We start from the raw sequence: 57510 nt of genomic DNA, 5'->3' as shown, positions 1-57510 counted from the left end.
CCGCTGGCGCCGGGACGAGGCGTTCCGCCGCACCGACCGCAACCGCCCCGACCTCATCGAGCGCGCCGACCCCGCCGCCTTCGACAAGAAGGACCGGGAGATCCTGTCCGTACTGGGCTGGTCGGAGAACGAGGGGGGCCGATTTGGGCGGGCGAGCGGGGCCGTGGAAGAATAGGCCGCTGCTGTGTGCGTCCGGCGCGCGCCCCTGCCACAGGGGGAACGACGCCCGCCCGACGGAACGGCATCCGAAAGAACCTTTCCCCATATCCCGTTGATGACCTGTGGCATCAGCGAAGAAAGCAGTAGGTCATGCACCTTCTCGACAACGTCGACGCCGCTTCCCTGCGCAGCGACGTCCCGGCCTTCCGCCCGGGTGACACCGTCAACGTCCACGTCCGCGTCATCGAGGGCAACCGCTCCCGTGTGCAGCAGTTCAAGGGCGTCGTCATCCGCCGTCAGGGCTCCGGCGTGCGCGAGACCTTCACGGTCCGCAAGGTCAGCTTCTCGGTCGGCGTCGAGCGCACCTTCCCGGTGCACACCCCGATCGTCGAGAAGATCGAGGTCGTGACCCGCGGTGACGTCCGTCGCGCCAAGCTGTACTTCCTCCGTGAGCTTCGCGGCAAGGCCGCGAAGATCAAGGAGAAGCGCGACAACTGAGCCGCGCCGCACCGGGCCGCGGATTTCCGCCCCGGTGCACCGCGAGGCCACGCTCGCGTCCGGTGTCCGGACCCGGCCGGATAGGCTCTGGGCCCGATGGACACCGATGCACAGCTCACGGAGCGCGACCCCTCTCCCGCCCCCGACCGGGGGCCGGAGCAGCGGTCGCGCTCCGCGCGTTTTCTCAGCTCGGTGGGGCGCCTGCGGTACCGGCCGGTCACCCTCTTCGCCCTCTGCCTGGCCTTCCTGTTCCTGCTCAGCACCTTCGTCGCGCAGCCCTTTCTGATCCCCAGCACCTCCATGGAGAACACCCTCCAGGTCGGGGACCGGGTGCTGGTCAACAAGCTGGCGTACCGTTTCGGCAACCAACCGCGGCGCGGCGATGTCATCGTCTTCGACGGCATGGGCACTTTTGTTCACAGGGAGCAGGAGGAGAATCCCGTCACGGGACTGCTGCGCGGGGCCGGTTCGGCCCTGGGCCTGGCCCCGGCCGCCGACACCGACTACGTCAAGCGCGTGATCGGTATCGGCGGGGACCATGTGACCTGCTGCGACAAACGGGGGCGGATCGAAGTGAACGGTGAGCCGGTGAGCGAGAGCTATCTCTACCCGGGGGACGCGCCGTCCGCCGTGCCCTTCGACACCGTGGTGCCGGAGGGCAAGCTGTGGGTCATGGGCGACCACCGCGCCAGATCCAGTGACTCCCGCGACCACCTGGGCGAGGCCGGCGGCGGCACCGTCCCCGTGGACAAGGTCATCGGCCGGGCGGACCTGATCACCTGGCCGTTCAGCCGCTGGCGCACCATCGGCACACCGCGATCCTTCGACGGCATACCGGCTCCGGCGGGCCCGCATGGGTAACCGGGGACGCCCGCGTCACGGGCGCCAGGACACTCAGGAGCCCGGCCATGTCGCCGGCGGCGCGTACGGCGGCCAGGGGGAGGGCGAGGACCACGAGAGCCCGCAGGGGACCCGCCGGGCGACCGGTGGCCGGGCCGAGCGGCGGCGCCAGGCCCGCCGTATCAAGCGCCGCAGACGCCGCTCCTACCTCAAGGAAATCCCCATCCTGGTCGGCGTGGCGCTGGCCATCGCGCTGGTCCTGAAGACCTTCCTCGTCCAGGCGTTCGTGATCCCGTCGGGCTCCATGGAGCAGACGATCCGGATCGGGGACCGCGTCCTGGTCGACAAGCTCACCCCCTGGTTCGGCGCCAAGCCACAGCGCGGCGACGTCGTCGTCTTCAAGGACCCGGGGGGCTGGCTCAAGGGCGAGCAGAACCAGACGTCCGGCGACCCCGGCCCGTTCAAGGACTTCATGACCTTCATCGGGCTGCTGCCGTCGGCCAACGAGCAGGACCTGATCAAGCGGGTGGTGGCGGTCGGCGGCGACACCGTCCGCTGCTGCGACAAACAGGGCCGGGTGACGGTCAACGGGACGCCGCTGACCGAGCCGTACGTCCACCCCGGAAACCCGCCCTCCCAGCTGACGTTCACCGTCAACGTCCCCACCGGGCGGATCTTCGTGATGGGCGACCACCGCTCCAACTCCGCGGATTCGCGCTACCACCTGGACGAGCCGTACCGTGGCACGGTCTCGGAGGACAACGTCGTGGGCCGGGCCGTGGTCATCGCCTGGCCGTTCAGCCACTGGCGGATGCTCGAAGAACCCGACACCTTCGCAACGGTGCACGACGCGCCGGGCGCGAAGGCGGCGGCAGCGAACGTGCCGCATAGGCTGTCACCCGAGAGTTTGACCGTACTCCCGACCCCTGCGGAACTCCCGCTCGTTATGGGAGTGGTGGGCCTGCACCGGTTGACGGGCAGGCGAGAGCGCGGAGTAAGGAGCAGATGTGGGGGACTTGGCGGTCGGCGCGCGGTCCGGAACCGAAGAGCCCGAAGAGCCGGCGGGGCGCGGTGAGACCGCGCGGTCGGCGGCGAGTTCCGTGCATCAGCCACAGTCACAGTCAGGACGGTCCGCGCCGGCGGACCTCTCGAAGCAGTCGGACACAGCGGCCGGCGAGGAGGCGAGCGGCAGCGTGACCAAGGGCAAGAAGCCGCGTGCCTTCTGGAAGGAGCTGCCGATCCTCATCGGCATCGCCCTGCTCCTCGCGCTGCTGATCAAAACGTTTCTGGTGCAGGCGTTCTCCATCCCGTCCGACTCCATGCAGGACACCCTCCAGCGTGGGGACCGGGTCCTGGTGGACAAGCTCACACCGTGGTTCGGGTCCAAGCCGCAGCGCGGCGAGGTCGTCGTCTTCCACGACCCGGGCGGCTGGCTCAACGAGACGCCCACCCCGCAGCCCAACCCGGTCCAGAAGGTCCTCAGCTTCATCGGGCTGATGCCCTCGGCCGAGGAGAAGGACCTGATCAAGCGGGTCATCGCAGTCGGCGGCGACACCGTCGAGTGCCAGGGCACCGGCCCGGTCAAGGTCAACGGCAAGGCCCTCAAGGAGGACTTCTACGTCTTCCCCGGTGCCACCCCGTGCGGCGACCGCCCCTTCGGCCCGATCCACGTCCCCAAGGGCCGGATCTGGGTGATGGGCGACCATCGCGACGACTCCCTCGACTCCCGCTACCACCAGAACCTGGAGGGCAAGGGCACGGTCTCCGAGGACGAGGTTGTCGGACGGGCCTTCACCATCGCCTGGCCCATCAACCGCTGGGCAACCCTCCCCGTACCGGACACCTTCGACCAGGCCGGGATCAACAAGGCAATGGCCGCGGCTCCGGCCGCGCTGGGCCTGACCGGCGCGGTGCCGATCGTGCTGTGGCGCCGCCGGAGGCTTACCGGAGGGCGTAACCCCAGGTAAGGTGCCGTCCCGGATCTTTCGACGCGGGCCGGTACCGCGGGGTGGGAGCGCTGGGATGAGCAGCAGTACGGAACGCAGGACGGACGGCCGCGGCCGGACCACGGGCGGTGTGCTCTCCGGTCTGGCCGTGGCCGTCGGCTGTGTGCTGTTCCTGGGCGGCTTCGTCTGGGGGGCGCTGACCTACCGCCCCTACACGGTGCCGACCGATTCGATGACCCCGACGATCTCCGTAGGGGCCCGGGTGCTGGCCGAGAAGGTCAACGGCTCCGAGATACGCCGCGGCGACATCGTCGTCTTCAAGGACTCGACCTGGGGCGCGCTGCCGATGGTCAAGCGGGTCGTCGGCATCGGCGGCGACAAGGTCGCCTGCTGCACCAAGCAGGGGCTGCTGACGATCAACGGAATCCCCGTTGAAGAACCGTATCGGCAGGGTGGTGGCCCCGCCTCACCCGTCGGCTTCAAGGCCACGGTCCCCAATGGTCAGCTCTTCCTCCTGGGCGACCACCGCAGCGACTCCCTCGACTCCCGCGTCCACCTCACCGACGGCGACCAGGGCTCCGTACCGCGCAGCGCCGTCGAGGCCCGGGTCGACGCCCTCGCCTGGCCGCTCGGCAGCGTCGGCGTGATGCAGCGCCCCGCGGCCTTCTCCGCCCTCCCCGGGGGCACGTCCCAGCCGGGGCCCATCCAGCCCATCACCCTGGCCGTCGTCGCGGGCACGGTGCTCATCCTGGGAGGTGCGGCATACGGGCCGATCGCGCGGAGGAAGGGGCGCCGGCGTGGCTGAGCGGGAGCGGGAGCCGAACGCCGCGCCGGCGCGGAAGCCGGAACGGACGGTGACCGGCGGTCAGCCTGCCGAGGTGCGGCAGGTCTCCCGTGTCGTCCTGCTCGACCCCGACGGCCGGATCCTGCTGCTGCACGGCTTCGAACCGGACAACCCCGACGACACCTGGTGGTTCACCCCCGGTGGCGGTGTGGAAGGCGCCGAGACCCGCGAGGAGGCGGCGCGCCGAGAGCTCGCCGAGGAGACCGGCATCACCGATGCCGTCCTGGGCCCCGTCCTGTGGAAGCGCCGCTGCGCCTTTCCGTTCGACGGGCGACGCTGGGAGCAGGACGAGTGGTACTACCTGGGGCGGACCCACCGGACCGCCACCGACACCGGCGGCCACACCGACCTGGAACGACGCAGCGTCTCGGGACTGAGGTGGTGGACTTCGGAGGAACTGTCGGCGACGCATGAGACGGTGTATCCGACCAGACTCGCCGGGCTGCTGCGCACACTGCTCGACGAAGGCCCCCCGAGTGCGCCAGTGCTCCTGGAGACCGAGAGGGTCTGACGCACAATAGGGGGACGCACGGCTGAAGGGGATCTGCCATGAGCGCCGAGGACCTCGAAAAGTACGAGACCGAGATGGAGCTGAAGCTCTACCGGGAGTACCGCGACGTCGTCGGGCTGTTCAAATACGTGATCGAGACCGAACGTCGCTTCTACCTCACCAACGACTACGAGATGCAGGTGCACTCGGTGCAGGGTGAAGTGTTCTTCGAGGTCTCGATGGCCGACGCATGGGTCTGGGATATGTACCGACCGGCCCGTTTCGTCAAGCAGGTGCGGGTACTCACGTTCAAGGACGTGAACATCGAAGAGCTCAACAAGAGCGATCTGGACCTTCCGGGAAGCTGACCGGTGGAGGGGCGGACCGGGGAATCGCCCCTCGCGGAGCGGCCCCGGTCACCCCGGCGGGTGACGGAGTTGTCCACAACAGATCCGCTGTCCACCAAGATCCAATAGCTACGCGCGGAGGCGTCACAGTCGGTGCCGGAGGTGGTACCGCATGAACGCCACACACACCGGCAGGCAGGCCGGAGACAGCGCACGGACCCGGGACGGCGGACGGACCGCGGACGGCACGGACACCGGGGACGGTGCCGGAGCCGCCAAAGACACGGAGACCAGGGACGGCCACGGGCCTCCAGCAGCCGCACGGAGCCGAGAACACCCGGCGCCCGGCACCACCGCACGCGCCAGGAAGAACGCCCCCACCGGGCCAGGCGCCCGCCGCAGAGCAGCGCGCGCCCCGGACCGGCCCACGACGGCCGCCCGGCCCCGCACCCGCCGCCGCGCACTGGGGCGCTACGGCGAGGACCTGGCGGCCCGGCGCCTCACCGAGGCCGGGATGCGGATCCTCGACCGGAACTGGCGCTGCCGCGACGGCGAGATCGACATCGTCGCCGCCGACGGCGACACCCTGGTGATCTGCGAGGTCAAGACCCGCAGGGCGGGCTCCTACGAACACCCCATGGCCGCGGTACGGCCCGCGAAGACCGCCCGGCTCCGGCTGCTCGCCGAACGCTGGCTGGAGCGGCACGGCGGCCCACCGCCCGGCGGCGTACGGATCGACGTCATCGGCGTCCTACTGCCCGCCCGCGGCGCCCCCGTGGTCGAACACGCACGGGGGGTGACGTGATGGGGTTCGCCCGCACCTGCTCCGTCGCCCTGGTCGGCGTCGAAGGAGTCGTCGTCGAGGTCCAGGCCGACCTGGAGCCCGGCGTGGCCGCCTTCACCCTCGTCGGACTCCCCGACAAGAGCCTGGTCGAATCCCGCGACCGGGTGCGCGCCGCCGTCGTGAACTCCGGCGCCGAGTGGCCGCAGAAGAAGCTCACCGTCGGCCTCAGCCCCGCCTCCGTGCCCAAAAGCGGCAGCGGATTCGACCTCGCCGTGGCCTGCGCGGTCCTCGGTGCCGCCGAGCGCCTGGACCCCCGTGAACTCACCGACCTGATGATGATCGGCGAACTGGGCCTCGACGGCCGCGTCCGGCCCGTACGCGGCGTGCTGCCCGCCGTCCTCGCCGCCGCCGACGCCGGATACCGCCAGGTCGTCGTACCCGAACAGACCGTCGCCGAGGCTTCCCTCGTCCCCGGCGTCTCCGTCCTCGGCATCCGCAGCCTGCGGCAGCTCATCGCCGTCCTCGCCGACGAACCCGTGCCGGACGAGGAGAACCCCCTCGAAGAAGGCCGCCCCGACCCCCTTCTCGCCGGGCTCACCACGCCCGGCACCGGCGTCGGCGCGGGCCTGCCACCCGGCGACCACACCCCCGACCTCGCGGACGTCGCAGGCCAGCACGGCGCCCGCCGCGCCCTGGAGGTAGCCGCCGCCGGCCGCCACCACATCTTCTTCAAAGGCCCGCCGGGAGCCGGCAAAACCATGCTTGCCGAACGACTCCCGGGGCTGCTACCGGCCCTGAGGCCCAAGGAGTCCCTCGAGGTCACCGCCGTCCACTCCGTCGCCGGTACCCTCCCACCAGGACAGCCACTCGTCCACCGTCCGCCCTACTGCGCCCCGCACCACTCCGCGACCATGGCATCCCTCGTCGGGGGCGGCACCGGTCTGCCCAGGCCAGGAGCCGTATCGCTCGCCCACCACGGCGTGCTCTTCGTGGACGAGGCCGCCGAATGCAGCCCACGCGTCCTGGACGCCTTACGCCAGCCACTGGAATCCGGACACGTCGTCGTCGCCCGAGCCGCGGGCATGATGCGAATGCCCGCCCGCTTCCTCCTCGCCCTCGCGGCAAACCCCTGCCCCTGCGGCAGGCACGGCACCACCGGCGGCGGCTGCGAATGCCGACCCTCCTCGATCCGCCGCTACCGAGCCCGGCTCTCCGGGCCGCTGATGGACCGCGTGGACCTGCGGATCGCCGTGGAACCGGTCGCCCGCTCCGAACTCCTCGCACTCGGCCGCGGCGCCGAATCCACCGCCGACGTCGCCGAACGCGTCCGCGCCGCCCGCGAACGCGCCGCGGCCCGCTACGCGGGCACCCCCTGGCACACCAACAGCGAGGTACCGGGCCACGAACTGCGAACCCGCTGGCAGGTACGCCCCGGCGCGCTGGCCCACGCCGAACGCGACCTGGAATGCGGCCTCCTGACCGCCCGCGGCCTCGACCGCGTCCTCCGCGTCGCCTGGACCGCCGCCGACCTCGCAGGCCGCGACCGCCCCACCCGGGAGGACGTCAACTGGGCCCTCGAACTCCGTACCGGCGTACGCCGCGGCACCGTGGCGACCGCAGCGGGCGCGCAGACGCCGACCGCACGCACGAAGGGGCGGACCGGCGGACGAGCGGAGGTGAGCGATGCCCGCAACGGATGAATGGGGCTTCGCCACCAGTGGGCCCACGGCACACGCCCCGAGCGCCCCCGCTCCCGGCATGCTCTCCGCACCGGACCGCGCCACCAGCGCGCCCACCAGACCGGCCCACGAGGCGAACGGAGCAAGGACGGCAGCCGCCAGCGGCACGGCCCGGCGCGCAACCTGCGAACCGCAGCGGACCGCCCGCGCGGCCCTCACCCGCATCCTCGAACCAGGCGACGAAACAGCCGGCCGATGGCTGCGCGAGATGGGCCCGGTGGCCCTCTGGCACGCACTGTCCGAGGACGACGCGAGCCTTCCCCCGGGCGCGAGCCCCACCAAGGTCGCGGGCCTCAGACTGCGTGCCGCGCGCGCCCGCCCCGCCGCGGACCTCGCGGCCGTCGCCGCGCTCGGCGGCTGCTTCATCTGCCCCGGCGACGAAGAATGGCCACGCCAGCTCGACGACCTCGGCGACGGCCGCCCCATCGGCCTCTGGGTACGTGGTGCGGGCGGCCTCCGACTGTGGGCGCTGCGCTCGGTCGCAGTGGTCGGCGCACGGTCCTGCACCGAATACGGCGCCCACCTCGCCACCACCCTCGGCGCCGGACTCGCCGAGCGCGGCTGGACGGTCGTCTCCGGGGCGGCGTACGGCGTCGACGGCGCCGCGCACCGCGGCGCACTGGCCGCGGACGGCCCGACCGTCGCCGTCCTCGCCTCCGGTGTCGACTACGCCTATCCGCGCGGCCACACCGAGTTGCTCGGCCGGATCGCCGAACAGGGCCTGATCGTGGCCGAGTTGCCGCCGGGCGACCACCCCACCCGCAGCCGCTTCGTGTTGCGCAACCGCGTGATCGCCGCGCTCACTCGGGGCACCGTTGTCGTGGAAGCCGAACTCCGCAGCGGCTCACTGGTCACCGCCCGGCGCGCGCTGTCCCTCGGGAGGTTCACGATGGGCGTGCCGGGGCCGGTCACCAGCGGCCTGTCCGCCGGCGTGCATCAACTCCTGCGCGGCGAAGCCACGGTGGTCACCGATGCCGACGAGGTCATCGAACTTGTCGGCAGCATCGGCGACCTCGCACCCGAGCGGCGCGGTCCGATCCTCGCCCGCGACCTTCTGGACCCGGTCGCCGTCCGCGTACTGGAAGCACTGCCGGCCCGCGGCCCCGCAGACACCGCTCAACTGGCGCGGGAGTCGGGTACACCCCGCGACACCACCCAGGGAAAGCTCTTCGAGTTGCAGTCCCTTGGATTCGTTCAAAGGTGCGGTGAGCGCTGGGAGTTGGCGCGACGCGCCGACTCCGCCGACGGTTCCCGGCGAGGCGGTACTTGACCTTGCGCGAACGGGTGAAAGGGTGAGGGGAATGACCGCAGAATCCAGGTTTGCCTCGCTTCGGCGCGCGAGGCCGACCCGTTGGGAGACGGCGATGTGGCGCAACGGACGCACGGGGTCCTGCCTGCCGCTTCACCGCGTCCGTCCGCACGGCCCTCCGGGAACGCGCCCCCGGCACCCCGTCCGGGTGTCGCCACGCCGGACGAGGTAACCCTGAGGTGCGGGCAGCGGAACGTATCTGCGCACACCCAACCCGCTTTCCTCGCACACCGCGATGCTGCGGTCACGCTACGCTCACAACAATTCAACCCTCATCCATCCACCTACCCGTGTCTCGGCAGAACGGCTCAAGGCGACGAATGCCCCAGCACACCTCCGGGTCTGACCGTGCGGCAGTACCACCCGCCGCGCGCGGCAGCGTGCGCCCCAATCCGCCCACCTCGCTCGACGAGCTGTGGCGCTCCTACAAGGCGTCGGGCGACGGACGCTTGCGGGAACAGCTGATCCTGCACTACTCACCGCTCGTCAAGTACGTCGCCGGCCGCGTCAGCGTCGGACTGCCGCCCAACGTCGAGCAGGCCGACTTCGTCTCCTCGGGAGTCTTCGGACTGATCGACGCCATCGAGAAGTTCGAACCCGAACGCTCCATCAAGTTCGAGACGTACGCCATCACCCGCATCCGCGGCGCCATGATCGACGAACTGCGCGCCCTGGACTGGATCCCACGATCCGTACGGCAGAAGGCCCGAGCCGTGGAACGGGCGTACGCCACGCTCGAAGCGCAACTCCGCCGCACCCCCACCGAGGCGGAGGTCGCCGGCGAGATGGGCATCGCGCTGGAGGAACTCCACGGTGTGTTCAGCCAGCTGTCGCTGGCGAACGTCGTGGCGCTGGAAGAGCTCCTCCACGTCGGTGGCGAGGGCGGTGAACGCCTGAGCCTGATGGACACACTGGAGGACACCGCCGCCGAGAACCCCGTCGAAATCGCCGAGGACCGCGAACTGCGGCGGCTGCTCGCCCGGGCCATCAACACACTCCCCGAACGCGAGAAGACCGTGGTCACCCTCTACTACTACGAGGGCCTCACCCTCGCCGAGATCGGCAACGTCCTCGGCGTAACGGAAAGCCGGGTCAGCCAGATCCACACCAAATCCGTACTCCAGCTCCGGGCGAAACTGGCGGATGTCGGACGCTGAGCGGGCCGCGACGCTCCGTTCGATGTCGCCGGCTGCCACCTCGTGTCGTAACGCGGAGTGCCACAACGCGGGGGCCATCCGTACAGTGGTGGCGTGCCCAGGATTCGAGCGGCCTCGGTGGCCGAGCACCGGACGATGCAGCGCGGCGCCCTCTTGGACGCCGCCCGCACCCTGCTGTCCGAAGGCGGAACGGAGGCGCTGACCTTCCCCGCCCTCGCCGAGCGCACGGGCCTCGCGCGCTCCTCCGTATACGAGTACTTCCGCTCCCGGGCGGCCGTCGTCGAGGAACTGTGCGCCGTCGACTTCCCCGTATGGGCGGCGGAGGTCGAGGCAGCGATGGAAGGCGCCGAAACGCCCAAGAGGAAGGTCGAGGCGTATGTGCGCCGGCAGCTGGCCCTGGTCGGCGACCGCCGCCACCGCGCCGTCGTTGCCATCTCGGCCGGCGAACTGGACGCCGGGGCGAGAGAGAAGATCCGCGCGGCGCACGGCGGCCTGATCGCCATGATCGTCGAGGCGCTCGCCGCCCTCGGCCATGAACAACCCCGCCTCGCCGCCATGCTCCTCCAGGGCGTCGTCGACGCCGCCGTCCGCCGCATCGAACTCGGCGCCGCGGAAAACCCGGAAGAGATCACGGAGGCGGCAGTGGGCATGGTCTTGCGAGGGGTCGGCGGCTGAGGCCACCGGGGCCTTCTGGGGGGCTCCCCCCACCCCACCCCGCCCCTCCTCCACCACCGCTCGCCGCAGCCCGCAGCCCGCAGCCCGCAGCCCGCAGCCCGCAGCCCGCAGCCCGCAGCCCGCAGCCCGCAGCCCGCAGCCCGCAGCCCGCAGCCCGCAGCCCGCAGCCCGCAGCCCGCAGCCCGCAGCCCGCAGCCCGCAGCCCGCAGCCCGCAGCCCGCAGCCCGCAGCCCGCAGCCCGCAGCCCGCAGCCCGCAGCCCGCAGCCCGCAGCCCGCAGCCCGCAGCCCGCAGCCCGCAGCCCGCAGCCCGCAGCCCGCAGCCCGCAGCCCGCAGCCCGCAGCCCGCAGCCCGCAGCCCGCAGCCCGCAGCCCGCAGCCCGCAGCCCGCAGCCCGCAGCCCGCAGCCCGCAGCCCGCAGCCCGCAGCCCGCAGCCCGCAGCCCGCAGCCCGCAGCCCGCAGCCCGCAGCCCGCAGCCCGCAGCCCGCAGCCCGCAGCCCGCAGCCCGCAGCCCGCAGCCCGCAGCCCGCAGCCCGCAGCCCGCAGCCCGCAGCCCGCAGCCCGCAGCCCGCAGCCCGCAGCCCGCAGCCCGCAGCCCGCAGCCCGCAGCCCGCAGCCCGCAGCCCGCAGCCCGCAGCCCGCAGCCCGCAGCCCGCAGCCCGCAGCCCGCAGCCCGCAGCCCGCAGCCCGCAGCCCGCAGCCCGCAGCCCGCAGCCCGCAGCCCGCAGCCCGCAGCCCGCAGCCCGCAGCCCGCAGCCCGCAGCCCGCAGCCCGCAGCCCGCGTGCGCTCACCTTGTCACCGAGGCCGGCTGCGCCGTGTCGCAGGCGTGATCCTCGCTGCTCCTCTCGCGGCTCGCTCCGCGTCAGCCTCACCGCCCGCCCGTCACCTCATCCTTCGCCTCTCCGTACTCCCCTCCATCTCTCCCTCCGCGCCGTCGTTTCGTCGCGCCGCGGACATACCCCACCTGCAGTACGGCTCCCGGACTCCTCCCGCCCCGCCGGCCCCGCCGCGGCCGCCCGACGCATGGCGGCCCAGCGCCCACAGTGCGGCTGTCGCGAGCGCGATCGCTCCTACGAAGGCCGCGCTTGTCGGCGCGTCCGTCGTCTCGTGCGCCGTGGGGGCAGGCCGCCCCGGAACCGGCCGCTTCGATTCCGTTCGCTCAGGGGCGGCAGGGATCGTGGGTTCGGGGATGCCGAAGACGGGGAGCAGCCGGGACGGGCCGCCATGGAGCATGGCCGGTGGCAGCAGCGAGAGTGGGTCCAGGTAGGACTTCCCGCGGAGCAGGCCCCAGTGGAGGCACGGGGCGCGGCAGTGGAACGGGCCGCGTTGCAGCTCGCCGACCGGCTGGCCTGCCGTGACGTGCTGCCCTGGGCGGGCGGTGGCGAGGACTGGTTCGTAGGTGGTGCGTAAGGGCGGGTGCCCCGAGCCGGCCAGCTCGATGGTCAGCACCCCGCGGCCGGCGACGGTGCCGGCGAACGCGACCTGGCCGGGCGCGGCTGCCCGTACGACCGCGCCGGGGGACGCTGCGAGGTCGACGCCGCGGTGGCCCGCCGCCCAGGGTGAAGGGGGCGGTTCCCAGCCGCGTAGCACGGTGGGCCGCAGTCCTGCCGGGCCGTCCACCGGCCAGGATCGGTCGGCTGCCGCCGACGCTGCCCGGCCTTCCGGGCTGGTTCGCGTGGCGCGGGCGGTGGCGCTTGCCGCTTCGAGGCCCAGGGGATCAGCGTTGAACGCATCCCACGCACCTGCTGCCATCGGCACGCACACTGCAGCCGCCACCGCCACCGCCACCGCCACCGCCATCGCCACCGCCATCGCCATCGCCACCGCCCTCGGGAGCGAGAGGGGCTGCCGCGTGGTTGACCTGGGGTGTCGTCTCATGCCCCGACCATGACGGAGTCCGGACGGGCGTGGGGATCTTGGTCGAAAGCTGTGGACGGCGAGCCGATTGTGGATAACGGGGTCACTCGCCCGGGGCACGAAATGGTGCGTGTCGCCCGGTGCATCGCCCGTCCCGTACACTTCTGGTGGCGATCCGGGTCACCGGGTCGACTTCGCACGCCCCGCCGTCAGTGCACCAGTCCCTTTCGGGCAGCACGACAGCCGCGCTCCTCGGTCCTCGGAAGGTTCCGCCCGGTTCCTCCCCTGGCAGGCGCGTCGGGGCGTCAGGCATCGCGGCCGACCGGCCGTGGTGGAACCGAGAAACAACAAGGAGTACGGCCATGGCCGTCGTCACGATGCGGGAGCTGCTGGAGAGCGGCGTCCACTTCGGGCACCAGACCCGCCGCTGGAACCCGAAGATGAAGCGCTTCATCTTCACCGAGCGCAACGGCATCTACATCATCGACCTGCTCCAGTCGCTGTCGTACATCGACCGCGCCTACGAGTTCGTCAAGGAGACCGTTGCCCACGGCGGCTCGGTCATGTTCGTCGGCACCAAGAAGCAGGCCCAGGAGGCCATTGCCGAGCAGGCGACCCGCGTGGGCATGCCCTACGTGAACCAGCGCTGGCTCGGTGGCATGCTGACCAACTTCTCCACGGTCTACAAGCGCCTGCAGCGTCTGAAGGAGCTCGAGCAGATCGACTTCGAGGATGTGGCCGCCTCCGGCCTCACCAAGAAGGAGCTCCTCGTCCTCTCCCGCGAGAAGGCCAAGCTGGAGAAGACCCTCGGTGGTATCCGCGAGATGCAGAAGGTGCCCAGCGCCGTCTGGATCGTGGACACCAAGAAGGAGCACATCGCCGTCGGTGAGGCGCGCAAGCTCAACATCCCGGTTGTCGCGATCCTCGACACCAACTGCGACCCCGACGAGGTCGACTACAAGATCCCGGGTAACGACGACGCGATCCGCTCCGTCACCCTGCTCACCCGCGTGATCGCCGACGCCGTCGCCGAGGGCCTCATCGCACGTTCCGGTGCCGCCACCGGCGACCAGAAGCCCGGCGACAAGGCTGCCGCCGAGCCGCTGGCCGAGTGGGAGCGCGACCTGCTCGAAGGCGACAAGAAGTCCGACGACGAGGCTGCCAAGGCCGAGGCCGAGAAGCCGGCCGCCGAGGTCGAGACCCCGGCCGCCGAGGTCGAGACCCCGGCCGCCGAGGCCGAGAAGCCGGCCGAGCAGGGCTGACCTCAAGACCGGTTGATGACGGCGGGGGAGGGCGTCACAAGCGCCGCCCCCGCCGTCCACCCGTAGATCTTTCGACTTCCGCGATTCCGAGAAGAGATTCACAGACCATGGCGAACTACACCGCCGCTGACGTCAAGACGCTCCGCGAGCTCACCGGCGCCGGCATGTTGGACTGCAAGAAGGCCCTGGAAGAGGCCGAGGGCAATGTCGACAAGGCCGTCGAGGTGCTCCGCGTCAAGGGTCAGAAGGGCGTCGCCAAGCGCGAGGGCCGCTCCGCCGAGAACGGCGCTGTGGTCTCCGTGATCGCCGACGACAACGCCTCCGGCCTCATCCTTGAGCTGAAGTGCGAGACGGACTTCGTCGCCAAGAGCGAGAAGTTCCAGACCGTCGCCAACGCTCTGGCCGCGCACGCCGCCAAGACCAACCCGGCCGACATCGAGGCCCTGCTCGCCTCCGAGATCGAGGCCGGCAAGACCGTCCAGGCGTTCGTCGACGAGGCCAACGCGAACCTCGGCGAGAAGATCGTCTTGGAGCGCTTCGCGCAGTTCTCCGACGGCTACGTGACGGCGTACATGCACCGCACCATGCCTGACCTGCCGCCGCAGATCGGTGTCCTCATCGAGCTCGACACGGAGAACGCCGAGGTCGCCAAGGGCATTGCGCAGCACATCGCCGCCTTCGCCCCGCGGTACCTTGCCAAGGAGGACGTCCCGGCCGAGGTCGTCGAGGCCGAGCGTCGCGTCGCCGAGGAGACCACCCGCGCCGAGGGCAAGCCCGAGGCCGCACTGCCGAAGATCGTCGAGGGTCGCCTCAACGGCTTCTTCAAGGAGGCGACGCTGCTCGGCCAGCCGTACGCCCTCGACAACAAGAAGACCGTCGAGAAGGTCCTCCAGGAGGCCGGTGTCACCCTGAAGCGCTTCTCGCGCATCAAGGTCGGCATCTGAGGCTGCCGCGAAGGCAGCGAATGACTTACGACCCCGCTAGGGTCGTACGCAGTCGGCCGCTCAACGGCCGGCCGCAGATGTGACGAGGAGGCCATTGCCGCACAGGGATCTGGACCAGACCCACGGCAGTGGCCTTCTTCGTATGTGCACGAGGAGAGCTCAATGAATCACGGTGCCGACGGCGCGGACACACACAAAGCCGGCAACGGCGGTAGGCGGCGCTTCCTTCTGAAGCTGTCGGGCGAGGCGTTCGCCGGTGGCGGAGGACTGGGTGTCGACCCCGATGTCGTGCACGCCATCGCCCGGGAGATCGCCGCGGTGGTCCGCGACGGCTATGAGATCGCCATCGTGATCGGCGGCGGCAACTTCTTCCGCGGCGCCGAACTCCAGCAGCGCGGTATGGACCGGGCCCGCTCCGACTACATGGGCATGCTCGGTACGGTCATGAACTGCCTGGCCCTCCAGGACTTCCTGGAGAAGGAGGGCATCGACTCCCGCGTCCAGACCGCGATCACGATGGGCCAGGTCGCGGAGCCGTACATTCCGCTGCGCGCGGTGCGCCACCTGGAGAAGGGCCGGGTCGTCATCTTCGGCGCCGGTATGGGCATGCCGTACTTCTCCACCGACACCACCGCCGCCCAGCGCGCCCTGGAGATCGACGCCGAGGCCATGCTGATGGGCAAGAACGGCGTGGACGGTGTCTACGACTCCGATCCGAAGCAGAACCCGGACGCGGTCAAGTTCGACGCCCTCGAATACGGCGAGGTGATCACCCGCGATCTGAAGGTCGCCGATGCCACCGCCATCACGCTGTGCCGGGACAACAAGCTCCCGATTCTCGTGTTCGAGCTGCTCGCCGAGGGCAACATCGCGCGTGCGGTGAAGGGTGAGAAGATCGGCACGCTCGTCAGCGATCAGAACACCCGGGCCTGACGGCCCCAACTGCCGTGATTCCGTACGGGCATCGGCCCGTACGGGCGGCAACTCCCGGCCGTGGGAAGACCTCGGTACGGGGATGGACAACCGCCTGCCGGTCGGACACCGTGCAGGAGAAGACGCGCGGCAGGGGCGAGGCTCTGCTTCTTACCGAAAAGACCAGGAGCAAGTGGTGATCGAAGAGATCCTCCTCGAAGCCGAGGAGAAGATGGAGAAGGCCGTCGTGGTCGCCAAGGAGGACTTCGCCGCGATCCGCACCGGGCGTGCGCACCCGGCGATGTTCAACAAGATCGTGGCGGACTACTACGGTGCCATGACGCCGATCAACCAGCTGGCGTCGTTCTCCGTGCCGGAACCGCGGATGGCCGTGGTGACCCCGTTCGACAAGAGCGCGCTGCGCAACATCGAGCAGGCGATCCGCGACTCCGACCTCGGCGTCAACCCGAGCAACGACGGCAACATCATCCGTGTGACGTTCCCGGAGCTCACCGAGGAGCGCCGCCGCGAGTTCATCAAGGTCGCCAAGAACAAGGCCGAGGACTCGAAGATCTCGATCCGCAGCGTGCGCCGCAAGGCCAAGGAAGCGCTCGACAAGCTCGTCAAGGACAAGGAGTCCGGCGAGGACGAGGTCCGCCGCGCGGAGAAGGAGCTCGACGACGTCACCGCGAAGTACGTCGCGCAGGTGGACGAGCTCCTCAAGCACAAGGAATCCGAGCTCCTAGAGGTCTGATGAACGAGTCATCCTGGGGGACCCCGCCCGGCGCCGGTCAATGGGGACCGCCCGACCACGGACCGGCTGCCTCGCTGCGCGGGGTGGCGCCCCCCGTCCCGGCGGGTCCCGTGCACGACCGGGGCGACGCGGCGCAGACTCGGCCCATGCCCATCGTGCCCGAGCCGGGCGGACACCAGGACGACCATCGGGACATCCGGGACGACCGGGGGGCTGCTCGACTGAGCGGCCCCCTGTTCCGCGACGACAGGCCGCAGGAGCCCATGCCCACCTCTCTCCCCGGGTCCGGCAGCGCGTCGGACCCAGAGAAACCGAAGAAGAAGAGCGCGGGGCGCAATCTGCGCGCCGCCATAGGGGTCGGTGTCGGCCTCGGCGCGGTCATCCTCGCCTCGCTCTTCGTCTACAAGCCGGTGTTCATCGGTGTGATAGCGATCGCTGTCGTCGTGGGGCTGTGGGAGCTGACCTCGCGGCTGGCGGAGCGCAAGGACATCCGGGTGCCGTTGGTGCCGCTCGCGGTCGGCGGCACCTCCATGGTGGTCGCCGGATACGTCCGCGGGGCCGAGGGGGCGTGGGTGGCGATGGCGCTCACCGCGCTGGCCGTCCTGGTGTGGCGGATGACCGAGGCGCCCGAGAACTATCTGCGGGATGTCACGGCGGGCGTCTTCGCGGCGTTCTACGTGCCGTTCCTGGCGACGTTCGTGGCCCTGATGCTCGCGGCCGGGGACGACGGGCCGCAGCGGGTGCTGACGTTCCTGCTGCTGACGGTCGTCAGCGACACCGGGGCGTACGCGGTCGGCTGGCGGTTCGGCAGGAAGAAGCTCGCGCCGCGGATCAGCCCCGGCAAGACCCGTGAAGGGCTCGTCGGCGCGGTGCTGTTCGCGATGGTGGCGGGCGCGCTGTGCATGGAGTTCCTGATCAAGGGCGGCGCCTGGTGGCAGGGGCTGCTGCTCGGTCTCGCGGTCGCTGCCAGCGCGACCCTCGGTGACCTCGGCGAATCCATGATCAAGCGCGATCTCGGGATCAAGGACATGGGCACCCTGCTGCCCGGCCACGGCGGCATCATGGACCGCCTGGACTCCCTGCTGCCGACCGCGCCGGTGGTCTGGCTGCTGTTCGTGATCTTTGTGGGATCGGGCTGACCGGCGCCGGTTACCCTTGAAGGGCGCGTCGCTCGTGGGCGATGCGCCCTTTCCGCCCCGCAACCGCGGGGGGTGATCCGTGAGGTCTTCTGGCTCCGGCCCCGTCCGGCCCCTGGCTCCGCGACAGCGGAGGACGCCCGGCCTCGTCGTACAGAGGAGTTTCCACTCATGGCACGCCCGGCCCCGGGAGAACTGACATTCGTCGCCCCCCGTGGGGCCAAGAAGCCTCCACGGCACCTCGCCGACCTCAGCCCCGTCGAGCGCCGCGAAGCGGTGGCCGCGATCGGCGAGAAGCCGTTTCGCGCGAAGCAGCTGTCTCAGCACTACTTCGCCCGCTACGCGCACGACCCGGCGGAGTGGACCGACATCCCGGCGGCGGCGCGCGAGAAGCTGGCGGCGGAGCTGCTGCCAGATCTGATGAACGTGGTGCGGCACATCTCGTGCGACAACGACACCACCCGCAAGACCCTGTGGCGGCTGCACGACGGCACGCTCGTCGAGTCGGTGCTGATGCGCTACCCGGACCGGGTCACCATGTGCATCTCCTCGCAGGCCGGCTGCGGAATGAACTGCCCGTTCTGCGCCACCGGACAGGCGGGGCTGGACCGCAACCTCTCCACCGCCGAGATCGTGCACCAGATCGTCGACGGGATGCGGGCGTTGCGTGACGGCGAGGTGCCGGGTGGCCCGGCGCGGCTCTCCAACATCGTCTTCATGGGGATGGGCGAGCCGCTCGCCAACTACAAGCGGGTGGTCGGCGCGATCCGGCGGCTGACCGACCCCGAGCCGGACGGGCTGGGGCTGTCCCAGCGCGGCATCACGGTCTCGACGGTCGGGCTGGTCCCGGCGATGCTGCGGTTCGCCGACGAAGGCTTCAAGTGCCGGCTCGCGGTGTCGCTGCACGCGCCCGACGACGAGCTGCGCGACACCCTTGTGCCCGTCAACACCCGCTGGAAGGTCCGTGAGGTGCTGGACGCCGCGTGGGAGTACGCCGAGAAGTCCGGCCGCCGCATCTCGATCGAGTACGCGCTGATCCGCGACATCAACGACCAGGCATGGCGCGGTGACCTGCTGGGACGACTGCTCAAGGGCAAGCGTGTCCATGTGAACCTCATTCCGCTCAATCCGACGCCGGGCTCGAAGTGGACCGCCTCGCGGCCCGAGGACGAGCTGGCGTTCGTACGGGCCATCGAGGCGCATGGTGTGCCCGTGACCGTTCGGGACACCCGCGGCCAGGAGATCGACGGCGCCTGCGGGCAGCTCGCCGCCTCGGAGCGCTGAACGCCCGCTGGTACGGTGTGCTCGAACAAATGCACATTCCGACAGGGGAGCGCCACAGCGCTGAGAGTGCGGAAGCGCCGAAACCACACGGCGCCCGCAGACCCTTGAACCTCGCCCGGGTCATTCCGGGTAGGAAGTTCGGTCGTCACTCATGCTGTTGCGCCCTGCCCACGGTGCGTTGCCGTACGTCACCCGACGTCGCGAGCGGCGGCACCGGGCGGGGCCGCGTCTCTTCCTGGCCAGCCAGGAGGAAATCAGTGAGCACCACCAGCAGGATCACCGCGGCAGCGCTCGCCGCCGCGGCCGGCATGACCGCCCTCTCCGCATGCGGCACCACGGGGGGCAACGGCGGGAGCGCGGATGCCAAGACCGTCACGCTCGTCAGCCATGACTCGTTCAACGCCTCCAAGTCCGTACTGGCCGCTTTCGAGAAGGAGAGCGGCTACAAGGTCAAGGTGCTCAAGGGCGGGGATGCCGGCAAGGCCGTCAACCAGGCGATCCTGTCCAAGGACAACCCGCAGGGCGATGTCTTCTTCGGCATCGACAACACCCTGCTCTCGCGCGGCCTGAAGGCGGGCATCTTCAGCCCGTACCAGGCCAAGGGGCTGGACAGCGTCCCGGCCGACCTGCAGCTCGACAAGGACGCGCACCGCGTCACACCTCTCGACTACGGCGACATCTGCGTCAACTACGACCGCGACTACTTCACCCAGCACAAGATCGCTCCGCCACAGACCTTCGACGATCTGCTCAAGCCCCAGTACAAGGGGCTGCTCGTCACGGAGAATTCCGCGGCCTCCTCTCCGGGGCTCGCCTTCCAGCTCGGAACGGTCGCGAAGTACGGCGATGCCGGCTGGCAGGACTACTGGAAGAAGCTCAAGGCCAATGGGGTCGAGGTCGTCGACAGCTGGGAGCAGGCGTACAACGAGCGCTTCTCGGGCTCCGCGGCCGGCAAGGGCAAGGGCGACAAGCCACTGGTCGTCTCCTACGCGTCCAGCCCGCCCGCCGAGGTGATGGGCAAGAACCCGGCACCCAAGGAGGCACCCACCGGTGTCGCGACCGGCACCTGCTTCCGGCAGATCGAATTCGGTGGTCTGCTCAAGGGCGCGAAGAACGAGAAGGGCGGCAAGGAACTGTTGGACTTCCTGCTGTCGAAGCAGTTCCAGGAGGACATGCCGCTCCAGATGTTCGTCAACCCGGCGCGCAAGGACGCCAAGGTGCCGGAGCTGTTCACCAAGTACGGCGCGACGATCGACAAGCCGACGACGCTGGCACCGGAGACAATCTCCAAGAACCTTGAACAGTGGATCAAGCAGTGGTCCTCGCTCGTTCTGAAGTAGCCCGCGCCCGCCTCGGGAGGCCTGCGCGGGGAACGGCGGTGCGGCTCGGCCTGATGGCTGTGCCGCTCGCCTTCTTCGCGCTGTTCTTCGCCTACCCCGTCGTCGCGATCGTCGGGCGGGGGCTGAAGGACGGCGGACAGTGGCAGCTCGGCCGGCTCGGCGCCGTACTGAGTGACCCGGACGTCCTTCACGTGCTGTGGTTCACGCTCTGGCAGGCAGCTGCCTCGACCGGTCTGACCCTGCTGATCGCCCTGCCCGGCGCCTATGTCTTCGCGCGCTTCGACTTCCCCGGCAAACAGCTGCTCCGGGCGGTGGTGGCAGTGCCGTTCGTGCTGCCGACCGTGGTCGTCGGCTCGGCGTTCCTCGCGCTGGTCGGCAGGGGCGGACTGCTGGACGACCTGTGGGGCGTTCGGCTGGACACCTCGGTGTGGGCGATCCTGCTGGCGCACGTCTTCTTCAACTACGCGGTGGTCGTCCGCACCGTCGGCGGGCTCTGGAGCCAGCTCGATCCGCGACAGGAAGAGGCGGCGCGTGTGCTCGGCGCCGGACGGTTCGCGGCCTGGCGGCGGGTGACACTGCCCGCGCTGGGGCCGGCCGTCGCGGCGGCTGCGCTGATGGTGTTCCTCTTCACCTTCACCTCCTTCGGCGTGGTGCAGATTCTGGGCGGGCCCACCTTCTCGACGCTGGAGGTGGAGATCTACCGGCAGACCGCAGAATTCCTCGATCTGCCGACGGCCGCAGTCCTGACGCTGATTCAGTTCGCTGCGGTGCTGGGGCTGCTGGCGCTGCATGCCTGGACCGTGCGCAGGCGGGAATCCACGCTGCGTCTGGTGGACGCATCGCAGACCGCACGCCGACCGCGCGGCCGCGGCCAGTGGGCACTGCTGTGGGGCACGCTCGCAGTTATCGCCGTGCTGCTCGTCCTGCCGCTGGCCGTGCTCGTCGAGCGGTCCTTCGCGGGGCCTGACGGCTACGGGCTGGTCTTCTACAGGACGCTTCGCTCCGCGGCGGCCGCCGACAGCACCTTCGCCGTCGCCCCGCTCGACGCCGTGTGGAACTCCCTTGCCTACGGCGCGGCGGCCACCATGATCGCCGTGCTGGTGGGCGGGCTGGCGGCAGCGGCTCTGACACGCCCCCAGCCCCGCACCGGCCCGTCCCGGCGGACGTCGATGGCCGGCAGGTTCGTCCGCGGATTCGACGCGCTGCTGATGCTGCCGCTGGGCGTCTCCGCCGTGACCGTCGGCTTCGGCTTTCTGATCACCCTCGACAAGCCTCCGCTGGATCTGCGCGGTTCCTGGTGGCTGGTGCCGCTCGCACAGGCCCTCGTCGGGGTGCCGTTCGTGGTCCGGACGATGCTGCCGGTACTGCGGGCGGTCGACGGGCGGCTGCGGGAGGCGGCGGCCGTTCTCGGAGCGTCGCCATGGCGGGTCTGGCGCGAGGTGGACCTGCCGATGGTGCGGCGGGCACTGCTGATCGCGACGGGCTTCGCCTTCGCCGTTTCGCTGGGGGAGTTCGGCGCGACCGTCTTCATCGCGCGGCCGGACCACCCCACGCTGCCGGTGGCCGTGGCACGGCTGCTGGGGCGTGCCGGAGAGCTCAACTACGGGCAGGCGATGGCCCTGTCGACCATCCTGATGGTGGTGTGCGCCGGTGCCCTGCTGGCCCTGGAGCGCATCCGCACCGACCACTCCGGGGAGTTCTAGATGACGGCGCAGACGGGAAGCACGACACGGGAACTGCTGCGGCTGGGCGGGGTGACCGTCCGCTTCGGCACACCCGGCGGGCGCCCGGCGCTCGACGCGGTGGACCTGGATGTCGCCGCGCAGGAAATCGTGTGCGTCCTCGGGCCCAGCGGCAGCGGCAAGTCGACACTGCTGCGGGTGGTGGCCGGTCTGCAGCAGGCCGATGCGGGCGAGGTGTTGCTGGAGGGGCGGGACCAGGCGGGCGTGCCGACGCACCGGCGCGGGGTCGGGCTGATGTTCCAGGACCACCAGCTTTTCCCGCAGCGCGATGTCGCGGGGAACGTCTCCTTCGGGCTGCGGATGCGGCGCTCCTCGCGCGCCGAGCAGGAGCGTACGGTCGCCGAACTGCTCGACCTCGTCGGGCTCCCCGGCGCCCAGCGGCGGGCCGTTGCCTCGCTGTCCGGTGGTGAACAGCAGCGGGTCGCACTGGCCCGTGCGCTTGCCCCGCGTCCCCGGCTGCTGATGCTCGACGAGCCGCTCGGTCAGCTGGACCGCGGGCTGCGCGAACGCCTCGTCGTCGAACTGCGGCGGCTGTTCGGAGAGTTGGGTACCACCGTGCTCGCCGTCACCCACGACCAGGGCGAGGCTTTTGCACTCGCGGACCGGGTCGTGGTGATGCAGGACGGCAGGATCGCGCAGAGCGGCACCCCCCTGGAGGTCTGGCAGCGGCCGGCCACGGAATTCGTCGCCCGCTTCCTCGGCTTCGACAACGTGGTCGAGGCGACGGTGCAGGGCGAAGCCGGTGCCACGCCCTGGGGCAAGGTGCCGGTGCCGGAGGGCACTTCGGACGGCCCCTGCCGTCTGCTCGTACGCCCCGCCGGCGTACGGCTGACCTCCCCGGTGGACGGATTGCCCTGCACGGTCGCCGCCCGGACGTTCCGTGGCACCCATGTCGCGCTGCTGCTTGAGCCGGCGGGCGGACCGCAACTGGAGGCGGCCTGCCCACTTCGCGATGCGCCGGAGACGGGAGCGCGGGTGGGGGTTTCGTTCGCCGCCGAGGACGTGGTGGTGCTGGACGCCTCGACGGAATAACCGCGTGAAGTACCGCTGCTGTGCCATGGATTGCTCCTGAAGGACGGCTCGCTGCTAGGTCCGAGGGGGAGGGTGGGGACGCCGGCCCTGCGGGACGACCAGGCCCAGCTCATAGGCGAGAATCACCGCCTGGGCACGGTCACGCAGGCCCATCTTGGTGAAGAGCCGGTTGATATGGGTCTTGACGGTGTGATCGGTGATCGTCAGTCGCGTGGCGATCTCTCCGTTGGACAGTCCTTGGGCGATGTGCACGAGCACCTCCACCTCGCGGGCGGTCAGCTCCTCGACTGTGCGGACCGGCACCGGTGCCGACCGTTGCTTGACGAATTCCGCGATCAGCCGCTTGGTCAGCTCGGGTGCGAGCAGCGCATTGCCCTCCGCCACGACCCTGACGGCATGCAGGAGTTCGGGGAACGTGGTGTCCTTGAGGAGGAAACCGCTGGCTCCTGCCGCGAGCGCGTCATAGACGTACTCGTCGAGGCCGAACGTCGTCAGCATCAGCGCCTTGGTCGTACCACCGGACGCCCGGGTGATCTCACGTGCGGCCTCGATGCCGTTCTTGTGCGGCATACGGATGTCCAGCAGCGCCAGGTCGGGGCGTTGCTCCGCGGCGAGACGGACCGCCTGCACACCGTCCTCCGCCTCACCCACCACCTCGATGTCGTCCTGCGTGCCCAGCAGATTGACGAAGCCGGTGCGGACGATCGCCTGGTCGTCGGCGACGATTGCTCTGATCACCACGGGAGCTCCGCTTCCACGAGAAAGCCGCCTTGCGGGCCGCGGCCGGCGGTGAGCTTCCCGCCGAGCAGTGCCGCCCGCTCCTGCATGCCGACCAGGCCGTGGCCGGAGTGGGTCACACCCGGTGGACCCGGCCCGTCGTCCGCGATCCGCACCGCCAGCCGGTCGGACGCGTAGTCGATCTCCACCACCGCATGGGCACCCGGGGCGTGCCTCCGTACGTTGGTCAGCCCCTCCTGCACGATGCGGTAGGCGGACAGCTCCCAGGACGTGGGCAACTCGATCCGATCCCCACTGATCCGCAGGTCGACCGCACCGCCGACCGAACGGTGCTGCGCCATGAGCTCGTCCAGGGCATCGAGGGTCGGCTGGGGAGCCGTACCGGCCTTGTCATCGGGCCCCGTGCGCAGCACGCCCAGCAGCCTGCGCAGCTCCGCCATCGACGACCGGGCCGAAGCGGCGATCTGCTGGAACCCTTCGCGGGCCTGCGGCGAGAGATCAGGGGTGGTGTAGGTGGCGCTCTCCGCCTGCACGGCGATCACCGAAACCGAGTGCGAGACGACATCGTGCAGCTCGCGCGCTATCGCCGCCCGCTCGGACTCGGCGGCCTGCCGGCGCTCCATCGCGATCACCCGCGCCTGCGCGTCCGCCCGCTCGCGCTGTGTCTCTTCGCGCGCGCGTACCGCGTCACCCATCGATACCGCGGCCAGGATCGCCACGGTCAGTACGAACCATTCGGCGAAGAGATCGATGCGGTACGCCTGCGGATGCCACGTCGCGATGTGCCACAGGTTCACCACGAGAGCGAGCGCAGAGCCGCCGCCGACGAGAATCGCCGGATGCGCCACGCGGTGGCGCCCGAGGGTGTAGCAGCCCATGAGACCGCTCACGGTCGCCGCGATATAGAGGTCTGTTCCGGCAGCGAAGCTCACGAGGGTCGCCGCAACGGAAAGGACCGCGGTGGCCGGATGCGCGCGACGCCACGGCAGCGCCGCTGCGGACACCAGCACGCCGAACGCGATCACTGGAGAATGCCGCGGTACCACCACCAGCTCCACGGCCGCGAACGCCGTGAGTGCTCCGCCGGAGACCCAGGGATAAGCGGACGACGTGACCCATGCGCGTAGCCACTGCCGGAGAGATTTGTTCATGCCTTTATCTTTCGGGATCTCCGCAGCTCATGCGTCGCCGCACGGGTTGATCCACCGCAGGGATGTCATGCCACGGGTTGACTCCGAAGTTCGGTTGCTCGTTTGACGCTTCGCCGTTCCGCCGTCCATAGCCTCGTGATCAAGGCGAGAACGGGATTCTCATGAACGGGCAACTTACCTATAAAGCAAGGGAGTTGAAGCGATGGCGTGGAACGGTACGGGCAGTACGGCGGCGGTGGCGCACATTCCGCGGGTGTGGGAACCACGAGGTCTTGGGGTGGAGCGCGTGCGCGGTCACCGCACTCGGACTGGGGATCGCCACCACGCTCGCCCCGCACCGGACATGGGCTCTCATCGCCACGGTCGGATACGGCTGTGCGGCGGTGGCCGCGGCGTTCCGTGCGCGGGGACGGAACAAGCCGCGTGCACCGGCAGCCTCCGGTCATCTGCCGGCGGCGGTGGCTGTGACGGGCTCGGTGGTACTGCCCCTTGCCGTCCTCGCGCTGAGCGGCAGGGCGCAATTGGAGGTCTCGGTAGTCGAGCGCGCGGCCGGCCTGCTGCTGTCGTCGGGCAGCCCTTACGTTCCCACTCCGTCCGCGGTGCCGGACTACAACCCCTATCTGCCGGGCATGGCGCTCTTCGGAGCCCGGCCGTTGGCGGACGCCCGATGGCGGATGGCAGGAGCCTTCCTCCTCTCCATGACCGGCGCGGCGGCAACGCTGGTTCGCTGCGTGCCCGCGGGCCTTCGTGCGCCGCGGGGGAGCCGGGCCGCTGCACGCAGGAACAGCACACCCGCATTGGCCTGGCTCGCTGCCTGCCCCATGGTGGCCCTGCCGCTGGCCGTTGGAGGCATAGACCTGCCGATGATCGGCCTCATGTGCTGGGGACTGGCGACGGCCGGCCGCGGAATGCCAGGGCGTACGGGGCTGTTGCTGGGCGCCGCGGCAGCGCTGAAGTGGACGGCCTGGCCGGCGATACCGGTGGCCGTCGTCCTGTTGGCGAGGCGTGACGGGTGGCGCCGTGGGCTGACATGCGGCGCGGTCACGGCGGTGACGGTATCGGCGGCGGTGCTGCCCTTCGCCCTCACCACTCCACGCTCCTTCGCCGAGAACGTCCTGGCGTTCCCTCTGGGACTCGGCGCGACGGCATCACCCGCCGAGAGCCCCCTTCCCGGGCACCTCCTGGCCGCGTATGTGCCCGGCGGCAGGCTGACCGCCATGGCCCTCCTGGCGGTCGCAGCCCTCACTGTCGCCGCCTCCCTGCTGATACGGCCACCATGCACGGTCCGTGCGGCGGCCGACCCCCTGGCGATCGGCCTCGCGCTGGCCATGGCATTGATGCCGGCCACCCGCTTCGGATACCTCGTCTATCCGCTGGTGCTGTGGGTATGGCCCCGCCTCTACCGTCCCGCGGTGGAGCCACGCACTGCGAGCCGACTCCGGACGCCAGAGCCGCCCCCGCTGACGCCAGAGCCGCCCTCGCTGGAGAACGCGCTGCCCGCCGACCGGGCGACGGAGCCGGAGCACCACATCGCCGAACCGCGAGAGAAGGTAGCTTGATGCCCCGCACCCTCAGCGCCACCATCGACTTCCTACCCCGTCAGGGAGAGAGCAAGACCCTCGTGCAGGCCACGGCGAACCGCTTCCCGCGCGCGACGCGGTGGTCGTCCACACCTCGGCCGAGCCGGGGGCGGCCGCGCACGATTCCGCCCTGCTGTTCCCGGTGGTCCGCGATCCGGCCCGGATGCTGCTGCCCACACCCCGAGCCTCCTCCCGTGCCACGGCGCTCTCCCATAGTCGCCGCGCTCGGCCCCGCCGCTGCGGAGCGTATGACCAGGCCGGCCCCGGAGCCGACGTCTCCGTCGTCCGGCCGGGACTCGACGTCCGCGCCGTATGCGAGCGCCGCCGCCTGGCCGGACGGCGGGTGATCCTTCGTGTGGCCCGGCTCGTGCCCTGGAAGTGGCGAGACCCCTGGAAGTGCCGGGACACGCTGATCCGCGCGCTACCGCTCATCCGCCGCCGGGTGCCCGATGCCGTGGTGCTGCTCGTGGGCGGCGGTCCCTACGCACGCAGCCAGCGAGGGCTCGCCACGGCCCAAGGCGTCCACGATGCCGTGGTCTTCGCCGGCCCTCATCCCCGGGGTCCCTGCCGTCGTTCCACGCCGCGGCCGATGTCTGCGCCATGCCCTGCCGCACGTGCCGCGGCGGACTGGAGATCGAGGGGGCTAAGGATCGTCTTCCTGGAGGCGGCCGCGACCGGCCTTCCCGTGTTGGTCGGTGACTCGGGTGGTGCGCCCGACGCGGTGCGTGGCGCCGCGACAGGTCATGTGGTGGACGGAGGCAGTCCGTTGGCCGTGGCGGAACGGTCGACAGCGATGCTCACGGACCCGGGCGCCGCCTGGGCGATGGAGGAGAAGGAGCGCTCCTGGGTCACCGCGGATTTGGGCTGGGACCCTTCCTACGGGCAACGGGCAACGGGCAACGGGCAACGGGCAACGGGCAACGGGCGTGCTTGCTTGCCGGGTGATGGGCCAGGGTGGTCGACCGGCTCGCCCTCACCCTGGCCGTCGATCGCGGCGTCAGGCAGCCGCTCGATGCGCGCTGTCCGCTGGAGTGGCGGCGACCTCCGGGGCCGAGCCGTCAGCGTCGGTCGCACCGGGCTCCGGTTCCGGCTCGCCGAACCACGCGACGGCGACGGCTCCGGCCACGGCGACCAGAAAACCGAGGACGGCGACCCAGGCGAAGCCCGGACGGGAGGAGTCACCGAGCCACAGCACTCCGAGGATGCCGGGGACCACGGTCTCGCCCACCACCAGAGCCGCCGTGGCGCCGTTCACCGAACCGATCTGCAGTGCGACGGTGTGCAGGTACATCCCGCCGATGCCCGCGACGAGGATCGCGTACAGCGCGGGGTCGCCGAGGAGGGAGGGCAGATGGAACGGATCGATACCGTTCAGCACCCGCACGCCGACGCCGAGGGCGCCGAAGCCCAGGCCGGAGAGCAGACCTGCGAGGATCGCGGCCCGCCCGCCGAGCAGTCGCACGATCAGGGTGCCGCCGCCGATGATCACGACGGACGCGACGAGCAGCCACCAGTGCGTCGTGATTGGGGTGTCGCTGCCGCCCTCCGGCCCTGCGGCGGTGGCCAGCAGCACCAGCGCCGAGCAGACCACGGCGATGGAGGCCCATTCGGGGCGGGTGAGCCGGATGTTGAGGAGTTTGATGCTCAGTACGGCCGTGATCACGAGATTCGCGCTGATCACGGTCTGCGAGAGGAACAGGGGCAGCAGTCGGGCGGCGAGCGCGCCGAGCCCGAAGCCTATGAAGTCCAGCACCGTGCCGACCATGAACTCCCAGGTCACGGCGGCCTTCGCGGTGGACGACAGGCTGGGGCCGCCGCGCTGGGTGACGCCGGTGATGGACGCCTTTGTCGCTTCCCGGCGGGCGGACTTGCGCGACCCCACCGCCTGCAGGACCGAACCCGTGCCGTAGCAGGCAGATGCCGCCACGGCCGTCAGAAGGCCGATGATCACCAAGAGCTCCGTTCGCGCACTGCATTACCTGTTCATTACCTGGCCTGGCAGACGCGCATTTCGGGACGGGAGTTGCCTCGGCGTGCAAACAGATCTCTCGGTGGTCAAAGGATCAGGAACAGGTCCCGGTCAGGAGCCGGACTCTGAGCCGAGGCGTGCCAGCGCCTCCGGGACGTCGTCCACCGAGTCGACCAGGGCGACCCGGGCCGCCATGGGGCGGTCGGCTGCCAGCGCCTGGAGCAGCGGCCAGGTCGGCAGTTCCTCGGTCCAGTGCTCGCGGTTCACCAGCACCATCGGCGTCGGTTCGCCGCGCGACCGGTAGTAGTTCGGGGTCGCGTTGTCGAAGATCTCCTGAACGGTCCCCGCCGCACCGGGAAGGAACACCACCCCGGCGTCGGACCGGGCCAGCAAGCCGTCCTCACGCAGCGCATTGACGAAGTACTTCGCGATATGGGACGCGAAGGCGTTCGGGGGTTCGTGGCCGTAGAACCAGGTGGGGATGCCGACGGAAGCGCCGCCCCCCGGCCGGCTGCGGCGCACGTCGAAGGCGGCCCTCGCCCAGTCGGTGACGGAGGGCCTGAAATGCGGTGCCTTGGAGAGGATCTCCAGTGCCGAGTCGAGCATGCCGTCCTCGAACGGCGCGGCGTAGGCCCCGAGGTTCGCCGCCTCCATCGCGCCCGGTCCGCCGCCGGTCGCGACAGTCAGGCCCTCACGGGTGAGCCGGCGGCCGAGCCGGGCCGCGCCGGCATAGGCGGCGGAGCCGCGCTCCAGGGAGTGGCCGCCCATGATCCCGACCACGCGCGAACCGGCGAGATGCTCGTCCAGGGCGTCCGACACGGCATCGTCGTGGATGCTCCGCAGCATGGACGCGAACACATCACCGCCCGCCTTGGTCTCCTGGTACCAGCGGTATGTGCGGGCGTCCGGGGTCGCGTCGTAACCGGCGTCGACCAGCCCCTCGAAGAGTTCGTCCGGGGCATACAGGCCGCCGCGATACGGATCGACCGGAAGGCCCGGTACCGGCGGGAAGACCAGCGCGCCGCCGGCGCGCACCTTCGCGGCGGCGTCCGGCTCCATGGCGCAGCCGAGGAAGACGGACTCCGCGGTATCCGTACTGAGCAGCGCGAAGGTACGGTCCGTCAGATCGAGGGACTGGACGCGGTATCCGGCGAGGCTGCCTGATGCGGCGACCCGGTCGAACTCCGTAATGGAGCCGATCTCCTGGCCTCGCTCGCGGGGGCTGTGGGGCACCGGGGGCTCTGAATTCGACTGCACACCGGCCATGTTAGGTCCGCAGTGACTGCACCAGGGGTGCGAGCAGTCCGTCTTCGGCCGCGGCGTTGAGTGCGGAGCGCAAGGCGCTGTCGTACGTCGGGCGTGCTCTGTTCTGTACGTCCCGGCCCTCGTCGGTGATCACGCTGTAGACGCCGCGCCGGTCGTCGGGGCACAGGTCCCGGCGGGTCAGGCCGGACGACTCCAGACGCGAGGCCAGCCGGCTGACCGAGCTCTGATTGAGGCCGATGAGGTCGGCGAGCTCCTGCATGCGCAGCTCGCCCTCGTCGGCTTCCGCGAGCCGGGCCAGTGCGCGGTACTCGGAGAGTCCGAGACTGTGGTGTTGCTGCAGGGCCTTCGCCAGCTCCTGCTCGACACGCGTGTGCAGTGCGCCGAACCGGTCCCAGTGCTCCGCGTCCATCGTCTTCCGCTTTCTTCCGTCCTCGGGCAGCTGTGCGTTCTTCCGCCGAGCTCTTGACAGCAGCGTACATGCAGCAGAAAATTATGTATGTGCATGCAAGGAATGCTTACGCATGGACTCGGGAAAGGGGGCGTCATGTCGACGACCGGTGTCGCGGCGACCGGGAGCGCGCAGGAGATCGAGCGGATCGCCACCACGCCGGATTGGTATGAGCCGTACAAGATCTCGCAGGCCGTCAAAGCGGGCGGACTGATACATGTCTCGGGACAGGCGGGGATCGACGAGCAGGGGCGGACGATCTCGGATGACTTCCTCACGCAGGGGCGGCAGGCGTTCGCGAACGTCGAGCGGGTTCTCGCGGCGGCCGGCGCCTCGTTCACCGATGTGGTGAAAGTGGGCATCTTCGTGACCGACATGGCCGCCTGCCTCGACCAAGTCATCGCCCTGCGCGAGGAGTTCCTGTCCGAGCCCTATCCCGCGGACACGCTCCTGGAAGTGCCGTCGTTGGCCCGGCCGGACTGGCGAATAGAGGTCGAGGTCACCGCTCTCGCCCGCTGAGACCGGCGCTTCCCGCCGCGTCACCGTCGACCGGCGGCCATCCCGCACCGCACCGTCCTACGACACACCATGCGGCGGCGCGCACCGCGCCGATGTGCGTCCACCACCCCGACCAGGCCGCCGCGTCACCACCCGGACCGGATCACCACACCACCAGCTCAGCCGAATCGTCGTCCCACCGGCCTGGGCGATCCGTCGCCAACTGGGCCCGACCGCCCCCGTGCCTCCACAGCGCCCTCAACGCACCAGCGGAAGTGTGGCCATCTCGGCGACGGTCCATGTCAGCGGGCCCAGTACAAGAGTCAGCGCGACGGCGCGCAGTGCCGTGGCGCGCTGGAGGACGGAAACGGGGGCGCCGAGGCGGCGCAGGGCGGCGGTGGTGCGGGCGCGGGCCGACCGGGACTCCAGAGCGGCGGCCAGGGCACTGGCGGTGACACAGGCGAAGATGACCGATGTTCCGATGGCGGTGAGCGGTCCGACGGAACGGGAGGGAGTGTTTCCGTACACCGTGACGGCGGCGTAGGCCCCGGAGGCCACCGCGCACAGGACGCCGAGCGGGCGGCCCAGGCGGTGCGACTCCTCCTGGAGTACGCGTCCGGACAGCAGCCGCTGTGCGCCGGGGCGCCCCGCGCACAGCAACTGACCGGACAGATGCACCAGGCCGGGGCCGGCCAGGACGAGCCCCAAGGCGGCGAGGGCCCAGCCGGCCAGGACGCCCGGGGCGCTGCCGAGCAGCCGGCCCGGGAGCGGCAGCACCCCGCCGTGGGCATCGGTGACGGGGCTGGTGTACGCCTCGACGGCCAGGCCCGCCGCCGTGAGGGCGACGCCCCATGGGAGGCCGGTGGGGGCGGTGATGGAGTGCGGCTCGGAGTCGCGGTAGCCCGGCTCAGTGCGGGGGCGCAGCGAGAGGGCGGTCGCCGCTGCGCCGGCGAGCGGGACGGCCGCCAGCAGCATGAGGGCACCGGGGAGCGGCAAGGGGTGGCCGGCGCCCAGCAGGTCGGGGTCGGAGTCGACGACGGTGGGGCCGCCGAGGTCGCCGCGGAGACGGAGGAAGACGAGCAGGGAGAGGAGGACACCGAGGACACAGGACAGCGCGGTGGAAGCCGCCGCGAGCAGGGTGAGACGCAACGGGCCCAGGCCGGCGGCGGTCATGCCGCGCTGGAGGCGGGCAGCCGGATCCGTGCGGGCGACCGAGACCGCGAGCTGGGTGGTGGCGGCGAGCGGGGCGGCGCACCACAGCAGGCGGGCCAGGGAATCACCGGCGGCGGGGTGGCCGGCGGCGTGGCCGAGAGCGGACAGCAGCAGGAAACCGGTGCCGGCGGAGGCGGCGGCGACGAAGAGACGGCGCAGCAGGACGAGGGGGTGAGAGCCGCGGGCTAGACGGAGAGCGAGCACGCTGCCCTGCTTTCCTCATCGGAGGAGTCGGGGGTGGCGGGCACGGCGCCCGAGAGGCGTCCGTCGAGGAGCGAGACGGTGCGGTCGGCGAGGGCGGCCACCTGGGGATCGTAGGTCGCCAGGATCACGGTGATCTGGTGCGAGCGGGCCGCGGTGGTCAGGGTGCGCAGCACCTGGGTGCCGTCGGCGCTGTGCAGCGGGGCGGTCGGCTCGTCGGCGAAGAGCACCCGGGGGGTGGTGGCGAGGGCACGGGCGATGGCGACCCGTTGGCGCTGGGACTGGTCGAGCCGTGCGGGGCGGCGGCGGGCGCACATGCCGACGTCGAGGCGGTCCAGCCATTCGACGGCGGTGTTCTTGGCCGAGCGGTGGCCGGTGCCGCGCAGCAGGAGGGGGAGGGCGGCGTTCTCCCAGGCGGTGAGTTCGGGGACGAGGTGGGGTTCGGTGTCGATCCAGCCGAACCGGTCGAGACGCAGTCGTTCGCGGCTGGGGCCGGAGAGTGTGTGGACGGAGGCGTCGTTGAACCAGACTTCGCCCTCGGTGGGGACGATCTGCCCGGACAGGCAGTGCAGGAGGGTGGTCTTGCCGCTGCCGCGGGGGCCGGTGACGGCGATGATCTCTCCCTCGCGGACGCCGAGGGAGACTCCGGTGAGAGCGGCGGTGCCACCGTGCATGTGGTGCAGGTCGCGAGCCCAGAGCACGTCGTTGTCAGGCGGGGCCACCATCTGCGCACCTCTTGCTTGTTCGCTGGTCCTTCCCCCGACCGGGTGAACGACCACGGAGGGTATCGGTCACTAGCACGGTAAGGACTCGTGGCCCTCGGCATTCGGCGCTCGGCAGGCACAACGGCCCAGATTCACTCGTGTGGCTGGAAGTGAGTGAATCTGAGCCGCTGGATGTTCAGTTGTGTACTAGCGAACCAGGAGGTGACGCGTAGGTCAGAGCTTGGTCCACGCCTCGGTGAGGACGGAGCGCAGGATCTGCTCGATCTCGTCGAAGACGCTCTGGTCGGCGATCAGCGGCGGGGCCAGCTGGATGACCGGGTCGCCACGGTCGTCGGCGCGGCAGTAGAGGCCGTTGTCGTACAGGGCCTTCGAGAGGAAGCCGTAGAGGACGCGCTCGGTCTCCTCGTCGTTGAAGGACTCCTTGGTGGCCTTGTCCTTGACGAGCTCGATGCCGTAGAAGAAGCCGTTGCCGCGGACGTCGCCGACGATCGGCAGGTCGTGCAGTTTCTGCAGCGTGCTGAGGAAGTTGCCCTCGTTGTCGAGCACGTGCTGGTTGAGGCCCTCGCGCTCGAAGATGTCGAGGTTGGCGACGCCGACGGCCGCGGAGACCGGGTGGCCACCGAAGGTGTAGCCGTGCAGGAAGGTGTTGTCGCCCTTGTAGAACGGCTCGGCCAGGCGGTCGGAGACGATGCAGGCGCCGATCGGGGAGTAGCCCGAGGTCATGCCCTTGGCGCAGGTGATCATGTCCGGGACGTAGCCGAACTTGTCGCAGGCGAAGATCGTGCCGAGGCGGCCGAAGGCGCAGATGACCTCGTCGGAGACGAGCAGCACGTCGTACTGGTCGCAGATCTCGCGGACCCGCTGGAAGTAGCCGGGGGGCGGCGGGAAGCAGCCGCCGGCGTTCTGGACCGGCTCCAGGAAGACGGCGGCGACGGTGTCCGGGCCCTCGAAGAGGATCTGCTGCTCGATCTGGTCGGCGGCCCAGCGGCCGAACGCCTCGGGGTCGTCGCCGTGGATCGGGGCGCGGTAGAGGTTGGTGTTCGGGACCTTGTGCGCGCCGGGGACCAGCGGCTCGAAGGGGGCCTTCAGGGCCGGGAGACCGGTGATCGACAGGGCACCCTGCGGGGTGCCGTGGTAGGCCACCGCGCGGGATATGACCTTGTGCTTGGTGGGCTTGCCGACGAGCTTGAAGTACTGCTTGGCCAGCTTCCAGGCGGTCTCGACGGCCTCGCCGCCGCCGGTGGTGAAGAAGACCTTGTTCAGGTCGCCGGGGGCGTAGTGGGCCAGGCGCTCGGCCAGCTCCACGGCCTTGGGGTGCGCGTACGACCACACCGGGAAGAAGGCCAGCTCCTGGGCCTGCTTGTAGGCGGTCTCGGCGAGCTCGACCCGGCCGTGGCCGGCGTTGACCACGAAGAGGCCGGCGAGGCCGTCGATGTAGCGCTTGCCCTTGTCGTCGTAGATGTTGGTGCCCTCACCGCGCACGATCGTGGGCACGGGGGCGTTCTCGTACGACGACATGCGGGTGAAGTGCATCCACAGGTGGTCGTACGCCGTCTTGGAGAGGTCGGTGCTCATGCGCAAGCCTCGCTTCGCTCGGCGGGCTGGCATTCGCGCAGCGCGCACCCCTTCATGATTCGCTCGCTGTGCTCGCTCATGTGCTATCTCGTTCCCCAGGTGTAGGTCTGCTTCCGGAGCTTGAGGTAGACGAAGCTCTCGGTGGATCGAACGCCGGGAAGCGTGCGGATCCTCTTGTTGATCATTTCCAGAAGGTGATCGTCGTCCTCGCAGACGATCTCGATGATGAGGTCGAAGGAGCCCGCCGTCATGACGACGTACTCGACTTCCTCCATGGTCGTCAGGGCGTCGGCCACGGGGTCGAGGTCGCCCTCGACGTTGATGCCGACCATGGCCTGCCGGCGGAAACCGACCGTGAGGGGGTCGGTGACCGCGACGATCTGCATCACGCCCTGGTCGAGCAGTTTCTGTACGCGCTGGCGTACCGCCGCCTCGGACAGGCCCACGGCCTTGCCGATCGCGGCGTACGGACGGCGTCCGTCCTCCTGGAGCTGCTCGATGATCGCCAGGGAGACGGAGTCGATCGACGGAGTGCCGGTTCTGTCAGGACTGTTACGAGAAGGCGCCACGTCATTCACTGTGCACGAGGTCCGACGGTATGGCAACCCCGATTCGATGAAATCAGTTGTTGATCGAGGTTGATTTCACTGATTTCGTTGTTCGAACGGTGTGGGTGTGTTGAAAACGTGGTCGTCGCGGCTAGTCTGGGATCTCAACCACCGGACATCTGACACTGAAGGGGGCGCACAGTGACCACCGCACTGCGTCGTCTGCGCAACTACATCGACGGGGAGTTCCGGGACGCCGCCGACGGCCGGACCACGGAGGTGGTCAACCCCGCGACGGGCGAGCCCTACGCCACGGCCCCGCTGTCGGGCGCCGCGGACGTGGACGCGGCCATGGCGGCCGCCGAAGCAGCCTTCCCCGCGTGGCGCGACCTGATCCCGGCCGAGCGCCAGAAGGTCCTCCTCAAGATCGCCGACCGTTTCGAGGAGCGCGCCGAGGAGCTGATCGCCGCCGAGTCCGAGAACTGCGGCAAGCCGATCGCCCTCGTGCGCTCCGAGGAGATCCCGCCGATGGTGGACCAGATCCGCTTCTTCGCGGGGGCCGCCCGGATGCTCGAAGGCCGCTCGGCCGGCGAGTACATGGACGGCTTCACCTCCATCATCCGGCGGGAGCCGGTCGGCGTCTGCGCCCAGGTCGCGCCGTGGAACTACCCGATGATGATGGCCGTGTGGAAGTTCGCCCCGGCGCTCGCCGCGGGCAACACCGTGGTCATCAAGCCCTCCGACACCACTCCCGCCTCGACGGTGCTGATCGCCGAGATCATCGGCGGCGTGCTGGACGAACTGGGCTACTCCCGCGGTGTGTTCAACGTGATCTGCGGCGACCGGGAGACCGGTCGCCTGATGGTCGAGCACAAGGTGCCGGCGATGGCCTCGATCACCGGCTCGGTGCGCGCCGGCATGCAGGTCGCCGAGTCCGCCTCCAAGGACCTCAAGCGGGTCCACCTGGAGCTGGGCGGCAAGGCGCCGGTCGTGGTCTTCGAGGACACCGACATCGCCAAGGCCGTCGAGGACATCGCCACCGCCGGCTACTTCAACGCCGGCCAGGACTGTACGGCCGCCACCCGGGTGCTCGTCCAGGAGTCCATCCACGACGAGTTCGTCGCCGCGCTGGCCAAGGCCGCCTCGGAGACCAGGACCGGCGCGGTCGACGACGAGGACGTGCTCTACGGCCCGCTGAACAACGCCAACCAGCTCGCTCAGGTCAAGGGCTTCATCGAGCGGCTGCCCGCGCACGCCAAGATCGAGGCCGGCGGCGAACAGGTCGGTGAGAAGGGCTACTTCTTCGCGCCCACCGTCGTCTCGGGCCTCAGGCAGGACGACGAGATCGTCCAGAACGAGGTCTTCGGGCCGGTCATCACCGTCCAGTCGTTCCGCGACGAGGCGCAGGCGCTGGAGTGGGCCAACGGCGTCGAGTACGCGCTGGCGTCCTCGGTGTGGACCAAGGACCACGCCCGGGCGATGCGGATGTCCAAGGGCCTCGACTTCGGCTGCGTGTGGATCAACACGCACATCCCGCTGGTCGCCGAGATGCCGCACGGCGGGTTCAAGAAGTCCGGCTACGGCAAGGACCTGTCCGCCTACGGCTTCGACGACTACACCCGGATCAAGCACGTGATGACCTCGCTGGACGGCTGAGCCGACCGGCCCTCAGGGGATCCCCACCGTCGTGCGGCACACAACGCCCGACACACCGTCGCGGGCGGAGGCCCGGCAATGGACGCTCTGTCACTTGCCGCCTCCGCCCGCGGCGCGTGAGAGTGCTCACCATGGCTGATCTTTCGCGGCGTTCGCTGCTCAGGGGTGTGGGCGGAATCGGTGTGACCGGGGCGCTGGCCGCCGTGACGGGGTGCGGGGTGCCGCCGGCGTACGTCGACGCGGCCGACCGCGAGAGTCCGGACCGCTCCGCGCGCGAGCACCGGCTGGTCTTCGCCAACTGGCCGCTCTACATCGACGTCGACGACCACGACAAGCAGCGTCGGCCCACCCTGGACGGGTTCCAGCAGCGCACCGGGATCGCCGTGACGTACACCGAGGAGATCAACGACAACGACGAGTTCTTCGGGAAGATCAGTCCGGCGCTGATGAACCACCAGCCCACCGGCCGCGATCTCATCGTCATCAGCGACTGGATGTGCGCCCGGTTCGTCCGGCTGGGATGGGTCGAGACGATGGACCGCAAGGCCCAGCCGAACGTCGCGAAGTACCTCGATCCGCAGTTGCGCACCCCGCACTTCGACCCCGGCCGGCTGCACTCGGTGCCCTGGCAGTCCGGCATCACCGGTATCGCCTACAACCGCAGGAGGCTCGGCCGGGAGATCAGGCACACCTCCGACCTGTGGAAGGACGACCTCCGCGGCCGGGTCACGCTGCTGTCCGGGCTCGACGAGGCGTTCGCGATGCTGCTCCAGGGCAACGGCGTCGACATCACCCGCTGGACCGCCGACGACTTCCACCGGATGATCGACCAGGTGCGCGGCCTGGTCCGCAGGGGCCAGATCCGCCGTTTCACCGGCAACGACTACATCAAGGACCTGGACTCCGGCGATGTGCTCGCCGCGCAGGCGTACTCCGGCGATGTGATCCAGCTGCAGGCGGACAACCCGGACATCGAGTTCGTGGTGCCGGAGGAGGGGGCCGAACTGTGGGCGGAGAGCTTGATGATCCCCAACCTCGCGGCCCACAAGCGGAACGCGGAGCGGCTGATCGACTACTACTACCAGCCCGAGGTCGCGGCGGAGCTGGCAGCCTGGGTCAACTACGTGTGCCCGGTGCCGGCCGCACGGGAGGTGCTCGCCTCGTCCAAGGACAAGGACCGGGCCAAGCTCGCCGAGGACCCGCTGGTCTTCCCCGACGCGCGGATGCGCCGGCGGCTGGCCATCGCGCGGGACATCACGGCCGGGGAGCGGACCGGGTTCGCCAAGGAGTGGAACGCGATCGTGGGGCTGTAGGCCCTGACCGGTCGGTCAGGGCCGGTGTCCGCGGTGGTCAACGGGCCTGCCACACTTGGCGGTTATGTCGATCTCCGTGGTGAAGTCGAAGGTGCCCGTACCGTCCGTGCCGCCCGTGGACGGGACGGCCGCGGGCGGGATACCGGTGGGCGGAGCGCCCGTGGGCGGGGTGGCGCCCGCCGTCACGCTGGGGCTGTTCGCCGCGTGGGCGCTGCACGACGCGGAGGAGGTGGCGTTCGGGCCGCGCTGGGTCCGGGAGAACGTACCGGCTCTGCGCAAGCGCTTCCCCCGGGTGCCCGAGAGGGCCTGGCGGGCCCTGGAGGGCGTCACCGAGCGGGAGTTCGCGGCGGCGGTCGGCGTGATGGGGGCCATCGTCGCCGCCGCGGCCGTCCGCGGGCACCGCACGGGCGGCCGGTCCGCGTTCTTCCAGAGCACGCTGGACGGCTTCGGGCTGCACGGTCTGCTGCACCTCGCGCAGGCGGCGGCCACCCGCGGCTACACCCCGGGCTCCGCCACCTCGCCGGTGATCGTCATCCCCTTCACGCTCTGGGCGCGCGGCCGGCTGCGGCGCGCCGGCCGGCTGCGCCCGGCGACCGCCGGCAGCGCCGTCCGGGGCGTGGCCGTCGCGGGGGCGGCCACGGTCGTCTCGCACGCGGTGGCGCGGCGGCTGGTCCGGCGCTGACCGGCGCAGCGGCCCCCGGCCCAACCGGTGCCGTGCATAGGGGGGTTGCCCCTCCGTGCGCGGCACCGGCCGTGAGCTGTCGGACAGGCCCTAGCCGCGCCAGCCGCTCGCGTAGGCGTCGATCTCGGCCGCCAGCCGGGACTTGGCCGCGTCGTCCATGAACGAGGCGGTCACGGCGTTCTTGGCGAGGGCGGCCAGGCCCGTGGTGTCCAGGCCCAGGAGGCGGGCGGCGACGGCGTATTCGGTGTTCAGGTCGGTGCCGAACATGGGCGGGTCGTCGCTGTTGACGGTGACCAGGACGCCGGCGTCGACCATCTCCCTGATGGGGTGCTCGTCGAGCGTGCGGACGGCGCGGGTGGCGATGTTGGACGTCGGGCAGACCTCCAACGCGATGCGGTGCTCGGCGAGATGGGCGAGCAGCTCCGGGTCCTGGGTGGCGCTGGTGCCGTGGCCGATGCGCTCGGCACGCAGGTCGCGGAGGGCGTCCCAGACCGTGCCGGGGCCGGTGGTTTCGCCGGCGTGCGGGACGGAGTGCAGGCCGGCGGCGATGGCCCGGTCGAAGTAGGGCTTGAACTGGGGCCGCGGCACGCCGATTTCGGGTCCGCCGAGGCCGAACGAGACCAGCCCCTCCGGCTGGAGCTCGCACGCGATGCGGGCGGTCTCCTCGGCGGCCTCCAGACCGGCCTCGCCGGGGATGTCGAAGCACCAGCGCAGCACCACGCCCAGCTCGGCCTCGGCCGACTTCCGGGCGTCCTCGATGGCCTCGACGAAGGCGGCGTCCGGGATGCCGCGGCGGACCGAGCTGAACGGGGTGATGGTCAGCTCGGCGTAGCGGATCTGCTGGCGGGCCATGTCGCGGGCGACCTCGTACGTCAGCAGGCGCACGTCCTCGGCGTCGCGGATCAGGTCCACGACGGAGAGGTAGACCTCGATGAAGTGCGCGAAGTCGCGGAAGGTGAAGTAGTCGGCGAGCGCCTCGGGGTCGCTGGGCACGGCGGAGTCGGGGTGCCGCGCGGCCAGCTCGGCGACGATGCGCGGCGAGGCCGAACCGACGTGGTGGACGTGCAGCTCCGCTTTGGGTAGGCCCGCGATGAAGGCGTCGAGGTCGGACAACGGTTCCTCCTGGGTGAGGGGCGGTGCGGATACGTCGGTCCGCTCATCGTATGGGGGCGGCGCATTCGCCTTCCGCCAGCCTCTGGCGCGCCTCCATCAGGGCGAAGCCGAGGAGGTTCAGCCCGCGCCAGCGGGCCGGGTCGTCGGCGCGCTCGTCGTCAGCGGCGAGGCCGATGCCCCAGACGCGGTCCAGGGGGCTGGCCTCCACCAGGACCCGGGAGCCGGTGCCCAGCAGGAACTCCCGCAGATCGGCATGCCGGCCGAATTTGTGCAGGCTGCCTTCGAGGACGAGGGCGAAGCGGTGGCCGCGCCAGCGCTCCTCGTCGAAGCCGCGGACGCTCCGCCCGGCGTCCTTGGCCTCCTTGGGATGACGGGCGGCGATCGCGCGCCGCTCCGCCTCCGCGTCACCGAACAGGCGGGCCTTGCCGGCCATCATCCAGTGCTCGGCGGTCGCGTAGCGGACCCCGTCGACGGTGAAGGGGGAGGGCCACCACTGGCTGAAACAGCTCGCCCCGATGCGGCCGTCGCGCAGCGGGCGATGGCCCCAGAAGTGGACGAACTTCACGCGCCTGCCGGTGGCGGTCAGCGCGCTGACATCCTCGACCGAACGCGGTCCGTCCGCGGCGCGCCCGTCCATGATCCCCGTGGTGTCGTGCATCATGCCGGGATTCTGTCAGCGGGCACTGACAACGTGTCGGGGGTCCGGACCACCGAATTCGCAGAATTCGTCGCGTAACCAAAAGGCAACAACGGAATCACTTGTTGGTCGCCTTCAGCTCTGTCAAGATCGGCCATCGAATCCGGATATAGCTACGCCTGACAGTGCCGCTGAGCGGCCCCGGCGTCCGGCGGAGGAGAGCACCATGGACCAGCGATTCGATGTGACCGAACGATTCGCCGAGGGCGCGCAATTCATCGCCGGCGGTCTGTGCGCCGGCACGTCCGGCCGTACGCAGGACGTCGTGGACCCGGCCACCGGGGAGACCGTCCTGCGCTACGAACTCGCGGGCACGGACGAGGTGGACGCCGCCGTGGCGGCTGCCCGGGGGGCGTTTCCCGGATGGTCGCGGGCCACGCCCGGTGAGCGGTCCGACACCCTGCACCGCTTCGCCGCGGCGCTCGCCGAGGACGCCGAGGACCTCGCCTTCGCCGAATCGCTGAACTGCGGAAAGCCGATCAAGCTCAGCAGGGAGTTCGACGTCCCGGGTTCGATCGACAACGCCGCGTTCTTCGCCGGCGCCGCCCGCCACCTGGAAGGCAAGGCGGCCGGGGAATACAGCGGCGACCACACCTCGGTGATCCGCCGGGAGCCGGTCGGCGTCGTCGGCTCCATCGCGCCGTGGAACTACCCGCTCCAGATGGCCGCCTGGAAGGTGCTGCCGGCCATCGCGGCGGGCAACACCATCGTCCTCAAGCCCGCCGAGACCACCCCGCTGACCTCGCTGCTGTTCGCCCGGGCCGCACAGCGCGCGGGGCTCCCGGACGGGGTGCTCAACATCGTCTCCGGGGCGGGCCGGGACGCCGGTGAGCACCTGGTCGGGCACGCCGGCGTCGCCATGACCTCCTTCACCGGCTCGACCGCGGTGGGCAGGCGCGTCGCCGAGATCGCCACCGGTACGGTCAAGCGGATCCACCTGGAACTGGGCGGCAAGGCCCCGTTCGTCGTCTTCGACGACGCGGACCTGGAAGCCGCGGTCCACGGCGCGGTCGCCGGGGCGCTGATCAACACGGGCCAGGACTGCACCGCCGCCACCCGGGCCTATGTCCAACGCCCGCTGTACGACGCGTTCGTGAGCGGGGTCGCGGATCTGATGGCGACCGTACGGCTGGGCGACCCGTTCGACCCGTCCACCGACCTCGGGCCGCTGATCTCGCACGCCCAGCGCGACCGGGTGGCCGGCTTCGTCGAGCGCGCCCGGGGGTACGCCACCGTCGTCACGGGTGGCGAGGCTCCCCGGGGGGAGCTGGCCCGGGGCGCGTACTACCGGCCGACGTTGATCGCCGGAGCCGCCCAGGACAGCGAGATCGTGCAGTCCGAGATCTTCGGTCCGGTGCTGGTCGTGCTGCCCTTCGACAGCGACGACGAGGGCATCGCGCTCGCCAACGACACCCCCTACGGGCTGGCCGCCTCCGCCTGGAGCCGGGACGTCTACCGCACCGGCCGGGCCACCCGCGAGATCAACGCCGGCTGCGTCTGGGTCAACGACCACATCCCGATCATCAGCGAGATGCCGCACGGCGGCGCCAAGGCGTCCGGCTTCGGCAAGGACATGTCGGCGTACTCCTTCGAGGAGTACACGCAGGTCAAGCACGTCATGTACGACAACACCGCGGTGGCCAGGAAGGACTGGCACCGGACGATCTTCGGGGACCGCGGGTAGCCCGCCCCGCGCGGGCGCCCTCCCGGGGCGTCCGCACCGCCCGCGGCCGGTGCCGCGCGGCACCGTCACCACCGGCCGAGCGCCGGGCACACCCCCTGAAAGGGCACCGCGCATGGACCACCACGAGCAGCCCGCGCCGCCGGCACCGCCCGCCCCGCTGTCCGCGGCCGAGCTGACCGCCGTGCGCCGCAGCCTCACCGACGGCCGGCTCGCCATGACCCGCCGCTCGCTGCTGCGCGCCGGCGGCGCCCTGGCGGCCATGGCGGGCGGCGGCGCCGCCCTGTCGGCCTGCGGGATCGCCCCCGCGGGCCGTACCGACGCGGCGCTGACCGTGGACCACTCCGCGGCGGAGAAGCGGATCCACTTCTCCAGCTGGACGCAGTACATGGACGTCAGCGACGACGGGAAGCGCCATCCGACGCTGGACGCGTTCCGGCGGCGGACCGGGATCACCGTCGACTACACCGAGGACATCAACGACAACGACGAGTTCTTCGGCAAGATCCAGGCGCAGCTCGCCAACGGGCAGGACACCGGCCGCGACCTGATCGTGCTCACCGACTGGATGTGCGCCCGGATGATCTCCCTGGGCTGGATCCAGCCGCTCGACCGCTCGCACCTGCCGCACGCCTCGGCCAACCTCGCGGCGCAGTACCGCAATCCGGCCTGGGACCCGGGCCGCCGGCACTCCTACGTCTGGCAGGGCATCCCCGCGATCATCGCGTACAACAAGAACGCCACCGGCGGGCGCACCGTCGACTCGGTCAGCCAACTGCTGGAGGACCCGCGGCTCGCGGGCCGGGTCGGCTTCCTCTCCGAGATGCGCGACACCATAGGGCTGACCCTGCTGGACATGGGCAGGCGGCCCGAGGACGCCACCGCCGACGACTTCGACGCGGCCCTCGCCCGGCTCCAGAAGGGCGTCGACCGCAAGCAGATCCGCCGCTTCACCGGCAACGACTACACCACCGACCTCGACAAGGGCGACCTCGCCGCGTGCGTGGCCTGGGCCGGCGACGTCGTCCAGCTCCAGAGCGACAACCCGGCCATCGGCTACGCCATCCCCAAGGCCGGCTACATGACGTCGACCGACAACGTCATGGTGCCCAGCAAGGCGCGCCACAAGGAGAACGCCGAACGGCTCATCGACTACTTCTACGAGCCGGCGGTGGCGGCCCGGCTCGCGGCGTTCGTCAACTACGCCTGCCCGGTCGACGGCGTACGCGGCGAACTTGCCAGGATCGACAAGAAGCTGGCGGAGAACCCGCTGATCCTGCCGGACCCGGAGACGGTCGCCCGATCCCACTCCTTCCGCCCGCTGACCCCCCAGGAGAGCCGGGTGTTCAACCAGAAGTTCTCCGACCTCACCGGCGCCTGAGCCGCACGCCAGGCCCGGCCCGAGCCGTTCTGCCCTCCGACCCACGGGACGACCCACATGACCCACACCGAGACCCCCCGGAGCAGCGGCGGCGACGTCCGCCTCCGCGGGATCAGCAAGACCTACGGCTCCTTCACCGCCGTCCACCCGCTCGACCTCACCATCCCCGCCGGGTCCTTCTTCGCCCTCCTGGGCGCCTCGGGCTGCGGCAAGACCACCACCCTGCGCATGATCGCCGGGCTGGAGGAGCCCACCACCGGGACCGTCGAACTCTCCGGCCGGGATGTCACCGTCCTGCCCCCCTACAAGCGCCAGGTCAACACCGTCTTCCAGAACTACGCGCTCTTCCCGCACCTGGACATCTACGAGAACGTCGCCTTCGGACTGCGCCGCCGCGGCATCAGGTCCGTCAAGAAGCAGGTCGAGGAGATGCTCGACCTGGTCCAGCTCGGCCCGATGGCGCGCCGCCGGCCGCAGCAGCTCTCCGGCGGCCAGCAGCAGCGGGTCGCGCTCGCGCGGGCGCTGATCAACCACCCCGAGGTGCTGCTGCTGGACGAGCCGCTGGGCGCCCTCGACCTCAAGCTGCGCCGCCAGATGCAGCTGGAGCTCAAGCGCATCCAGACCGAGGTCGGCATCACCTTCGTCCATGTCACCCACGACCAGGAGGAGGCCATGACGATGGCCGACACCGTGGCCGTGATGAACGGCGGCCGGGTCGAACAGCTCGGCGCCCCCGCCGAGTTGTACGAGAACCCCGCCACCACCTTCGTCGCCAACTTCCTGGGCACCTCCAACCTCATCCAGGCCGAGGTCGTCGAGGCGGACGGCGAGGAACTGCTCCTCAGGGCCGGTGACGCCGAACTCCGGCTGTCCGCCCGGCGATGTAGCGCCCCGGCCCGCACCGGCGGGCGGGTACTGGCCGGGGTCCGGCCCGAGAAGGTGGCCCTGGCACACGCCGACGACGCCGGGACGATCGCCGAGGGCCGCAACCGGCTGTCCGGCCGCATCAGGGACGCCGGCTTCATCGGCGTCTCCACCCACTACGTCGTCGACGTGCCGGGCCTGGGCGAACTCGCCGTCTACGAGCAGAACATCGAGCGCGACGGCCGGCTCGTGCCGGGCGCGCAGACCGTGCTGCACTGGAACCCGGCGCACACCTTCGGGCTGGACGCGGAGCAGTCCCCGCTCGCCGGGACGACGGACGATGCCGGCGCGGACCTCGACGAGGAGGCCGCGTGACGACGACCCAGGCCCCCGCGCCTCCGGAGCGCCCGGCTGCCGACGCCCCGGAGGTCCGCCGGACCCCGGTCCGCAAGCGGCTGGTCCCGTACTGGCTGCTGCTGCCCGGCATCCTGTGGCTGCTCGTCTTCTTCGCCGCGCCGCTGGTCTACCAGGCGTCGACCTCCCTCCAGACCGGATCCCTCGAAGAGGGCTTCAAGGTCACCTGGCACCTCGCCACCTACTGGGACGCGCTCGCCGCATACTGGCCGCAGTTCGTCCGCTCGGTGGCGTACGCCGCCGTCGCCACCGTGCTCTGCCTGGCGCTCGGCTACCCGCTGGCGTATCTGATCGCCTTCAAGGCCGGTCGCTGGCGGAACCTGGTGATGATCCTGGTGATCGCCCCGTTCTTCACCAGCTTCCTGATCCGCACCCTGGCCTGGAAGACGATCCTGGCCGACGGCGGACCGGTCGTCGGGGCCCTCAACCACTTCCACGTCCTGGACGTCACCAGCGCCCTGGGCATCACCGAAGGGCACCGGGTGCTGGCCACCCCGCTCGCGGTGGTCTGCGGACTGACCTACAACTTCCTGCCGTTCATGGTCCTGCCGCTCTACACCTCGCTGGAGCGCATCGACCCGCGGCTGCACGAGGCCGCCGGCGACCTCTACGCCCGCCCGGCGACCACGTTCCGCCGGGTCACCCTCCCGCTGTCCATGCCCGGCGTCGTCGCCGGCACCCTGCTGACCTTCATCCCGGCCGCCGGCGACTACATCAACGCCGAACTGCTGGGCTCCACCGACCAGAAAATGATCGGCAACGTCATCCAGTCGCAGTTCCTGCGCGTCCTGGACTACCCGACCGCCGCCGCCCTCTCCTTCATCCTCATGGCGGCCATCCTCGCCATGGTCACGCTCTACATCCGCAAGTCGGGGACGGAGGACCTGGTCTGATGCCCGGCCACGAGACCACCTCGGCCACCGCGGTCCGCCCCCCGAACCGGGCCGTCCGCTGGCTGCGCCGCAACATCGTCACGATCGCGGGCCTGGGCACGCTGGGCTATCTGATCCTGCCCAACCTCGTCGTGATGGTCTTCTCCTTCAACAAGCCCAACGGCCGCTTCAACTACCAGTGGACGCGGTTCTCCACGGACGCCTGGACCGATCCGTGCGGCGTCGCCGACATGTGCGGCTCGCTCGGGCTCAGCCTGGAGATCGCCGTCTGGGCCACGGTCGGGGCGACCGTCCTCGGCACCATGATCGCGTTCGCGCTGGCCCGCTACCGCTTCCGCGCCCGCTCCGGCGTGAACACCCTGATCTTCCTGCCGATGGCCATGCCCGAGGTCGTCATGGCGGCCTCCCTGGCCACCCTGTTCCTCAACATGGGCATCCAGTTCGGCTTCTGGACGATCCTCATCGCGCACGTCATGTTCTGCCTGAGCTTCGTCGTCACCGCCGTCAAGGCCCGGGTGATGAGCATGGACCCCCGGCTGGAGCAGGCCGCCCAGGACCTCTACGCCACACCGGCGCAGACGTTCCTGCGGGTCACCCTGCCGATCGCGGCGCCCGGCATCGCCGCCGGCGCGCTGCTCTCCTTCGCGCTGTCCTTCGACGACTTCATCATCACGAACTTCAACGCCGGCTCCACCGTGACCTTCCCCATGTTCGTCTGGGGATCGGCACAACGGGGCACACCCGTTCAAATCAATGTCATCGGTACGGCGATGTTCCTGGTCGCCGTGCTCTGCGTCTTCGTCGGCCGGACGGCCGGCAAGAAACGCCGCCAGAGGAGCTGAGAACCATGGCACGAGCTGACGTGCCGTATCCGTCCGAAGCGTCCCCCGTCCATGCGCTGGCCGACGCCTCCCCCAAGCCGTTCTGGCTGGAGGACCCGGCCCGCCCCGACGCCCTGCCCGCCCTCGTCGGCGACGAGCGCTGCGACCTGCTGGTGGTCGGCGGCGGCTACAGCGGCCTGTGGACCGCGCTGCTCGCCAAGGAGCGCGACCCGCGGCGCGATGTCGTCCTCATCGAGGGCCAGGAGGTCGGCTGGGCCGCCTCCGGGCGCAACGGCGGCTTCTGCGCCGCCTCGCTCACCCACGGCCTGGGCAACGGCCTGGCCCGCTGGCCCGGCGAACTCGCCGAGCTGGAGGAGCTGGGCGCCCGCAACCTCGACGGGATCGAGGACGCCCTCGCCCGCCACGGCATCGACTGCGACTTCGAGCGCACCGGCGAGATCGACGTCGCCACCGCCCCGCACCAGGTCGCCGAACTCCGCGAGATGGCCGAGGAGGCCGGGGAACTCGGCCTGGAGGGACGGGAGTTCCTCGACCGGGAGGCGATCCGCGCCGAGGTCGACTCGCCCACCTTCCTCGCCGGCCTGTGGGACCGCACCGGCGTCGCGATGCTCCACCCGGCCAAGCTCGCCTGGGGCCTCAAGCGCGCCTGCCTCTCCCTGGGCGTCCGCGTCTACGAGCACACACCGGGCACCCGGCTCTCCTCGCGCGGCGCGGGGATCGCCGTCCGTACCCCGTACGGCAGGGTCTTCGCCCGGCACGCGGCGCTGGCCACCAACGCCTTCCCGTCGCTGGTCAAGCGGGTGCGCCCGTACATCGCGCCGGTCTACGACCACGCCCTGATGACCGAGCCGCTCAGCGCCGAACAGCTCGCCGCCGTCGGCTGGAAGAACCGGCAGGGCCTCAGCGACAGCGCCAACCACTTCCACTACTTCCGCATCACCGCCGACCACCGCATCCTGTGGGGCGGCTACGACATCGTCTACCGCTACGGCGGCGGCGTACGGGCCGAGTACGACCACCACCCGGCCACCTACCGCAAGCTCGCCCACCACTTCTTCCGCTGCTTCCCGCAGCTCGAAGGGCTCCGCTTCAGCCACGCCTGGGGCGGCGCGATCGACACCTGCTCCCGTTTCTCGGCCTTCTTCGGCACCGCCCACGGCGGGCGGGTGGCCTACGCGCTGGGCTACACCGGGCTGGGCGTCGGCGCCACCCGCTTCGGCGCGGACGTGATGCTCGACCTGCTGTCGGGGGAGCACACCGCACGCACGCGGCTGGAGATGGTGCGGAGCAAGCCCCTGCCCTTCCCGCCGGAGCCGGTGCGGTCGCTGGGCATCGGCCTCACCCAGTGGTCCATGACCCGCGCCGACGAGAACGGCGGCCGCCGCAACCTGTGGCTGAAGGCCATGGACAGGATGGGCCTGGGCTTCGACAGCTGACCCGCCTCTCCCTCGTACACCTCAGGGGGCGGGCGGCCCGTCGCCGCCTGCCCCTGCCGCCTTCTCCCGTGGGTGACGCGGCGGCCGGATGTTAGCGGCCTGTTAGCCGATCATCAGCGGCGGCGACCAGAGTGGTATCCGCGAACGACCACCGGACGCAGCCGACCACAAGGGGGACACCATGTCACTCACCACGCTCCGCCACGGCCGCAGGGCCGCCGCCGCGGGCCTGATCGCGGTCGCCGCGCTCGCCCTGACCGCCTGCAACGGCGCCGCGTCCGACGCCGCCGGCTCTCCTTCCGGCTCCGCCTCGGCCGCCGCCGCGGACTCCGGCGGTACCGGCGGCTCCGGCGACGGCGGCACCTCGGGCGCCACCGCGGGCGGTTCGACGGGTGCCAAGTCGACGTCGGACGGGCACCGTTCGCACGCCGGGAACGGTTCGCAGGCCGGCGCCGGCTCCGCGGGCGGCCGGTGCACCACCGACGGACTCCGGGCCGGCTGGGGCTCCGAGGGCGGCGGCGTCCCCGACATGAAGAGCGACTCCCAGCAGACCGCCGCGGTGTGGCTGAAGAACACCGGCACGGCGAGCTGCACCCTGGACGGCTTCCCGGGCGTCCGGATCAAGGGCACCGACGGCACCACCTGGGACCTGCAGCGCTCCGGCAAGAAGCCGGCCCCGGTGACGCTGAAGCCGGGCGCGCACACCCAGTTCACCATCGAGCTGCTGCCCACCACCGGCAAGGACGACAAGAAGGTCGAGCCCGGCCTGGTGACCGTCACCCCGCCGAACGAGAAGAAGTCCTTCGTGCTCAAGTGGCCCTACGGCGGCGCCCTCCTCGACCAGTCGGGCGCCACCCACCCCGGCACCTTCGTCAACCCCGTCAACGGCTGACGGAAGGGCAGTTGGCGCCACGTCCGGGGGCCGGTGGCTAGGGTCGGACAGGCCCTAGCGGTCCACCAGGCCCTGGCGGTCCGGTCCGGACCGCCCGCCCCACCGGTCGCACACCGCGCACCACAGGGGCAGCAGCACACCGGCCAGGCACCAGCTGCCGAGCACGTCGAGCGGCCAGTGGTACCCCTGGCGCACCAGCCCCAGGCCGACGCCCACATTGAGCAGCCCGATCCCCGTCGCGAGCAGCACCGCGGCGGGGACCGCCGCGATCCGGCCGCGGCCGCGCTCCGCCGGCCGGCCGTCCTCCCGGTGCGCGGTGCCGCGGCGGTGCGCCCGTGCCAGCAGCAGCGCCGCCAGGCCGTAGGCGACGGCCGCGGTGGCCCCGTGCCCCGAGGGATAGAAGCCCTCGTGCGACCCCGCCATCGGGGGCGGCCCCGGCCGGTCGAGCCACACCTTGAACGGGACCACCAGCGCGGGCACCGCGGCCAGGCCGCCCAGCGCGGCGAGCGGCGGCAGCCAGGGCCGCGCCGGTCCCGTACCCGCCGCGCGCCGCAGCCGCCACAGCGCCCACCCCGCCGCCACCAGCAGCACCGGCAGTGCCACGGCCGTGTTGCCGAGATCGGCGAGGAACTGGGCGAGCGGCCCGGGGACGGCACTCGCCTCCACGCCACGGCCGAGCCGTTCGTCGAGGGCGCGCACCGCGCCGTGGGCCGCCACCTGCCAGCTCATCAGCCCGAAGAGCAGCGCGCTGACCAGCGCGATGATCCCGTAGCGGCGGCCGGGGCAGGGCACGCGGAAACCACGGAAAAGCGGCCGTCCCGGAACAGGGGGGGTGGTTCCGGAACGGCCGCGTCGACCGGTGTCCCGCGCGCCCCGGGGGGTCTGGGGCGGGCGGACATCCGATCGGTGAGGATTCCCGGAGCGAGCGGCTCCGGTGTTGTGCGCGAGGGCACGGCCAGGTCGAAGCCGGGGAAGCGCCGACCGGGCGTCACCCGCAGTCCCCTGCGGGTGGGGTGTTTCTCTCATCTGCAGAAACCGTACGGCACCGGGACCGCACCCGTAAGCCGCATCACCCGCCCGCCATTGCCCCCGCACATCTTCTTCACGCGGCACTTCAGACGGTATCTCCCGTTCCGTTTTCCGCCGGTGCCCGACGAGAACGGGGCGCGGCCCGGGACACGGCCCGCGCCGTACCCCCGGCCGTGCCCGGATGGGGTGCTGCTGCCGTTCTGTTGCCGTGCTGCTGCCGTTCTATGGGGCGGCCCGTACGGACCCGGCCGCCGCTCAGAGCGTGCCGAACGCCGCCTCCAGGATGTCCAGGCCCTCGTTGAGCAGGTCCTCGCCGATGACCAGCGGCGGCAGGAAGCGCAGTACGTTGCCGAACGTGCCGGTCGTCAGCACCAGCAGGCCCTCCTGGTGGCACGCCTTGGCGAGCGCGCCGGTGACCTCCGGGTCGGGGTCCTTGGAGCCGGACTTGACCAGCTCGATCGCGATCATCGCGCCGCGTCCGCGGACCTCACCGATGATGTCGTGCTTCTCCTGCATCGCGGTGAGGCGGGCCTTCATGACCTCCCCGATGCGCCTGGCCCTGGCGTTCAGGTCCAGCTCGCGCATGGTCTCGATGGAGCCGAGCGCGGCGGCGCAGGCCACCGGGTTGCCGCCGTAGGTGCCGCCCAGGCCGCCCGCGTGCGCGGCGTCCATGATCTCCGCGCGGCCGGTGACGGCCGCCAGCGGCAGACCGCCCGCGATGCCCTTGGCGGTGGTGATGAGGTCCGGGACGACGCCCTCGTCCTCGCACGCGAACCACTGGCCGGTACGGCAGAAGCCGGACTGGATCTCGTCGGCGACGAAGACGATCCCGTTCTCCTTCGCGAAGTTCGCGATCGCCGGGAGGAAGCCCTTGGCCGGCTCAATGAAGCCGCCCTCGCCGAGCACCGGCTCGATGATGATCGCCGCGACGTTCTCCGCGCCGATCTGCTTGGTGATCTGCGTGATGGCCTGGTCGGCGGCCTCCCGCGCGCAGTTCTCCGGGCCGGTCAGCCAGCGGTAGGGGTAGGCCAGCGGAACGCGGTAGACCTCGGGGGCGAACGGGCCGAAGCCGTGCTTGTACGGCATGTTCTTCGCGGTCAGCGCCATCGTCAGGTTCGTCCGGCCGTGGTAGCCGTGGTCGAAGACGACGACCGCCTGGCGCTTGGTGTACGCGCGGGCGATCTTGACGGCGTTCTCGACGGCCTCCGCACCGGAGTTGAACAGCGCCGACTTCTTTGCGTGGTCGCCCGGCGTCAGTTCGGCCAGCGCCTCGCAGACCTCGACGTACGGCTCGTACGGCGTGACCATCGCACAGGTGTGGGTGAAGTCGGCGAGCTGTGCGGTGGCCCGGCGGACCACGGCCTCCGCGCTGTTGCCGACGGAGGTGACCGCGATGCCGGAGCCGAAGTCGATCAGGGAGTTGCCGTCCACATCCTCCAGGACGCCGCCGCCCGCGCGCTTGACGAACACGGGCAGCACGGCGCCGACGCCGGCCGCCACGGTGGCCTGCTTACGGGCCCACAGCTCCTGGGACTTGGGGCCGGGGATCGCGGTGACGACGCGACGCTCCTGGGGGAGGGCGGGGCCTCCGGACAGTTCGGTCATGGCAGTCTCCTGGGGGTGGAACACGGACGTACAGAGGTCTTGTTCTCGCAGGTTAGGGGCGGTCAACCGGGTCCGGCATGTTCCGATCGGGAGAAGTGCGCGTGTTGCGTTGTCCGCACCGGACATAGCCACGGTGCGCGGCCAGTAGATTGAGCGGCGGCAGACCAGGGTTAGAGGGTCACGGTTCGAGGGGGACAAGGGCACCGGATGGACACCGACGGCACCCAGGACGCGCGCGACACCCGCTCCGACCGGATCCCGCGGCAGGCGGCACCGCCCACCCCGCCGCCGCCCGCCGCACCGCCCCGGCCGGTCGCCCCCGCCGCACCGCCGGCCGGCCGGCCGGGCGGCGCCGAGCCGCCGCTCGTCGGGTGGCTGCGCACCCCGCGCCCGGCCGCCGCGCCCGGCATCTGGACGTACGGCCACCGCCCCCGCGCCAAGGAGGCGCCCGAGCGGGTCCCGCTGCGGCAGCTGATCAGCGGTGCGGTGATCTCGTTCCTGTGCGGCTGGCTGCTGTGGTCCCTGCTGTGGAACCAGTACCTCGGCAGCTACTGGCTCCTGCCGCTGTTGCTCCTGACGCCCGACTCCTGGCGCGACGGGACCGAGCCGATGGCCTACGTCTGGGCCACCTACATCTATTACGGCCTCTTCCTCGCCCTCATGGCCGTCGTCTTCGGCCGCCTCGGCCGCTGGCCCGAACTGGCCCGCCGCGTCCTCGGCCCGGCCCTGCGCCGGCTGCGCGAGAGCGCCCCCGCCGCCGTGCCGCAGCCCGCCGCCGACCGCGCCCAGTGGCCCGAGCTGCGGTCCCACGGCGCCCCCGACGCCGCGGACCGGCTCGCCGAGGAGGCGCGCGCCGGGCGGATGAACGATGTGGACGTGGCCCGGATCGAGCGCGCCTGGCGCTCGGTGCGCTCCGGGAAGAACTCCCTCTCCTCCTTCACCGACACCGTCCTGCGGCACGGCGCCGCGGCCTGTGCGCACCCCTCCGGGCAGCGCGACCTGGCGCACCGCACCGCCCGGCACGATTTGCTCGCCCACCAGGTCCGCATCGGCACCGCCGCCGACCACCCGCGCAACCCGTACCAGCACCGGGGCACCGGCTCCGCCCTGGAGCCGCGGGTGCTGGGCACCTCCCTGCTGGCCGTCGGGCCCGCGGGCAGCGGCAAGACGACCCGGGTCGTGCGGCCGGTCGTGGAGGCCATGTGCCTCCAGGCGCTCGCCGGGCAGTGCGCCGTCGTCGCCGTCGGCCCGGCGGGGGCGGACCTCGGGCCCGCCGACGCGTACGACGTGGTCGTCGCGATCGGCCGCCCGGACCCGGACTGCGACCTCGACCTCTACGGCGGCACCACCGATCCGGACGAGGCGGCCGGGATCCTCGCCGAGGCGCTGGTCGGCGATCTCGCCGCGCAGCTGCCCGGCGGCGACAGCCGGCGCGCGGCGACCGCCCTGGCGCAGCTGCTGGGCCCCTTCCGGGCCGCCCACGACCGCTTCCCGACCGTGCCCGAGCTGCGCGAACTGCTGGACGGCGCACCGCAGGCGGTGGCCGCGCTGCGCACCGCCCTGGAGGAGGCCGGCGACCAGACCCTGCTGCGCGAACTGGACGCCCGCGCCCGCCAGTCGGAGCGTCCCGGCGACGTCGGCCTGCTGCTCGCGGACCGCATCGCCCTCCTCGACCGCCCGGCGTTCGCCCCCTTCTTCGACCCGACGGGCGCCACCCGCCAGGTCTCGCTGCGTTCCCTCGACCACCCGCTCCGGGTCCGTATCGAACTCCCCGAGCGGGGCCACGCCGAGGCGTCCCGGATCCTCGCCCGGCTGGTCCTCGCCCAGTTCACCGAGTGCGCGGTGGCCCGCGCCGACCGTTCGCTGTTCGCCTGCCTGGTGCTCGACGAGGCCGCGCACACCGTCACCGCCGAGGCGCTGCGCGGCCTCCAGCGGCTGCGGTCGGCCAACGCCGGCGCGGTGCTGACCCTGCGCTCCCTGGACGACGTCCCCGAGGGGCTGCGCAGCGCGCTGCTCGGCGCGGTCGGCTGCCGGATGGCGTTCGCCGGTGTGACGCCCTGGGACGGGGCGCCGTTCGCCGAGGTGTGGGGCAAGGAATGGGTGGAGACCCGTGATGTGACGGACCGTCAAATCATCGCGCACGGTGCCGGGATGAAGGCGTTCCACATCTTCCGCCACCTGGTCACCGGGAAGGCGGCCACCTCCAAGGCCGTCACCGTCCGCACCGTCGAGCGCGAACGCTGGTCCGCCTCCGACCTCGCCAACTCCCTCCCCGCCGGGCACGCGGTGCTGTCCGTGACCACGGTCGAGGGCGAGCGCACCCCGCCCGTCCTGGTCGACCTGCGCTCCTGAGGGCGCGGGCCGGACCCGGGCCGACGGGGGCGGCGGGGAGGGAGGGACCCGAGGGGCCGGAGGCGGCGCGCGGTGACCGGTTCCGGGAGGTGTCCCCCAAACCCTCCGTTGAGGCAGAATCGACACCAGCCGTTCATACGGGGCGGCGCAAACGATCCTGTGCCAGTCCTGGGGTGCCGACCGCTCCCGCCGCCCACCGCAGCCACCGAAGGTCCCATGCCGCACACCCTCGCCTCCCTGGTCAACCACACCGCGCTCAAGCTGACCGTGCGCGCGGCCGAGGACCGGCTCGACGTCCCGGTGCGCTGGGCGCATGCCAGTGAGCTGATCGACCCGGTGCCGTACATGGAGGGCGGCGAGCTGCTGCTGATCACCGCGCTCAAGCTGGACGCGGCGGATCCGGACACCGCACGCCGGTACGTGCGGCGGGTCGCCGAGGCGGGGGTGGTCGGGCTCGGGTTCGCGGTCGGGGTGAACTACGAGGAGGTGCCGCAGGCGCTGGTCGACGCGGCCCGCGAGCAGCATCTGCCGCTGCTGGCCGTGCCCCGCCGCACGCCGTTCATCGCGATCAGCAAGGCGGTCTCGGCGGCCGTGGCGGCGGACCAGTACCGCGCGGTGACCGCCGGGTTCGAGGCGCAGCGGGAGCTGACCCGGGCGGCGCTCGGCGCCGAGGGACCGGCCGAAATCCTGGCCCGGCTGGCGGCGCACCTGGACGGCTGGGCGGCGCTGTACGACGCGTCGGGCGCGGTGGTGGCCGCGGCCCCCGACTGGGCGGCGCGGCGGGCGGGCCGGCTCGCGCAGGACGTGGCGCGGCTGCGGGAGCGTCCGGCGCCGGCCAGCGCCGTCGTCAGCGACACCGACGGCGACGACCGGGTGGAACTGCAGTCACTGGGCACCGGGCGGCGGGCGCGCGGCGTCCTCGCGGTCGGCACGGCGGCACCGCTGGGCACCGCCGAGCGCTACGCCGTGCACGCCGCCGTCGCGCTGCTGACCCTGACCACGGAGCGGTCCCGGGCCCTCCAGGACGCCGAGCAGCGGCTGGGCGCCGCGGTGCTCAAGATGCTGCTGGCCGGCGAGCCGGACCATGCGCGGGCGGTGGCCGGCCGACTCTACGGCGGGCTGCTGGACGCCCCGTTCCGGGTCCTGGTGGCCGAGCCGGTGCCCGCCGACGACCAGCAGCCGTCCCCCGATCTCCCCACTCCGTTCGAGCGGGGGGACCCCCCTGCGCAGGGCGGACCCCCAGGTCCCTGGGGCGTCGGGGCCCCGTCCGTCCTGGACGCGCTCGCCGACGCGCTGGACTCCGCCGCGGCGCGGAGCGGCGAGGCGGTCCTCGCCGTACCGGACGTCGGCCGGCTGATCGTGCTGGTCGCGGACGGCGGCGCGGCGGCGGACGCCTGCGCCGAGTTCGCCGCCGCGGCCGAGGTCCGCCTCGTGGGGCAGCCGCGGCCCCGCGGCCGGTCGGCGCGCGAGGCGGCGGGCCGGGACGCCGAGGGGCTGGCCGCCGGCCTCTCCGCGCCGACCGGCCCGATGGCCGCCGCGACCGCCTACCGCCAGGCCGAGCAGGCGCTCGCCGTCGCCCGCCGCCGGGGCCGGGTCCTGGTGGAGCACGCGGACGTGGCGGCCGGCTCGGTCCTCCCGCTGCTCGCCGACGACGCGGTGCGCGCCTTCGCCGACGGGCTGCTGCGCGCGCTGCGCGAGCACGACGCGACCGGCCGCGGCGACCTGGTGGCGTCGCTGCGCGCCTGGCTCGCCCGGCACGGCCAGTGGGACGCCGCCGCCGCCGACCTGGGCGTGCACCGCCACACCCTGCGCTACCGGATGCGGCGGGTGGAGGAGATCCTGGGCCGCTCGCTGGACGATCCGGACGTCCGCATGGAGCTGTGGCTGGCGCTGAAGGCGACGTCGGTGCCGCCGGGGGAGTAGCCCGGGGGAGCGGCGCACCGGCGCCCGCCACCGCGCTGACTCCACCGCGGAGGGACACGGCACCGGATTTCGCCGCTTCGGACAAGCGTCAGGACGGCCCCGCGCCCCTACGGTGGGCTCAGAGTCAACCGCCAAGCCGCTCCCCGAGCTGCGCGCACCACCCACCACCACTGAAGGGCCGGGATCCACTGTGCCGAACACTGCTGCAGCCCCCACCGCCTTCTGGCTCGCCGGCCGTCAGGCCACCGGCGACGCCACCTTCGATGTCACCTCCCCCTGGGACGGACGTCTCGTCGGCACGGTGAGCGTTCCCACCGAGGCCCAGGTCGAGGAGGCCGTCGCCGCCTCCGTCGCCGTCCAGGAGGAACTGGCCGCGACCCCCGCCCATGTGCGGGCCGCCGCCCTGGACCACGTGGTGCGCGGGCTCCAGGAGCGGGCCGAGGAGATCGCCCGGCTGATCTCCGCGGAGAACGGCAAGCCCATGAAGTGGGCCCGCGGCGAGGTCGGCCGCGCGGTGTCCGTCTTCCGGTTCGCCGCCGAGGAGGCCCGCCGCTTCAACAGCGGCGAGGCGCAGCGCCTGGACACCGACGCGGGCGGCGCCGGCCGGCTCGCGCTCACCCGCCGCTTCCCGCGCGGCACGGTCCTGGGCATCGCGCCGTTCAACTTCCCGCTGAACCTCTGCGCCCACAAGATCGCCCCGGCCATCGCCGCCGGCGCCCCGATCATCCTCAAGCCGGCCCCGGCCACCCCGCTGTCCGGCCTGATCATCGGCGAGCTGCTCGCCGGCACCGACCTGCCCGCCGGCTCCTGGTCCATCCTCCCGGTCCCCAACGACCGCATGCCGGCGCTGGTCCAGGACGAGCGGCTGCCGGTCATCTCCTTCACCGGCTCCGACAAGGTCGGCTACGCCATCCTCGACTCGGTGCCGCGCAAGCACTGCACCCTGGAACTGGGCGGCAACGGCGCGGCCGTGGTCCTGCCCGACTGGTCCTCCGAGGCGGACCTGGACTGGGCGGCGCAGCGCATCGCCACCTTCTCCAACTACCAGGGCGGCCAGTCCTGCATCTCCGTGCAGCGGGTCATCGCGGACGCCTCCGTCTACGACCGGCTGGTGCCCAAGGTCGTCGCGGCCGTCGAGGCCCAGGTCACCGGCGACCCGTCGGACGACGCGACCGAGGTCGGCCCGCTGGTGAGCGAGGACGCCGCCCAGCGCGTCGAGTCCTGGGTGGACGACGCCGTGCAGCGCGGCGCCCGGCTGCTGGCGGGCGGCAAGCGCGACGGCGCCTCGTACGCGCCGACCGTGCTGGCGGACGTGCCGTCCGACGCGATCCTGGCCTGCGAGGAGGTCTTCGGCCCGGTGCTCACCCTCAAGAAGGTCGACGGGGTGGACGAGGCGTTCGCGGCCGTCAACGACTCCAAGTTCGGCCTCCAGGCCGGGGTGTTCACCCACGACGCCCGGACCGCCTTCCGCGCCCACCGCGCGCTGGAGGTCGGCGGTGTGGTGATCGGCGACGTGCCGTCCTACCGCGCCGACCAGATGCCGTACGGCGGCGTCAAGCAGTCCGGCGTCGGCCGCGAGGGTGTGCGCTTCGCGATGGACGACTACACCTACGAGCGGGTGCTGGTCCTCACCGGACTGGACCTGTAGGACCCGGCCGGTTCCCGGCCCACCCGACGGCCTGGTCCGGTGGACAGCGACGGCCATCCCTTGGGCCGTACCGCCCAGCCAGGTCCCCGGCCGGCGCACCCCCCGGCGCCGGCCCCGACGCGGCGCG

General features: G+C 71.4%; 51 protein-coding genes and 1 pseudogene (1 of these 52 only partly in view). 38 read left to right on the top strand and 14 right to left on the bottom strand.

Annotated elements, in window-relative coordinates; translation table 11 throughout:
- The 13 genes from trmD to ACO1BR_RS17350 form a co-directional block, all read left to right on the top strand.
- A protein-coding gene (gene trmD, locus ACO1BR_RS17410; protein ID WP_426795975.1) for a tRNA (guanosine(37)-N1)-methyltransferase TrmD crosses the window boundary here: on the top strand, nucleotides 1-175 show its 3' portion. Its footprint begins 635 nt before the window's first position; 175 of the gene's 810 nt are visible here — the last part of the coding sequence; its start codon lies off the left edge, out of view; its stop codon occupies nucleotides 173-175.
- A 134-nt stretch (nucleotides 176-309) separates the two neighbouring features.
- On the top strand, nucleotides 310-657 hold the full coding sequence (gene rplS, locus ACO1BR_RS17405; protein ID WP_189296035.1) for a 50S ribosomal protein L19: 348 nt from the start codon (nucleotides 310-312) through the stop codon (nucleotides 655-657).
- Between the two features lie 96 nt (nucleotides 658-753).
- Complete coding sequence (gene lepB / locus ACO1BR_RS17400; protein ID WP_426795974.1) at nucleotides 754-1518, top strand: signal peptidase I; 765 nt, start codon at nucleotides 754-756, stop codon at nucleotides 1516-1518.
- Nucleotides 1511-2572, top strand: coding sequence for a signal peptidase I (gene lepB / locus ACO1BR_RS17395; protein WP_426795973.1), 1062 nt, complete (start codon nucleotides 1511-1513; stop codon nucleotides 2570-2572). Before lepB (ACO1BR_RS17400) ends, lepB (ACO1BR_RS17395) begins: the two co-directional genes overlap by 8 nt.
- A gap of 118 nt (nucleotides 2573-2690) precedes the next feature.
- Nucleotides 2691-3464: a signal peptidase I gene (gene lepB / locus ACO1BR_RS17390; protein ID WP_426795972.1), complete on the top strand. Its 774-nt coding sequence runs from the start codon at nucleotides 2691-2693 to the stop codon at nucleotides 3462-3464.
- Between the two features lie 55 nt (nucleotides 3465-3519).
- Nucleotides 3520-4248 (top strand): signal peptidase I, encoded by a 729-nt coding sequence (gene lepB, locus ACO1BR_RS17385; RefSeq protein ID WP_426795971.1) that lies wholly within the window; start codon nucleotides 3520-3522, stop codon nucleotides 4246-4248.
- Between the two features lie 49 nt (nucleotides 4249-4297).
- Nucleotides 4298-4798, top strand: coding sequence for an NUDIX hydrolase (locus ACO1BR_RS17380; protein WP_426796021.1), 501 nt, complete (start codon nucleotides 4298-4300; stop codon nucleotides 4796-4798).
- A 38-nt stretch (nucleotides 4799-4836) separates the two neighbouring features.
- Nucleotides 4837-5145 (top strand): DUF2469 domain-containing protein, encoded by a 309-nt coding sequence (locus ACO1BR_RS17375; RefSeq protein WP_003980220.1) that lies wholly within the window; start codon nucleotides 4837-4839, stop codon nucleotides 5143-5145.
- Nucleotides 5146-5587: 442 nt separating this feature from the next.
- Entirely contained in the window at nucleotides 5588-5929 is a 342-nt protein-coding gene (locus tag ACO1BR_RS17370; RefSeq protein ID WP_426796020.1) for a YraN family protein, read from the top strand.
- Nucleotides 5929-7608, top strand: a complete 1680-nt coding sequence (locus tag ACO1BR_RS17365) for a YifB family Mg chelatase-like AAA ATPase (protein WP_426795970.1) — start codon at nucleotides 5929-5931, stop codon at nucleotides 7606-7608. The genes ACO1BR_RS17370 and ACO1BR_RS17365 overlap by 1 nt, the downstream gene beginning before the upstream one ends.
- Nucleotides 7609-7666: 58 nt before the next feature.
- Entirely contained in the window at nucleotides 7667-8917 is a 1251-nt protein-coding gene (gene dprA / locus ACO1BR_RS17360; protein ID WP_426796019.1) for a DNA-processing protein DprA, read from the top strand.
- Nucleotides 8918-9276: 359 nt separating this feature from the next.
- The gene (gene whiG, locus ACO1BR_RS17355; RefSeq protein WP_043266318.1) at nucleotides 9277-10113 is read left to right on the top strand and encodes an RNA polymerase sigma factor WhiG; all 837 of its coding nucleotides are present in this window, start codon (nucleotides 9277-9279) and stop codon (nucleotides 10111-10113) included.
- Between the two features lie 135 nt (nucleotides 10114-10248).
- Nucleotides 10249-10788, top strand: coding sequence for a TetR/AcrR family transcriptional regulator (locus ACO1BR_RS17350; protein ID WP_426796018.1), 540 nt, complete (start codon nucleotides 10249-10251; stop codon nucleotides 10786-10788).
- Nucleotides 10789-11670: 882 nt separating this feature from the next.
- On the opposite strand, the gene ACO1BR_RS17345 is transcribed toward ACO1BR_RS17350, so the two are convergent.
- Complete coding sequence (locus ACO1BR_RS17345; RefSeq protein ID WP_426795969.1) at nucleotides 11671-12666, bottom strand: murein hydrolase activator EnvC family protein; 996 nt, start codon at nucleotides 12664-12666, stop codon at nucleotides 11671-11673.
- Nucleotides 12667-13007: 341 nt separating this feature from the next.
- Between ACO1BR_RS17345 and rpsB the strand changes: the two genes are divergently transcribed.
- The 9 genes from rpsB to ACO1BR_RS17300 all read left to right on the top strand — a co-directional run bounded on the left by rpsB (nucleotide 13008) and on the right by ACO1BR_RS17300 (nucleotide 23051).
- Nucleotides 13008-13907: a 30S ribosomal protein S2 gene (gene rpsB, locus ACO1BR_RS17340; protein WP_426795968.1), complete on the top strand. Its 900-nt coding sequence runs from the start codon at nucleotides 13008-13010 to the stop codon at nucleotides 13905-13907.
- Nucleotides 13908-14014: 107 nt separating this feature from the next.
- Complete coding sequence (gene tsf / locus ACO1BR_RS17335) at nucleotides 14015-14851, top strand: translation elongation factor Ts (protein WP_426795967.1); 837 nt, start codon at nucleotides 14015-14017, stop codon at nucleotides 14849-14851.
- A gap of 162 nt (nucleotides 14852-15013) precedes the next feature.
- Entirely contained in the window at nucleotides 15014-15784 is a 771-nt protein-coding gene (gene pyrH, locus ACO1BR_RS17330; RefSeq protein ID WP_039632372.1) for a UMP kinase, read from the top strand.
- A 175-nt stretch (nucleotides 15785-15959) separates the two neighbouring features.
- Nucleotides 15960-16517 (top strand): ribosome recycling factor, encoded by a 558-nt coding sequence (frr, locus tag ACO1BR_RS17325; RefSeq protein ID WP_159507848.1) that lies wholly within the window; start codon nucleotides 15960-15962, stop codon nucleotides 16515-16517.
- Nucleotides 16517-17656 (top strand): phosphatidate cytidylyltransferase, encoded by a 1140-nt coding sequence (locus ACO1BR_RS17320; protein ID WP_426795966.1) that lies wholly within the window; start codon nucleotides 16517-16519, stop codon nucleotides 17654-17656. Before frr ends, ACO1BR_RS17320 begins: the two co-directional genes overlap by 1 nt.
- Before the next feature lie 168 nt (nucleotides 17657-17824).
- Nucleotides 17825-18937 (top strand): 23S rRNA (adenine(2503)-C(2))-methyltransferase RlmN, encoded by a 1113-nt coding sequence (gene rlmN, locus ACO1BR_RS17315; RefSeq protein WP_426795965.1) that lies wholly within the window; start codon nucleotides 17825-17827, stop codon nucleotides 18935-18937.
- Nucleotides 18938-19194: 257 nt separating this feature from the next.
- On the top strand, nucleotides 19195-20277 hold the full coding sequence (locus tag ACO1BR_RS17310) for a thiamine ABC transporter substrate-binding protein (RefSeq protein ID WP_426795964.1): 1083 nt from the start codon (nucleotides 19195-19197) through the stop codon (nucleotides 20275-20277).
- Between the two features lie 38 nt (nucleotides 20278-20315).
- Nucleotides 20316-21980 (top strand): ABC transporter permease, encoded by a 1665-nt coding sequence (locus tag ACO1BR_RS17305; protein WP_426795963.1) that lies wholly within the window; start codon nucleotides 20316-20318, stop codon nucleotides 21978-21980.
- Nucleotides 21981-23051, top strand: coding sequence for an ABC transporter ATP-binding protein (locus tag ACO1BR_RS17300; protein ID WP_426795962.1), 1071 nt, complete (start codon nucleotides 21981-21983; stop codon nucleotides 23049-23051).
- A gap of 54 nt (nucleotides 23052-23105) precedes the next feature.
- Here ACO1BR_RS17300 and ACO1BR_RS17295 read toward each other — a convergent pair whose 3' ends face one another.
- Together ACO1BR_RS17295 and ACO1BR_RS17290 are read right to left on the bottom strand one after the other, a co-directional pair.
- The gene (locus tag ACO1BR_RS17295; protein ID WP_426795961.1) at nucleotides 23106-23792 is read right to left on the bottom strand and encodes a response regulator; all 687 of its coding nucleotides are present in this window, start codon (nucleotides 23790-23792) and stop codon (nucleotides 23106-23108) included.
- Nucleotides 23786-24940: a sensor histidine kinase gene (locus tag ACO1BR_RS17290; RefSeq protein WP_426795960.1), complete on the bottom strand. Its 1155-nt coding sequence runs from the start codon at nucleotides 24938-24940 to the stop codon at nucleotides 23786-23788. The genes ACO1BR_RS17295 and ACO1BR_RS17290 overlap by 7 nt, the downstream gene beginning before the upstream one ends.
- A 272-nt stretch (nucleotides 24941-25212) precedes the next feature.
- Between ACO1BR_RS17290 and ACO1BR_RS17285 the strand changes: the two genes are divergently transcribed.
- Both ACO1BR_RS17285 and ACO1BR_RS17280 read left to right on the top strand, forming a co-directional pair.
- Nucleotides 25213-26499, top strand: coding sequence for a glycosyltransferase 87 family protein (locus ACO1BR_RS17285; RefSeq protein ID WP_426795959.1), 1287 nt, complete (start codon nucleotides 25213-25215; stop codon nucleotides 26497-26499).
- 184 nt (nucleotides 26500-26683) lie between these two features.
- Nucleotides 26684-27304, top strand: a pseudogene (locus tag ACO1BR_RS17280) (glycosyltransferase); the annotation flags it as partial.
- 213 nt (nucleotides 27305-27517) lie between these two features.
- Here the strand turns inward: ACO1BR_RS17280 and ACO1BR_RS17275 are convergent.
- The 3 genes from ACO1BR_RS17275 to ACO1BR_RS17265 form a co-directional block, all read right to left on the bottom strand.
- Nucleotides 27518-28471 (bottom strand): hypothetical protein, encoded by a 954-nt coding sequence (locus ACO1BR_RS17275; RefSeq protein WP_426795958.1) that lies wholly within the window; start codon nucleotides 28469-28471, stop codon nucleotides 27518-27520.
- A gap of 129 nt (nucleotides 28472-28600) precedes the next feature.
- Nucleotides 28601-29755: an LOG family protein gene (locus ACO1BR_RS17270; RefSeq protein WP_426795957.1), complete on the bottom strand. Its 1155-nt coding sequence runs from the start codon at nucleotides 29753-29755 to the stop codon at nucleotides 28601-28603.
- A 1-nt stretch (nucleotide 29756) separates the two neighbouring features.
- Nucleotides 29757-30164, bottom strand: a complete 408-nt coding sequence (locus ACO1BR_RS17265; RefSeq protein ID WP_426795956.1) for a MarR family winged helix-turn-helix transcriptional regulator — start codon at nucleotides 30162-30164, stop codon at nucleotides 29757-29759.
- Nucleotides 30165-30299: 135 nt separating this feature from the next.
- Here ACO1BR_RS17265 and ACO1BR_RS17260 point away from each other — a divergent pair, with 135 nt between their 5' ends.
- On the top strand, nucleotides 30300-30722 hold the full coding sequence (locus ACO1BR_RS17260) for a RidA family protein (RefSeq protein ID WP_426795955.1): 423 nt from the start codon (nucleotides 30300-30302) through the stop codon (nucleotides 30720-30722).
- A 237-nt stretch (nucleotides 30723-30959) separates the two neighbouring features.
- On the opposite strand, the gene ACO1BR_RS17255 is transcribed toward ACO1BR_RS17260, so the two are convergent.
- From ACO1BR_RS17255 to ACO1BR_RS17240, 4 genes are all read right to left on the bottom strand, one after another.
- Nucleotides 30960-32117, bottom strand: a complete 1158-nt coding sequence (locus ACO1BR_RS17255) for a hypothetical protein (protein ID WP_426795954.1) — start codon at nucleotides 32115-32117, stop codon at nucleotides 30960-30962.
- Nucleotides 32099-32839 carry an ABC transporter ATP-binding protein gene (locus ACO1BR_RS17250; protein ID WP_426795953.1) on the bottom strand — a complete coding sequence of 247 codons (741 nt, stop codon included), beginning with the start codon at nucleotides 32837-32839 and terminating at the stop codon, nucleotides 32099-32101. The genes ACO1BR_RS17255 and ACO1BR_RS17250 overlap by 19 nt, the downstream gene beginning before the upstream one ends.
- Before the next feature lie 213 nt (nucleotides 32840-33052).
- The gene (locus ACO1BR_RS17245; protein ID WP_426795952.1) at nucleotides 33053-34414 is read right to left on the bottom strand and encodes an aspartate aminotransferase family protein; all 1362 of its coding nucleotides are present in this window, start codon (nucleotides 34412-34414) and stop codon (nucleotides 33053-33055) included.
- 83 nt (nucleotides 34415-34497) lie between these two features.
- Nucleotides 34498-34983, bottom strand: coding sequence for an Lrp/AsnC family transcriptional regulator (locus ACO1BR_RS17240; protein ID WP_043266334.1), 486 nt, complete (start codon nucleotides 34981-34983; stop codon nucleotides 34498-34500).
- A 180-nt stretch (nucleotides 34984-35163) separates the two neighbouring features.
- On the opposite strand from ACO1BR_RS17240, the gene ACO1BR_RS17235 reads away from it, so the two are divergent.
- The 3 genes from ACO1BR_RS17235 (at nucleotide 35164) to ACO1BR_RS17225 (ending at nucleotide 38613) form a co-directional block, all read left to right on the top strand.
- Nucleotides 35164-36618, top strand: coding sequence for a gamma-aminobutyraldehyde dehydrogenase (locus ACO1BR_RS17235; RefSeq protein WP_426795951.1), 1455 nt, complete (start codon nucleotides 35164-35166; stop codon nucleotides 36616-36618).
- A 131-nt stretch (nucleotides 36619-36749) separates the two neighbouring features.
- Nucleotides 36750-37931 carry a polyamine ABC transporter substrate-binding protein gene (locus ACO1BR_RS17230; RefSeq protein ID WP_426795950.1) on the top strand — a complete coding sequence of 394 codons (1182 nt, stop codon included), beginning with the start codon at nucleotides 36750-36752 and terminating at the stop codon, nucleotides 37929-37931.
- A gap of 64 nt (nucleotides 37932-37995) precedes the next feature.
- On the top strand, nucleotides 37996-38613 hold the full coding sequence (locus ACO1BR_RS17225; RefSeq protein ID WP_426795949.1) for an HXXEE domain-containing protein: 618 nt from the start codon (nucleotides 37996-37998) through the stop codon (nucleotides 38611-38613).
- Between the two features lie 90 nt (nucleotides 38614-38703).
- On the opposite strand, the gene ACO1BR_RS17220 is transcribed toward ACO1BR_RS17225, so the two are convergent.
- The gene (locus ACO1BR_RS17220) at nucleotides 38704-39726 is read right to left on the bottom strand and encodes an adenosine deaminase (RefSeq protein WP_426795948.1); all 1023 of its coding nucleotides are present in this window, start codon (nucleotides 39724-39726) and stop codon (nucleotides 38704-38706) included.
- 43 nt (nucleotides 39727-39769) lie between these two features.
- Nucleotides 39770-40387, bottom strand: coding sequence for an NADAR family protein (locus ACO1BR_RS17215; RefSeq protein ID WP_426795947.1), 618 nt, complete (start codon nucleotides 40385-40387; stop codon nucleotides 39770-39772).
- A 202-nt stretch (nucleotides 40388-40589) separates the two neighbouring features.
- Here ACO1BR_RS17215 and ACO1BR_RS17210 point away from each other — a divergent pair, with 202 nt between their 5' ends.
- From ACO1BR_RS17210 to ACO1BR_RS17180, 7 genes are all read left to right on the top strand, one after another.
- On the top strand, nucleotides 40590-42107 hold the full coding sequence (locus ACO1BR_RS17210; protein ID WP_426795946.1) for a gamma-aminobutyraldehyde dehydrogenase: 1518 nt from the start codon (nucleotides 40590-40592) through the stop codon (nucleotides 42105-42107).
- Nucleotides 42108-42219: 112 nt separating this feature from the next.
- On the top strand, nucleotides 42220-43485 hold the full coding sequence (locus ACO1BR_RS17205) for a polyamine ABC transporter substrate-binding protein (RefSeq protein WP_426795945.1): 1266 nt from the start codon (nucleotides 42220-42222) through the stop codon (nucleotides 43483-43485).
- A 57-nt stretch (nucleotides 43486-43542) separates the two neighbouring features.
- Complete coding sequence (locus ACO1BR_RS17200; protein ID WP_426795944.1) at nucleotides 43543-44724, top strand: ABC transporter ATP-binding protein; 1182 nt, start codon at nucleotides 43543-43545, stop codon at nucleotides 44722-44724.
- Nucleotides 44721-45656: an ABC transporter permease gene (locus ACO1BR_RS17195; protein WP_426795943.1), complete on the top strand. Its 936-nt coding sequence runs from the start codon at nucleotides 44721-44723 to the stop codon at nucleotides 45654-45656. Before ACO1BR_RS17200 ends, ACO1BR_RS17195 begins: the two co-directional genes overlap by 4 nt.
- Entirely contained in the window at nucleotides 45656-46498 is an 843-nt protein-coding gene (locus ACO1BR_RS17190) for an ABC transporter permease (RefSeq protein ID WP_426795942.1), read from the top strand. The genes ACO1BR_RS17195 and ACO1BR_RS17190 overlap by 1 nt, the downstream gene beginning before the upstream one ends.
- A gap of 5 nt (nucleotides 46499-46503) precedes the next feature.
- A complete protein-coding gene (locus ACO1BR_RS17185; protein WP_426795941.1) occupies nucleotides 46504-47934 on the top strand; it encodes an NAD(P)/FAD-dependent oxidoreductase in 1431 nt (476 codons plus the stop codon).
- Nucleotides 47935-48115: 181 nt separating this feature from the next.
- A complete protein-coding gene (locus ACO1BR_RS17180) occupies nucleotides 48116-48826 on the top strand; it encodes a DUF4232 domain-containing protein (protein WP_426795940.1) in 711 nt (236 codons plus the stop codon).
- A gap of 54 nt (nucleotides 48827-48880) precedes the next feature.
- Here the strand turns inward: ACO1BR_RS17180 and ACO1BR_RS17175 are convergent, their stop codons facing one another.
- Together ACO1BR_RS17175 and gabT are read right to left on the bottom strand one after the other, a co-directional pair.
- Complete coding sequence (locus ACO1BR_RS17175) at nucleotides 48881-49618, bottom strand: phosphatase PAP2 family protein (protein ID WP_426795939.1); 738 nt, start codon at nucleotides 49616-49618, stop codon at nucleotides 48881-48883.
- A gap of 492 nt (nucleotides 49619-50110) precedes the next feature.
- Nucleotides 50111-51460 (bottom strand): 4-aminobutyrate--2-oxoglutarate transaminase, encoded by a 1350-nt coding sequence (gabT, locus tag ACO1BR_RS17170; RefSeq protein WP_426795938.1) that lies wholly within the window; start codon nucleotides 51458-51460, stop codon nucleotides 50111-50113.
- Between the two features lie 207 nt (nucleotides 51461-51667).
- Between gabT and ACO1BR_RS17165 the strand changes: the two genes are divergently transcribed.
- From ACO1BR_RS17165 to ACO1BR_RS17155, 3 genes are all read left to right on the top strand, one after another.
- Nucleotides 51668-53812 (top strand): ATP-binding protein, encoded by a 2145-nt coding sequence (locus ACO1BR_RS17165; protein WP_426795937.1) that lies wholly within the window; start codon nucleotides 51668-51670, stop codon nucleotides 53810-53812.
- Nucleotides 53813-54028: 216 nt separating this feature from the next.
- On the top strand, nucleotides 54029-55735 hold the full coding sequence (locus ACO1BR_RS17160; protein WP_426795936.1) for a PucR family transcriptional regulator: 1707 nt from the start codon (nucleotides 54029-54031) through the stop codon (nucleotides 55733-55735).
- A 190-nt stretch (nucleotides 55736-55925) separates the two neighbouring features.
- A complete protein-coding gene (locus tag ACO1BR_RS17155) occupies nucleotides 55926-57383 on the top strand; it encodes an aldehyde dehydrogenase family protein (protein ID WP_426795935.1) in 1458 nt (485 codons plus the stop codon).
- Nucleotides 57384-57510: the final 127 nt, after the last annotated feature.

It is taken from the genome of Streptomyces sp. YGL11-2 (genome assembly GCF_050054615.1).
In the GTDB taxonomy this organism is placed as follows: Bacteria; Actinomycetota; Actinomycetes; order Streptomycetales; family Streptomycetaceae; genus Streptomyces.
Note: the sequence above shows the minus strand (reverse complement) of the source record. Positions and strands in the feature narration are given on the sequence as shown.

Coding starts and splice junctions, on each gene's coding strand:
- tsf (WP_426795967.1), top strand. CDS start 14,015: ATGGCGAACTACACCGCCGCTGACGTCAAGACGCTCCGCGAGCTCACC.
- ACO1BR_RS17320 (WP_426795966.1), top strand. CDS start 16,517: ATGAACGAGTCATCCTGGGGGACCCCGCCCGGCGCCGGTCAATGGGGA.
- ACO1BR_RS17270 (WP_426795957.1), bottom strand. CDS start 29,755: ATGGCCGGTGTGCAGTCGAATTCAGAGCCCCCGGTGCCCCACAGCCCC.
- rpsB (WP_426795968.1), top strand. CDS start 13,008: ATGGCCGTCGTCACGATGCGGGAGCTGCTGGAGAGCGGCGTCCACTTC.
- ACO1BR_RS17185 (WP_426795941.1), top strand. CDS start 46,504: ATGGCACGAGCTGACGTGCCGTATCCGTCCGAAGCGTCCCCCGTCCAT.
- ACO1BR_RS17210 (WP_426795946.1), top strand. CDS start 40,590: ATGGACCAGCGATTCGATGTGACCGAACGATTCGCCGAGGGCGCGCAA.
- ACO1BR_RS17230 (WP_426795950.1), top strand. CDS start 36,750: ATGGCTGATCTTTCGCGGCGTTCGCTGCTCAGGGGTGTGGGCGGAATC.
- ACO1BR_RS17350 (WP_426796018.1), top strand. CDS start 10,249: ATGCAGCGCGGCGCCCTCTTGGACGCCGCCCGCACCCTGCTGTCCGAA.
- whiG (WP_043266318.1), top strand. CDS start 9,277: ATGCCCCAGCACACCTCCGGGTCTGACCGTGCGGCAGTACCACCCGCC.
- ACO1BR_RS17225 (WP_426795949.1), top strand. CDS start 37,996: ATGTCGATCTCCGTGGTGAAGTCGAAGGTGCCCGTACCGTCCGTGCCG.
- ACO1BR_RS17200 (WP_426795944.1), top strand. CDS start 43,543: ATGACCCACACCGAGACCCCCCGGAGCAGCGGCGGCGACGTCCGCCTC.
- lepB (WP_426795971.1), top strand. CDS start 3,520: ATGAGCAGCAGTACGGAACGCAGGACGGACGGCCGCGGCCGGACCACG.
- ACO1BR_RS17245 (WP_426795952.1), bottom strand. CDS start 34,414: ATGAGCACCGACCTCTCCAAGACGGCGTACGACCACCTGTGGATGCAC.
- ACO1BR_RS17190 (WP_426795942.1), top strand. CDS start 45,656: ATGCCCGGCCACGAGACCACCTCGGCCACCGCGGTCCGCCCCCCGAAC.
- ACO1BR_RS17265 (WP_426795956.1), bottom strand. CDS start 30,164: ATGGACGCGGAGCACTGGGACCGGTTCGGCGCACTGCACACGCGTGTC.
- ACO1BR_RS17260 (WP_426795955.1), top strand. CDS start 30,300: ATGTCGACGACCGGTGTCGCGGCGACCGGGAGCGCGCAGGAGATCGAG.
- ACO1BR_RS17250 (WP_426795953.1), bottom strand. CDS start 32,839: ATGGTGGCCCCGCCTGACAACGACGTGCTCTGGGCTCGCGACCTGCAC.
- lepB (WP_426795973.1), top strand. CDS start 1,511: ATGGGTAACCGGGGACGCCCGCGTCACGGGCGCCAGGACACTCAGGAG.
- ACO1BR_RS17290 (WP_426795960.1), bottom strand. CDS start 24,940: ATGAACAAATCTCTCCGGCAGTGGCTACGCGCATGGGTCACGTCGTCC.
- ACO1BR_RS17300 (WP_426795962.1), top strand. CDS start 21,981: ATGACGGCGCAGACGGGAAGCACGACACGGGAACTGCTGCGGCTGGGC.
- ACO1BR_RS17160 (WP_426795936.1), top strand. CDS start 54,029: ATGCCGCACACCCTCGCCTCCCTGGTCAACCACACCGCGCTCAAGCTG.
- ACO1BR_RS17345 (WP_426795969.1), bottom strand. CDS start 12,666: ATGAGACGACACCCCAGGTCAACCACGCGGCAGCCCCTCTCGCTCCCG.
- ACO1BR_RS17180 (WP_426795940.1), top strand. CDS start 48,116: ATGTCACTCACCACGCTCCGCCACGGCCGCAGGGCCGCCGCCGCGGGC.
- pyrH (WP_039632372.1), top strand. CDS start 15,014: ATGAATCACGGTGCCGACGGCGCGGACACACACAAAGCCGGCAACGGC.
- rlmN (WP_426795965.1), top strand. CDS start 17,825: ATGGCACGCCCGGCCCCGGGAGAACTGACATTCGTCGCCCCCCGTGGG.
- ACO1BR_RS17365 (WP_426795970.1), top strand. CDS start 5,929: ATGGGGTTCGCCCGCACCTGCTCCGTCGCCCTGGTCGGCGTCGAAGGA.
- rplS (WP_189296035.1), top strand. CDS start 310: ATGCACCTTCTCGACAACGTCGACGCCGCTTCCCTGCGCAGCGACGTC.
- dprA (WP_426796019.1), top strand. CDS start 7,667: ATGCTCTCCGCACCGGACCGCGCCACCAGCGCGCCCACCAGACCGGCC.
- ACO1BR_RS17215 (WP_426795947.1), bottom strand. CDS start 40,387: ATGATGCACGACACCACGGGGATCATGGACGGGCGCGCCGCGGACGGA.
- gabT (WP_426795938.1), bottom strand. CDS start 51,460: ATGACCGAACTGTCCGGAGGCCCCGCCCTCCCCCAGGAGCGTCGCGTC.
- ACO1BR_RS17165 (WP_426795937.1), top strand. CDS start 51,668: ATGGACACCGACGGCACCCAGGACGCGCGCGACACCCGCTCCGACCGG.
- ACO1BR_RS17205 (WP_426795945.1), top strand. CDS start 42,220: ATGGACCACCACGAGCAGCCCGCGCCGCCGGCACCGCCCGCCCCGCTG.
- lepB (WP_426795974.1), top strand. CDS start 754: ATGGACACCGATGCACAGCTCACGGAGCGCGACCCCTCTCCCGCCCCC.
- ACO1BR_RS17375 (WP_003980220.1), top strand. CDS start 4,837: ATGAGCGCCGAGGACCTCGAAAAGTACGAGACCGAGATGGAGCTGAAG.